Genomic DNA, 57671 nt, shown 5'->3' with positions numbered 1-57671 from the left:
AGATTTGCTCATAGTGGTCGGTATGTTTTTAACGGGCTTTGATGCGCCTACGCTCAATACCTTGTTTGTTGATAAGAATTTGCGCTATCACGGCTTGATGCAGGCATTTTCTCGCACTAACCGCATTTATGATGCGACTAAGACCTTTGGCAATATTGTTACCTTCCGGGACTTAGAGCAGGCAACCATTGATGCCATTACTTTGTTTGGTGACAAAAACACCAAAAATGTGGTGTTGGAGAAGAGCTACAAAGAATACATGGAAGGCTTTAACGATATTGCTACTGGCCAAGCGCGTCGAGGTTTTGTTGATATCGTAAAAGAGCTGCAAGAACGCTTTCCAAACCCAGAAAATATTGAAAAAGAACAAGATAAAAAGGAATTTGCCAAGCTATTTGGTGAATACCTCAAAGCAGAAAATATTTTACAAAACTACGATGAATTTGCTGGCTTGAAAGCACTGCAAAGCCTAGATACCAGTGATGAACAAGCTGTTGAAGAGTTCAAGTCAAAGTACTATCTGGACGATGCTGACATCGAGGCAATGCAAACCATCGATATGCCAAGCGAGCGAGCTATTCAAGATTATCGCTCTACCTACAACGATACCCGCGACTGGTTGCGACGCGATAAAGAAGGTCAGGACAAAGATAAGTCAACGGTAGACTGGGACGATGTGGTCTTTGAAATTGATTTGCTTAAATCCCAAGAAATAAACCTCGATTACATTCTTGAACTGATTTTTGATCACAATAAGAAGAACAAGAGCAAAGAAGGCTTGATTGAAGAAGTTCGTCGTATGATCCGCGGTAGCCTTGGCAATAGAGCGAAAGAGAGCTTAGTGGTTGATTTTATTAACCAGACAAACCTAGATGAGATCAATGACAAAGCCAGCATTATCGACGCTTTCTTCAAATTTGCGCAGGCGGAGCAGGTTAAAGAAGCAAAAGAGATTATTGAATCAGAGTCTTTAAATGAAGAAGCTGCGAAGCGATATATTTCTTTTTCTCTAAAACGAGAATTTGCGTCAGAAAATGGTACAGCACTCACTGATGCTTTACCAAAATTGAGTCCTTTAAATCCAAAATATCGAACTCTTAAGCAACTCGTTTTCCAGAAAATTGCTGCTTTCGTTGATAAGTTTAAAGGCGTTGGGGGTGAGATTTAATATTATTTACACGACAATTCAAAGCAAAAGGGCTCATTGAGCCCTTTCAATTTCCAACTTTGTTAAGTTGTTTCCATCTTTATTTAGACGTTTCCAACTTTATTCAGAATCTACAAGCACAGTTTCTTTAAAGTACGTTTATTCCACCGTCACTGATTTTGCAAGGTTTCTTGGTTGGTCAACATCAGTACCTTTAATAATAGCGACGTAATAAGAGAGTAATTGCAGCGGTAAAGTATAAACGATAGGAGCAATGATATCGTCGCAGTGTGGTACGTTAATCACCGTCATGGTGTCATCACTTTCAAATTTGGCATCAATGTCAGCAAAAACGTACATTAAGCCGCCACGCGCTCGTACTTCTTCAACGTTTGATTTAAGTTTTTCAATTAAATCATTTCGAGGAGCCACGACGATCACTGGCATTTCAGCGTCAATAAGTGCCAATGGCCCGTGTTTCAATTCGCCAGCTGCGTATGCTTCTGCGTGGATATATGAAATCTCTTTTAACTTAAGCGCACCTTCCATTGCGATAGGGTATTGATCACCACGTCCTAAAAACAGTGCATGGTTTTTGTCAGCAAAGTCTTCTGCCAAATCTTCTATCGAGTTTGCAAGTGCTAGCACTTCATCAAGCTTGTTGGGTAAACTCATCAATGACGTCGCTATTTCTGCTTGAGTTTTTTCTGGCATACCATGATGCTGGCCAATCGCAAGTGTCATCATTAAAAGGCCAACCAGTTGTGTGGTAAATGCTTTAGTAGAGGCGACACCTATTTCAGCTCCCGCTTTAGTCATAAAGGCTAAGTCGGATTCACGTACTAGCGATGAACCAGGTACGTTACAAATAGTCATGCTTGCACAGTACCCTAGCTCTTTTGCTAAGCGAAGCGCAGCAAGTGTATCAGCTGTTTCACCTGACTGAGAGATAGTCACTAATAGTGCATTTTTCGGTACATGTGATTTTCGATAACGGAACTCGCTAGCAATTTCAACATTACATGAAACGCCAGCTAAACTTTCTAACCAATAACGCGCAACCATTGCTGAATGATAACTAGTACCACAGGCAATAATTTGTACATGTTCAATTTGTTTAAATATGTCATCAGCACCTTCACCAAACGCATTAATGTCGATAGCATTACCAATTAATCGGCCTTCTAATGTATTACGAATGGCTGTAGGCTGTTCATACGTTTCTTTGAGCATGTAATGACGATATTCACCTTTGTCACCACTGTCTTGTGCAATTTCACGTTCTTTTGCTTCACGTTCAACTGTATTACCATCCACGTCAAAAATATTTACAGAATGGCGTGTCACTTCTGCCACATCACCTTCTTCTAAAAAGGCAAATTTTCGTGTAACTGGTAGCAGAGCCAACATGTCAGAAGCAATAAAGTTCTCACCTAAGCCATAACCAATCACAAGCGGACTGCCAGAGCGGGCAACTATAATGCGATCACTGTCAGTGCTATCCATTACAACGGTACCGTATGCACCATCTAGTTGCGTGACGGTAATTTGCACAGCTTTTAATAACGTGTCAGCAGTTTTTAATTCATGATGTACAAGGTGGGCTATCACTTCTGTATCTGTTTCTGAAGTAAAGGTGTAGCCTAATGATTCAAGTTTTTCTCGTAGTTCTTTATGATTTTCAATTATTCCATTATGTACTACGGCAATATTTTCACTTGAAATATGAGGGTGAGCATTTATTTCGCTTGGTACGCCATGAGTAGCCCAGCGCGTATGAGCAATACCAGTACCGCCAAATAACGGCTCTGAGGCTAATGCATCCGATAATTCTTGTACTTTTCCTAGTCGACGTAAGCGGCGTAATTGCTTATCGTTATTGATAATAGCTACACCTGCTGAATCATAACCACGATATTCTAGTCGCTTTAAGCCTTCTACTAGAATGTCTGCAACATCACGTTGTGCTACAGCACCGACGATACCACACATAATATTATCCTTTTTATGTTAAGCGATAATGACATTAACGCCTTGTTCAATTAACTTTTTATTTAATTCCGCAGACAAATCTTCATCGGTCACCAAATATTGAATTTGATCCCATGGAATTTCTAAATTTGGAATTTTTCGATTAAATTTTTCTGATTCAACCATGACAATCACTTCTCGAGATACTTCTGCCATTACTTGGCTTAACCCTAAAAGTTCATTAAAAGTGGTGGTACCACGGGTGATATCAATACCATCTGCACCAATGAATAACTGGTCAAAATCATAAGACCTTAAAACGCTTTCAGCGACCTTTCCCTGAAATGACTCTGAATGAGGGTCCCAAGTACCACCTGTCATGAGCATAGTAGGTTCGTTTTCAAGCGCATGTATGTCAGATGCAATGGATAAAGAATTAGTCATTACCACTAGGCCTTCTTTTTTACCTAGTGCTTTCACCAATGCAGACGTTGTGCTTCCGCTGTCTAGAATAATGCGGTTATGATCTCTTATCAGTGTCGCTGCACATTCAGCAATACTTTGTTTACGCTTTGAAACCTTTTCACTTTTTGGTTCAATAAGTTCTGTAGGTAATGGTACCGCGCCGCCGTAACGACGTAACAATAAACCACTGTTTTCTAAGGCGGCAAGATCTTTTCGAATTGTTACTTCTGACGTTTCAAACTTTTTCGCTAGTTGTTCAACGCTCACTTCACCATGTTCATTTAACTCGGTGATAATAATATGGCGACGTTGCTTAGTATTTCGCTTTGTCATAGTTTCGATTGACAACCTTAAATTTCAAACCGAAAGTTATTATAGGAATTATCTAGATTTATTCAAGACATTCTTCACGCAATAATTTAATTATTAGCTATATTTAAAGCATTCACTTTTCTTTACAAGAGAACAGCTTATATGAACTTCAATAGTATTCGTGTGAGATACACTTCAGTTTTTTGTTTTATAGCGCTTACTTTTGTAGTGCTTGTATTACTCAATGTGAACCTCGTCAATAAAACACTCAATGGTATGGAGCTTTTCGGGCAAAAATTTAACCCTGCCATTTCTGCTGTATTAAATGCTGATCGTGATTTATATCAAGCGAGGGTTGCTGAACTTCAAGCTTTGTCTCATGTTAATAATAATGAAATGGTCGCTGAGGATCTTGCCAGTTTCAATGAAAATGCAAAACAAGCATATGACAGAATGCAAGAATTTAAACAGCATTTAACCTTATACCCTGATGTTGCAAATAAGCTTAATGGCTTCACAGATGCATACCAGCAATGGAAAAATACATCGTTAAAAGTTTTCTCGCTTATTGAACAAAATCAAGTATCACAAGCTATTGCCTTAAGTGAAGGGCAGTCATTAGCATTATTTGATCAATTACGTGATTTTTATAACATTGCCGGCGAAGTTGCAGACGAAAAAAGTGCTACCGTTAATGAGGAAACAATTGCTGCTGCCGAACAAGGGCAAACAGTGTTAATTATTATTAGTGTTATTGTAGTGATCCTCACCGCTACAGTTGGCGTATTAGCACCGAAAGCTATGGCAGATGCCTTAGAAAGCTTGTCGATAAAGTTGAAAGAATTAAATAGCGGTAATGGTGATTTAACGAAAAGATTAAATAGCAGTCGTAAAGATGAGATAGGAGAGGTTGCTAATGATATAGACGAGCTGTTTAACAGCTTAACAACGTTAATTAAGTCTATTGTTGTGCAATCCAGTTCTGTGATCAATGGTGTGGAGCAACTTAACAATGGCGCTCATGAAATTGAAAATACCAGTCTTAAACAAACAGATGCCGTTGATGCTATCGCCACTGCAGTAAACGAAATGTCTTACGCTATCAAAGAGGTAGCAGAAAATGCACAAATGACAGCGCAAGAAGTGAATAAAGTTAATCAGTTAACCAATGAAGGAAGACAAATTACCACCGAAGCTGCCAACGAAATGCATACTTTGTCTACAACCGTAAGCCAAGCCACAGATGTTATCCGTAAACTTTCAGATAACTCTTCCAACATTGCGTCAGTGCTTGATGTGATCAGAGGCATTGCAGAGCAAACAAACTTATTAGCGTTAAATGCTGCTATTGAAGCAGCTAGAGCTGGTGAACAAGGTCGAGGGTTTGCTGTGGTTGCAGACGAAGTAAGAACGCTTGCTGCGCGTACACAACAGTCTACAGAAGATATTCATGTGATGATAGAAACACTCCAACATGGTGTGGAAGAAGCTGTAACAGCCATCAATAAAGGAAATTCAGCCACACAAACAGGGGTAGCGTTATCAGATAAAACATTAGAAGCATTTGAAAAAATTTCAATTGCATCAAATCATGTCATCGATGCATCATCTCAAACCGCAACGGCAACAGAAGAACAAAGCCAAGTAGCAGAAGATGTCAGTAAGAATATAACCCTATTAGCAGACCAAACTACAGCTAATCACCAGATGGCTAGGAATAATGGTAATGACGCAATGAATATTCTTAGTTTAGCTCATGAACTAAATGGTTCTGTTTCTAGTTTTAAGCTTGATTAGTTTTGATCACTAATAACACGTGAGTAAGGTAAAAGCTAAGTTTTCCTAACTCACTTATTCATTAGGGGCAGTTGATCTTTCGCGTTTATTTTTATAACAGTTTATTGGTATTTAGACAGGCATTGCGATTAATATGTATTAATTGCACACGAAAAAGCAATCACAACGTATAAATAATAAAAAACGCTGCCCTTTGGGTTCGAACAAAACTTAAACAGCAAAGATCAACACGCTCTAGTATGACAGAAGATTAATTATTTATTTTTTCGCTGGACGCTGCCAACCATCAATGTTTCGTTGTTTACCACGGGCAACAGCTAACTGATCTTTTTCAACATCTTTCGCCACCACAGATCCTGCGCCTACAGTGGCTTTTGCGCCAACAAACACAGGAGCAACTAAAGACGTGTTTGAACCAATAAAGGCATTATCATCAATAATGGTTTGTGATTTATTAATTCCATCATAGTTACAAGTAATAGTACCTGCGCCAATATTTACATTTTTACCGATATTCGCATCGCCCAAATAGGTTAAATGACCAGATTTACTGCCTTCACCCAAAATTGACTTTTTCATTTCCACAAAATTGCCGATGTGCGAATCTCTATTCATCACAGAGCCAGGTCGTATACGTGCAAAAGGTCCTACAGAGCATTGGTCACCAATAACCGCACCTTCAACAATGGTATTTGGTTTAACTTCAGTAAATTCACCAATGGTACAGTCTTTCAAAATACAGTTCGCACCAATTTTTACCCCATCCGCTAAAACCACTTCTCCTTCGAACACACAGTTAACATCAATTATAACTTCCTGACCAATAAGTAGCTTTCCTCGAATGTCGATACGATTAGGATCTCGTAAACTCGCGCCATTTAACATTAACGTTTCAGCTTCTCTTAGCTGAAATGCGCGCTCTAACGCTGCTAATTGAACTCTGTTGTTAGCCCCCTCTACTTCAATTTCAGTTTCAGGGTGAGCAGTCGCAATAGCTTTACCTTCATTATGACAAGCAGCAATAATATCGGTTAAATAATACTCGCCTTGCGCATTGTCGTTTGACAAATTTGCTAACCATCGTTTTAAATCACCGCCATTTGCTAACAAGATACCCGTGTTACACTCATTAATAGTAAGCTGGTCGGCTGTCGCATCTTTCTGCTCAACAATACCCACTACATCACCAGAACTTCTTACAATACGTCCATAGCCAGTTGGATTTTGAAGGTTAACCGTTAATAACGACATACCATTTTCAGGCTTTACTTCGATTAATTTTTCTAGCGTTGTAACTTTTGTTAATGGTACATCACCATACAGTACAAGAACATTCTCATCATCTTTTAAAAAAGGTGAAGCCATATTCACCGCATGACCAGTACCTAATTGTTCAGCTTGTTCTACAAACGTTAAATCTTCACCTGTAATACGGGCTTTTAATACTTCACCGCCAAAACCGTAAACCATATAGATATTATCTGCATTAACACAACGGGCAGCATCAATGACATGTTCAACCATGGCTTTATCAGCAATTGGGTGAAGAACTTTTGGTAAAGATGATTTCATGCGAGTACCTTTACCCGCAGCTAAAATGACAACAGAGAGTGACATAGTTAATCCATTAGTTGTTATTTGATTTTTGATACCTATTTGCTTCTAGCGTAAGAAAACAGGACTGTGATTCTTTCATAGTGCGATATTATCGAAAGATTGTGAAGTAAAAGTACTAAGTTTATCTTTTTAACTTTCATTTTCTAAACGTTGACAAATAACCGTTCAATTTATAATCTATTTTTTGTGAAAGGAGTCACTAATGTTGTTTTAATTAATTGGTAGCTCTCCTTCCTAAAACAATATATTTAAAGGAATAAAGATGAAGAAATATTTAATCAACACAGCCACGGTAACATCACTAACAGCAATTATCGCATTTGCAGCCTATGCTTTACCCAGTCATTCAGAAGAATATATATACTTCTCGGATGCAACCTACACACAAGCGGTTGGTCACGGTACATTGTATTGTAACGGTCACTTATCTCAATCAGGACAAAAGACTTCATTCAGGAAAACAATGTTAAGTCACCCCTGCTAGCTAGGCTATAATTCTTTATAAAAATTTAAGGAGCCTGCTTTTTAACTATAAAAAAAGCGACCAATAGGTCGCTTTTTAATTCACTAAAACGTAGTAATTTATAACCGGAGTTATTTCTTCTTAGACGCTTGAATTACTCGTAATTGAGCAACGGCACGCGCTAATTCACAAGCAACTTCGGCATAATCAACATCATCACTTTGCGCATTCATGTGCGCTTCAGCACGTTGTTTTGCTTCTAACGCTGCTTGTTCATCCAGATCATCTACACGTGCAGCAACATCAGCAAGCACAGTAACATTATTAGGCTGAACTTCAAGCATACCACCTGAAAGGTAAAGTACTTCTTCTTCTCCACCGTATTTAACGATTCGAGCCATACCAGGTTTTAGTGAGGTCAGTAAAGGTGCGTGACCAGGCATAATACCTAACTCACCTTCACTACCTGTGATCTGTAATGATTCAATACGACCAGAAAACAATTTTTCTTCCGCACTTACTACATTCAGATTAACAGTTGTTAAAGACATTTTGACCTCCTAAAAGGTGACTATATAATCATAGCCACCAGCTTTCATTACATGCTTTTAGCTTTTTCAGCTGCTTCTTCGATAGAACCAACCATGTAGAAAGCTTGCTCAGGCAATGCATCATATTCACCAGCAAGAATACCTTTAAAGCCAGCAATAGTGTCTTTAAGTGATACATACTTACCTGGAGAACCTGTAAATACCTCTGCAACGAAGAACGGCTGTGATAAGAAGCGTTGGATCTTACGTGCACGATCAACCGTTTGCTTATCTTCTTCAGACAATTCATCCATACCTAAGATAGCGATGATATCTTTAAGTTCTTTGTAACGCTGAAGTACTGATTGAACACCACGAGCTACTTCATAATGCTCAGCACCAACCACTAATGGGTCAAGCTGACGAGAAGTTGAGTCAAGTGGGTCAATTGCAGGATAAATACCTAATTCAGCAATAGAACGTGAAAGTACAACTGTTGCATCTAAGTGAGCAAAGGTTGTTGCTGGAGAAGGGTCAGTTAAGTCATCCGCAGGTACATATACCGCTTGAATAGACGTAATTGAACCTTTATTCGTTGACGTAATACGCTCTTGAAGGATACCCATTTCTTCAGCTAACGTAGGCTGATAACCTACCGCTGATGGCATACGACCTAGAAGTGCAGATACCTCAGTACCAGCTAGTGTGTAACGGTAAATGTTATCAACGAAGAACAATACATCACGACCTTCGTCACGGAATTTCTCCGCCATTGTCAAACCAGTCATCGCAACACGTAAACGGTTACCCGGTGGCTCGTTCATCTGACCGTAAACTAATGATACTTTATCAAGTACATTAGAGTCGTTCATTTCATGATAAAAATCATTACCTTCACGCGTACGCTCACCAACACCAGCGAATACTGAGTAACCACTGTGCTCGATAGCGATGTTACGGATAAGTTCCATCATGTTAACGGTTTTACCAACACCAGCACCACCGAATAAACCAACTTTACCACCTTTAGCAAATGGACATACTAAGTCGATTACTTTGATACCTGTTTCTAACAATTCGTTAGACATGGCTTGTTCTGCGTAAGCTGGTGCTTCACGGTGAATAGACCAACGATCTTTTTCACCAATAGGACCTGCTTCATCAATCGGCTCACCTAATACGTTCATGATGCGACCTAACGTCTCAACACCAACTGGAACCTGGATTGCATTACCTGTATTTACTACATTCAGACCACGACGCAAACCGTCTGAGGTACCCATTGCGATAGTACGTACAACACCGCCACCAAGCTGCTGTTGAACTTCAAGTACTAAACCGCCAAGGTCACCTTCGGTTATGTTTAATGCGTCATATACCTGAGGTACAGCATCTTGTGGAAATTCAACATCCACAACTGCGCCAATGATTTGGACGACTTTACCTGTACTCATGTTTATTCCTCTTTAAATTTAATCTTTGCCTACACCGCTGCAGCACCAGCACAAATTTCACTCAATTCTTGAGTAATACTTGCTTGACGCGCTTTGTTGTATACCAATTGTAAGTTATCGATTAAGTCACCAGCATTATCTGTAGCGGCTTTCATCGCAATCATACGAGCGGCTTGCTCACATGCGAGGTTTTCAACCACGCCTTGGTACACCTGAGACTCTGTATAACGAACCAATAATTGATCAAGTATTGCTTGAGCATCTGGTTCATATAAGTAGTCCCAACGATGTTGAATTGCGTCATCGTCTGACTTAGGCAAAGGTAAAAGTTGATCGATAGTCGGCTGTTGCGTCATGGTATTTACAAATTTGTTGTAAACCACATAAAGCTTGTCTATTTTTCCGTTGTCATAGGCATCAAGCATCACTCGTACTGAACCAATAAGGTCAGTAACAGAGGGTGTATCACCTAAACCTGAAACCTGTGCGGTTACGTTTGCGCCCATATTGTTGAAAAAAGCAGTAGCTTTCGAACCTACTACACAAAATTCAACTTCAGCGCCATCAGCTTGCCATTTGCCAGCATCAGATAACACAGACTTAAATAAATTAACATTTAAGCCACCACATAATCCACGGTCTGTAGAGACAACGATATAGCCTACACGCTTGACTTCTCGCTCTTCCAAATAGGGATGGCGATACTCAAGGTTTCCAAGCGCGATGTGACCGATCACATTTCGCATATTTTCAGCGTATGGACGAGATGCAGCCATAGCATCTTGCGCGCGGCGCATTTTACTGGCTGCTACCATTTCCATTGCGCTGGTGATTTTCTGCGTATTTTGTACGCTTCCAATCTTCGATTTTATCTCTTTAGCGCCGGACATGACTATTCTCTCCGAAAAGGTTAACTAATTACCAAGTTTGCGTAGACTTGAACGTATCAAGTGCTTTTGCTAAACCTGCTTCGATGTCTTTATCGTAGTTACCGCTTTCGTTGATTTTAGCCATCAACTCAGCATGCTCGCTGGCTACGTAGCTGTGTAATGCAGCTTCGAAATCACCGATTTTTGCTAGGTCTACGTCGTTTAAATAGCCTTTTTCAGCAGCGAAAAGCGAAACCGCCGTTTCAGCAACTGATAATGGGCTATATTGCTTTTGTTTCATTAACTCAGTTACACGTTGACCGTGTTCTAACTGTTCACGCGTAGCGTCATCTAAGTCAGAAGCAAACTGAGCGAAAGCTGCAAGCTCACGATATTGAGCAAGTGCTAAACGAATACCGCCACCAAGTTTCTTGATGATTTTCGTTTGCGCTGCACCACCAACACGAGATACTGAAAGACCAGCATTAACAGCAGGACGAATACCTGAGTTAAATAAATCTGTCTCAAGGAAGATCTGACCATCAGTAATTGAAATAACGTTCGTTGGTACGAATGCAGAAACATCACCTGCTTGTGTTTCAATAATTGGTAATGCTGTTAAAGAACCGGTTTGGCCTTTAACTTCACCATTAGTGAAACGTTCAACATATTCTTCATTTACACGAGCAGCACGTTCTAATAAACGTGAATGCAAATAGAATACATCACCAGGGTAAGCTTCACGTCCTGGTGGACGACGAAGTAATAACGATATTTGACGATAAGCTACCGCTTGTTTAGATAAATCATCATAAACAATTAGTGCATCTTCACCACGGTCACGGAAGTATTCACCCATTGCACAACCAGAATATGGTGCAAGGTATTGTAGTGCAGCAGCTTCTGACGCTGAAGCAACAACAACAATCGTGTTATCTAATGCGCCGTGCTCTTCTAAACTACGTACAACGTTTGCTACTGTAGAAGCTTTTTGACCAATCGCAACATAGATAGATTTAATACCTGTGTTCTTTTGGTTAATAATCGCATCTAGTGCAATCGCTGATTTACCGATTTGACGGTCACCGATGATAAGCTCACGTTGACCACGACCGATTGGAATCATCGAGTCAATTGACTTGATACCTGTTTGTACAGGTTGGTCAACTGATTTACGTTCGATAACACCTGGCGCTACTACTTCAACTGGAGAAAAGCCGTCATTTTCAATCGGACCTTTTCCATCAATAGGCTCACCTAATGTGTTTACTACGCGGCCTAAAAGACCACGACCTACTGGTACTTCCAAAATACGGCCAGTACCTTTTACTTTTACGCCTTCTGCTAGGTCTGCATATGGACCCATAACTACCGCACCTACCGAATCACGGTCAAGGTTTAACGCGATAGCGAAGCGGTTACCAGGAAGTTCGATCATCTCACCTTGCATTGCGTCTGCAAGGCCGTGAATACGAATGATACCGTCGGTTACTGAAACGATAGTACCTTCGTTACGAGCTTCGCTGACAACGTCAAACTGTTCAATACGTTTTTTGATCAGTTCAGCGATTTCAGTGGAATTCAGTTGCATGCTCTGTTCCCCGTTAAGATTGCATTGTTGTAGCTAAGCGGTTCAATTTACCTCTAACAGAACCATCAATTACCATGTCACCAGCTTTAATAACTAAGCCTGACACTACGCTTTCATCTACAATACAATTGAGCTTTACTTTTCGAGCCAAGCGCTTTTCAAGCGCGGCACTAATACTTGATTGTTGGTCAGCTGTTAATTCAACAGCAGACGAAACATCCACAGTAATTTCTTTTTCATATTCAGCTTTTAACAAACCGAACTGTTCAGAAACTTGTGGTAGTACCAACAAACGTTCGTTTTCAGCCATTACTTTAATTAAGTTTTGACCTTGTGGATTCAGTTGTTCGTCACATACTTTAATGAACAAGTCTTGTGCTTGTTCAACAGATGCTCCGCCTGATAAATAGCTGGTCATTGTTTCATTAGTTGAAACTTCTGACGCAAATACTAGCATTTCTTGCCAAGCATCTACCGCACCAGCTGCCACAGCATATTCGAACGCTGCTTTAGCATAGGGACGAGCGATTGTTGTCAATTCAGACATGCCCTATACCCTCTTAAAGTTCTGCTACTAGTTTATCTAAGATGTCGCTGTGTGCAGCGGCATCAATTGAACGCTCGAGAATTTTCTCGGCACCGGCTACCGCAAGAATAGCTACTTGTTTACGTAACTCTTCTTTAGCACGATTGCGTTCAGACTCAATTTCTGTATGGCCAGCAGCTAAGATTTTCTCTTTTTCTGCTTGCGCTTTTTCAGCAGCATCTTCAATTAATTGTGCTTCACGCTTTTTAGCTGCTTCGATAATATCAGCAGCTTGCGCTTTAGCTTCTTTTAATTGTGCTGTTGCTTTTTCTTGCGCTAAGGCAAGATCTTTAGCAGCACGATCAGATGCAGCTAGACCATCAGCAATGGTTTTCTGACGAGTTTCAATAGCAGCAATAATTGGCGGCCATACAAACTTCATACAGAAAATAACGAATACGACAAATGCGATCATTTCACTGACAAAAGTGATATTTACGTTCATTTGTGTACCTCCTATTTAAATTCGCAGTTAAAAAAGTCTAAAAAAAATTAATTAGCCAATTTTCACGAATAGGATGTATAGACCCATTGCAACACCGATGATTGCGATCGCATCGATTAGACCAGCTACGATGAACATTTTAACTTGAAGTTGTGGCGCTAATTCTGGTTGACGAGCAGCAGATTCTAAGAACTTACCACCTAAAAGACCGAAACCGATCGCTGTACCTAATGCACCTAAGCCGATAAGTAACGCAGCTGCTACATATAGTAAACCTAAGTTTTCCATTTTTATCTCCGATTATTAAAGTAAAATTAAAAGTTAAAAAATTAAATTTTTTCGGGTTTCCTTACCCTTTGCCCTTCGGGCCGGCTAATAGCCGTTCTAACCTAATCCCGAAAGGTTAGTGATCTTCGTGCGCTAAACTCAAGTAAACTATCGTTAACGTCATAAAAATAAATGCTTGTAGTGGAATAACTAACAAGTGAAACGCAGCCCATAAGAAGTGCGGGCCAAATATTTGCCAAACACCCATTGTTGCGATCAAGATGAAAATAAGCTCACCAGCATATAAGTTACCAAATAAACGTAAGGCAAGTGATAGCGGACGAGCTAATAAAGTTACTACTTCAAGTACAAAGTTCACAGGATATAATGTCCAATGACCAAAAGGTTGTACGCTCAGCTCTTTGATAAAGCCGCCAATACCTTTCACTTTGATTGAGTAATAAATGATTAACCAAAAAACACCTAATGCTAACGCTAAGGTCATATTAATGTCTGTAGTAGGTACAGATTTAATATAGTGAATACCCACTAGGCCGGCTAAGGTTGGAATAAGATCCACAGGTACCCAGTCCATCGCATTCATTAAGAAAACCCAAACAAAAATCGTCAATGCTAAAGGAGCGATAACCGGGTTTTTGCCATGAAATGAGCTTTTAACGCTATCGTCAACAAACTCAACGATCATTTCAATAGCACATTGAAGCTTACCAGGAACACCTGTTTCTGCTTTTTTTGCCACGGAACGGAAGATATATAAAAACACCATACCTAAGAATATTGACCATCCTAATGTATCAACATGTAATGTCCAGAAACCAGCATCAGTACACGCTTTATTAAACGCGACGCCGCCGTCTGCCATACACATCTTTGCATTAGTTAAATGGTGGCTAATATATTCTTGGCTGGTAATTTCAGCACTTGAAGCCATATTTTTGTCCTAATGATTAAAGTTTAAATTCTAATTTCTATAAAAAATCGGTGTTAATAGTGGTATCACCACTACTAAACAATATGTTGCGAAAAAAGGGGCTGGTAAAATATTCAAAAACTTAAATGCCAATGCAAATAATAATGCTGACAACCCCAGTTTTAACTTCACGCCACTATAAAAGGATTGCATTACCTCTTTGGACGCTTGTGCTCCTGCATATTTAAATGCTTTATATGCAAACACACTATTAGGAAGTATTGCTATTATGCCACCAGCAATAGCTGATTCAGCATATGATACTCCCGCAAAAATAAAGCTTATTATCGTACAAGTGATCAGCACAAAAGCCATGATCAATAGTTGCATTAACGCTAACTTTCTACCTACTTTAATTAATGCATTGTTTTGCCTGTTTATCACAAGGCTCCTCAACGAAGATTTTCGTAAAACTTGTACTTTTTTTCAGCAAGTTTTTATACTTGATAAAAGTCGACGCAAGTATACTGAATTACAGCGTTAATGCAACAAAAGAGGGCAGTGCTTGCCCCCTATATGTGCGAATATCTTATATTAATAATAAATTTATATTAACAATTTTTTAAAATGAACCAAAGCGCGCGACAATGCCATCTAACTCATCTAAGTTACTATACGATATGACTAATTTACCTTTACCTTTTTTATTATGAGAAATGTTCACATGTGAACCAAGCTTCTCTGATAAGTTTTGCTCAAGAGACAAAGTATCTGGGTCTTTCACTTTATCTTCTTTAGGTTGCTCAGGCTGTTGCGCTTTCTTTATTAATGCTTCAGTCTCACGCACATTTAATTCTTTAGCAACTACCGCTCTAGCTGTTGTTGTTTGCACATCCCCTTGCAGCGCAAGTAATGCACGCGCATGACCCATTTCAATATCGCCATGCTCTAATAATGTTTTAACATCATCATTTAAATTATTTAAGCGTAATAGATTAGTAACCGCTGTGCGTGATTTACCAACAGCATCAGCAACCTCTTGATGGGTTAATTCAAATTCCGTCAACAAACGCTCTAACGCAACTGCTTCTTCCATTGCATTTAAATCTTCCCGCTGAATATTTTCAATCAGCGCCATTGCAACCGCAGCTTCATCAGCGACGTTCTTAATTAGACAGGGTACAACATCAATATTGGCTAATTGCGCGGCACGCCATCGACGCTCACCTGCAATAATTTCGTATTTATCATTATCTATAACACGAACAACGATGGGCTGAATGATCCCTTGAGATTTAATTGAATGGCTTAATTCATCTAACGCATCTGGTGACATATCTTTTCGTGGTTGATATTTACCAGGTTGCAATTGTTCTATTGGAAGTTTTTGCAATTCGCTATCGGTAATAGCAGTTGACTCGGGTTGTTGTGTTTCAACGTTATCTGATTCAGCTGCTTTTCTTGGTGCATTGGTTAATAGGGCATCTAAGCCTCTACCAAGGCCTCTACGTTTTGAAGGGCTCATAGTTTTCCTTGCAAAATAATATGTTAACTAGCTTGCTTTTGTTGTTGTTTCTTTCTGATCATTTCGCCTGCTAAGGCTAAATAGGCTTTAGCACCTGTTGATGATTTATCGTAATACATTGCTGGTGCACCAAAACTTGGCGCTTCTGCTAAACGTACATTTCTAGGAATAACAGTACGATAAACTTTATCACCGAAATGTCGTTTTAATTGTTCTGAAACGTCGTTTGCAAGGCGATTACGGGGGTCATACATGGTACGTAAAATCCCTTCTATTTCTAAATCACCATTAACCACAGATTGTAATTGCGAAATGGTATCCATTAATGCTGTTAAACCTTCAAGCGCATAATATTCACATTGCATTGGCACTAATACAGAATCAGCGGCAGTCATCGCATTTACCGTCAGCATATTTAACGAAGGAGGGCAATCGATGATGATAAAGTCATAATTATTTCTTACTGGTGCTAAAGCATTTTTAAGGCGTTGTTCACGCGCGTAAACTTCCATTAGCTTGATTTCAGCGGCTGTAACGTCTGTATTAGCAGCAATAAGGTGATATATGCCTGTTGTTTCTTTGCAAACAACTTGTTCAAAGGGAGTTTCTTCAATTAATAATTCATAACAGGTTGCATGTACATCATACTTATCAATACCGCTCCCCATTGTGGCATTACCTTGAGGGTCTAAATCGATTAACAATACCTGACGTTTAGTAGCGGCTAATGACGCGGCTAAATTAACAGCTGTAGTAGTTTTGCCAACACCACCTTTTTGGTTAGCAACTGCAATTATTTTTCCCACTGAAACCTCAATTTTTATTATTGTTAAACGTTTATTAGTTCAATCAAATGACGTTCACCTGTAAGTTCAGGCACTTTTATTTCATAACTTTTCGCTAATATAACACCTTTAGGTAATTGCGTTAATTCTTCTTGTGGATATTGGCCTTTTAGCGCATAAAACCTTCCTTGCTCTTTTTCAACAAGGTGGTGACACCATTGCACCATATCTTCTAGTGATGCAAAAGCGCGACTTAATATCCCATCAAATGGTACATCAGGTTGGTATGCTTCAACTCGCGATAATAAAGGAGATACATTAGCAAGTTTTAATTGAAAAACAACCTGCTTTAAAAAGGTTATGCGCTTACCTAAGCTATCCAGTAACGTAAAGTGCTTTTCTGGGTACATTATAGCTAAAGGTATACCAGGTAAACCCGGACCAGTGCCAACATCTATAAACGCTTTCCCCGCAAGGTGAGGGCCAACCATCATACTGTCTAAAATATGTTTTACCAACATATCTTCTGGGTTTCTAACCGAAGTTAAATTATACGCATTATTCCATTTATTCAGTAACTCAACATAACTAATTAACTGAGTGATCTGTTGTTCTGATACGTTAAGCTCCGTTTTATTAATTAAACGTGCTAAGTTTTCTTTCAACGACATGTATAAGTCCAAAGAATCTATGCGGATTTTCGCAATAAACCATGTTTTTTAAGATAAACTAATAATAACGATATTGCGGCAGGTGTGATACCAGAAATTCGTGAAGCTTTACCAATGGTTTCAGGTTTAGCGTCTGTTAACTTAGCCACAACTTCATTTGAAAGCCCGGATATTTGGCTGTAATCAAATTCAACAGGGATCAATGTATCTTCATGACGTTTTTTCTTGGCAATGTCGTCAAGCTGTCTATCAATATAGCCAGCATACTTAATTTGAATTTCAACTTGCTCAGCCGCTTGTTTGTCGGCTAAAGGTTGACCTAATGAGTCTATTGCCATTAAATCTTGGTAACGAACTTCAGGTCGACGTAATAGCTCTTCTAAACTATTTTCACGGCTGATCGGGTTTTTAACTAACTTATTAATTTGTTCAACAGCACTATGATCTTTCTGGATCCAAGTCGATTTCAAACGCTGACGTTCTACTTCTATATTTTCTAGTTTTTCGTTAAAGCGCTGCCATCTTTTATCATCAACCAATCCAAGTTTACGACCCGTTTCTGTTAAACGAATATCGGCATTGTCTTCTCTAAGCAATAATCTATATTCAGCACGAGAGGTAAACATACGGTATGGTTCTTTGGTGCCGAGTGTTGCTAAGTCATCAACAAGAACTCCCATATAGGCTTGATCACGACCTAAGATCATTTCCTCTTTACCTTGAACACGTGCAGCAGCATTGGTTGCTGCTATTAGTCCTTGAGCGCCAGCTTCTTCGTAACCTGTTGTACCGTTTATTTGACCAGCAAAATATAAATTATTGATAAATTTACTTTCTAAGGTTTGTTTTAAATCACGAGGATCAAAAAAGTCATATTCAATCGCATAGCCCGGGCGGGTTATATGTGCATTTTCAAAGCCTTTAATCGATCGAACTAACGCCATTTGAACATCAAACGGCAAACTGGTTGAAATACCGTTAGGATAAACCTCATGTGTAGTTAGACCTTCTGGTTCTACAAATATTTGGTGTGTATCTTTATCTGCAAAACGCATAATTTTATCTTCAATTGAAGGACAATAACGTGGTCCTACGCCTTCAATGACGCCTGTGTACATTGGCGATCTATCAAGTCCTTTTCGAATAATATCATGAGTATGACTATTGGTATGAGTAATAAAACAAGGTATTTGTTCTGGATGATCTGCTGTTGAACCCATGAATGAAAAAACCGGTCTAGGATCATCACCTGGTTGTGCTTCCATCACTGAAAAATCTAAAGTTCTAGCGTCTAACCTTGGAGGAGTACCTGTTTTTAAACGATCCATTCTAAAAGGCATATCGCGTAATTTATTTGCTAAGTTAACACTAGCAGGATCTCCAGCTCTACCGCCTTGATAATTATTCAAACCAATATGTATTTGACCTGCGAGGAAAGTACCAACCGTTAATACAACGGTTTGAGCTTTAAACTTTAAACCCATTTGAGTTGATACACCAACGACTTGATCATTTTCTAAAATAAGATCATCACAAGGTTGTTGAAAGATCGTTAAGTTTTCTTGGTTTTCAAGATAATTACGTACGTAATTTCGATACAGAGTGCGATCTGCTTGAGCTCTAGTAGCTCTTACAGCAGGGCCTTTGCTTGCATTTAAGGTACGAAATTGAATGGCAGCATGATCAATTGCTGTTGCCATTAAGCCACCAAGAGCATCAATTTCTTTAACCAAATGTCCTTTGCCGATCCCACCGATTGCTGGGTTACAAGACATTTGACCTAACGTGTCAATATTATGTGTTAGCAATAGGGTATTACAACCCATACGAGCAGCTGCCAAGGCTGCTTCTGTACCAGCATGACCACCACCTACAACGATGACTTCATAAGTGTCTTGATACCACATAATGCCACTAACCTTAAAATGTATTTCTTGCAAAAGGGCACGTATTTTATCTTGTTTTCTTGAGAAGTGAAACGATCAAATCACTAAAAAGATCTGTTGTGGATCATTAATAATATATAAAGATCTATATAAAGATCTTATTATTGATCTTTATTAGTTCATCCATTTTCTGTGGATAAGGCTTTTTTCTTCATATAAATCAATTTGATCTTAATGATCGTTTCTTGTGATCAAAGTATGATCATATACTAAATAACCTTTGATCAAAATCGCTATTTATCCACAAGTACAATTATGATTATATTTATTAACTGGAAAATAAATTTTAATACAGGGATTATTTCCTAGTTATCCACATTAGCTGTTTCTCTTTATGTATTTTGTGGATAACATATTGGTAAGTCGTTTATAACTGATCTTTATTTGTTAATAGCCATGCTTGTGCTTCTTCTTCTGGATCAATGTCAAGTGTCATATCAAATGTTTTTATTGTTATTAAACGTTCACAACCCTTTGATTCTATAAGTTTATCTATATTTTTAGCAGCTAAACAAAATGTATCATAGTTAGAGTCTCCAATACCGATCACCATATACTTAGTTGAGGATAGATCGATCGTGGTGCTTGTGAGTTGATCAATAAAAGGCAGTAAGTTGTCTGGGTAATCTCCAGCACCATGTGTTGATGTACATATTAACCATGTTTGATTTTGGGTAGCAATATTGCTCAGATCAGGTGATAAATGCAAAGTTACATCATGACCTAATTCTACTAATGACTCTTCGCATGCTTCTGCAACATACTCTGTGCCGCCTAGCATGCTTCCAACGATGATTTGAAATGAAGACATTACGATCCTTTATTTGCCGATACAAAATGATGAAAAGATCTGACCTAGCAGATCATCATTGGTAAATTCGCCTGTTATTTGATTTAACGCGTTCTGACAAAGTCTTAATTCTTCAGCTAGAATTTCACCTGCCACATACGATTCAAGTTGCTCTAAACCAACACTAAGGTGATGATAACCTTGTTCAATGGCTGCTAAATGGCGTCTACGGGCCATAAAACCACCTTCTGTACTACCTTGATAACCCATAATATCTTTTAAGTGGCCAGTTAGTAATGAAATACCATCTTGGTTTTTTGCAGAAAGGGTTATGGTTGGATAGTCAGTATTTTTATCAAATTGAACGGCTTTATTGAATATATCTGCTTTGTTTTTAATGATGGTCAATTCAATGTTTTCTGGCAGCTTTTCAAAAAACTCGGGCCAGTATTTTTTTGGATCTTCAATTGACTGATCCGCGTCAATTAATAGTAAAATTCGATCTGCTTGTTTTATTTCCTGCCATGCGCGTTCAATCCCTATTTGCTCGACTTTATCTGATGACTCTCTAAGCCCTGCAGTGTCAATAATATGTAGCGGCATCCCATCAATATGAATATGTTCTGATAATACGTCTCGTGTTGTTCCTGCGATATCTGTAACAATAGCGCTTTCTTTACCGCTTAACGCATTTAACAAGCTCGATTTACCTGCGTTAGGGCGGCCAGCGATAACAACTCTCATACCTTCTCTTAATAAACTACCTTGCTTCGCTTTTTGCTGCACATCTTCTACTTTTTTGATCAGTGATTTAAGTTGATTTACTACTTTTTCATCTGCAAGAAAATCAATTTCTTCTTCTGGAAAATCAATAGCAGCTTCCACATACATTCTTAAATGAATGGTGTCGTTTACTATCTCGTGAATTAATGCTGAAAAATCGCCTTGTAACGAATGTAACGCGCTTTTTGCTGCTTGTTCTGATGTTGCATTGATCAAGTCTGCAATCGCTTCGGCTTGTGCTAAATCGAGCTTATCATTTAGAAAAGCTTGTTCACTGAATTCACCGGGGTTGGCCATACGAATATTGTTAATTGTGATGATAGATTTTAACAACATATCAAGAATAACGGGGCCGCCATGGCCTTGAAGTTCCAATACATCTTCACCCGTAAATGAATTTGGACCTTTAAAAAATAATGCGATACCCTGATCAATGATTTGTTGATTATTATCATAAAAGGGTAAGTATTCAGCCTTTCTAATCGCAGGGCATCTACCTAATACTTTTTCTGCAACTATAGAGGCTAAGGGGCCCGATACTCTAATAATACCGACACCGCCTCTACCGGGTGGAGTAGCTTGTGCTGCAATGGTTTCAATATTGGATACTGTTGTTGTCATAATGCTCTAACGACTAAATATGAATGCCAGTATTATAAACATAATCGTATTCAGGGTAAAAAAAAGCGACCTTTCGGTCGCTTAATGTTATTTATTTTTTTGCTTTTCGAGTGAGGCAAATATAATTTTCATCTGAATGATGGAAATCACATTACTCACTAGCCAGTACAATACTAAGCCTGACGGGAACCAGAAGAAAAAGATAGTAAACATTACCGGCATATATTGCATGATTTTTTGCTGCATAGGGTCTTGAATGGTCATTGGTTGCATTTTCTGCATTATGAACATACTGATACCCATCAACACTGGTAATATGTAGTAAGGATCTTTAGAAGATAAGTCAGTTAACCATAAGCCGAAAGACGCATGTCTTAATTCAACACTTTCTAAAAACACCCAATATAATGCTAAGAAAATAGGCATTTGAATTAATAACGGTAAACAACCACCCGCAGGATTTACTTTCTCTTTGCGATAAAGCTCCATCATGGCTTGAGAAAGTTTTTGTCTATCGTCTCCAAAGCGTTCTTTTAATTGCGTCATTTTTGGCTGTAGTTCACGCATTTTTGCCATAGACGTGTATTGCGCTTTGGTGAGCGGATACATAATACCTTTTACGATGACCGTAATGATAATAATTGCGACACCCCAGTTGATCACAAGTGCTTGTATTTGAATCAGTAACCAATGTAGTGGTGAACTGATCATAAATAAAAAGCCAAAATCAACAGTGAGATCAAGTCCATCTGCTATTTCAGCTAGTGCATCTTGATCTTTAGGCCCGACATAGAACGTAGTTGAAATGGTTTCTGTTGAACCGGGTTCAATAATTTGAGCAGGGGCTTTAAAGCCAATAACCGCTTCATTCTTACTACGCGAAAACTCGGTATATAATAAGTTTACTTGCTCAGCATTAGGTACCCAAGCTGATACAAAGTAATGTTGAAGCATAGCAACCCAACCACCTTGAGTTGTTTCATTTAATTTTGCGTCTGCAATGTCATCAAAGTCATATTTTTCGTAGCGTTCTTCTTTGGTAGAATAAGCTGCACCTCGATAGGTTGGTATTAAAGCACTTGATTGATCAACACTAGCCGATTGGCGTAGCTGAGCATATAGTTCAACACTTGCTGCACTGTTTGATGCATTTTCAACAATATAATCTACGTCGACTTGGTAACTACCTAGTGTAAAGGAGAAGTTTTTCTTAACGGTTAAGCCATCGTTTGTAATATAAGTTAATGAAACAACCAGTGGTTGACCTTCGGTCATTTGATAAGTGGTGTTTTCAACTTGGTAAATAGGGCGACCTTTCACTGTGCGGTCAATGCCTTGTGCACCCGTTAATCCGCTTTGTGCAATATATCTAAAATCACCATTTTGCATCATGGTAAACGGAATACCGTTACCCTGTTCCGTGTCATAATCAAGCAAAGTGGCTTCAACGATATCACCGCCTTTGGTATCTATTTTTATGGCTAACACATCAGTTGTAATTTCTACTAAAGTTGCGCTAGCTTTTGTTGTAGCTTCTGTTGATTTTGAAGCACTCGGCGCAGGAACGAAGTCATCATCACTTGATTGTGTGATAGCTGAATCATTGTCGCTTTGACTGAATTGTGTGATCGGTTCAGGCGCATTGTCTTGTTGCCATTGCTGATACAGCAAAAAACTAACAACCATAAGCGCAATAAATAAAAAACTGCGTTGAGACTCCATAATTAATACTTTCTCTTCTTTTTTGGTGGTACGGGATCTTCACCGCCCGTATTTAGTGGGTGGCATTTTAGTATACGTTTGCCTGCTAACCAACAACCTTTTACAACACCAAAGCGATTAATTGCTTCAATTGCATAAAAAGAGCATGTTGGCGTGAACCTACAGTTATTCCCTAATAACGGGCTAAGCCAGCGTTGGTAAGCTTTTACAGCAGATATGGCTATTTTTTGTGGCGTTGAATTATTTTTCGCCATATTTTATCCAACTGCTTAGTTATTTGTTGGTTATCGAGTTCATCTGTGCCTGAGCGAACCATAACTACTATATCAATATGGGGTAATTGATGTTGTTTCAAGCGAAAACTATTTCGAACTAATCTTTTTATTCGATTTCTTTGCACAGCAAGTTTTACGCGTTTTTTAGCAATGGCTAAACCTAAACGACTATTTTGCTCTGAATTTGGTGTAATTAGTACAGTGATATGGCTAGAGCCAAAACGAGATGGGTTTTTAAAAGCTGATTGGAATTGACTGGGAGTCAAGAGTCTTGACTCCCGAGTAAATTCAAAAGTAACCATGTGGTTACAAACTCTTTATCGAAAGATTAATAAAGAGATTAAGCGCTTAGGCGTGCGCGGCCTTTAGCACGGCGACGTGCTAATACTGCACGACCGTTTTTAGTAGCCATACGAGCACGGAATCCGTGGTTACGCTTACGTTTTAATACGCTAGGTTGAAATGTTCTTTTCATTACGCTATCCGTCGGTTGTTGTTGCCCTGGCAAAACCGCCGTTTCGAGCACACTTGGTCAAAAAAAGAGGCGGAATTCTATATATTATACGCACTAATGTCAATCATTAATCTTGATTATATTGTTAGAGGATCAAAATAGATCTTTTTGTCGATCCTGTACATATCCACAGTTTTCTAACATTTACGATTGTAAATCGATCATTCTATCTCTTGTTTGTGCTTTTTCTGACGTTAATTTCTGCTTTTTTCAAGTGACAAATAAAAAATCAAGCCATTAAATAGCTGACTTTAGCGATTATTTCTATTTTTTTGTAAAATAGTCAAAAGTCAATATTGAAGTTGTGGATAAGTAGAGGGATAATGCTTGGATATTATAAAAAAGATAATCAGGTTTATCACTCTTTTCTCATTTTAAAGTGGTAGATCAGCTAGGAGCCTATCGTTGGATCATTCTTTGTGGCAACGCTGCTTGTCAGTATTACAAGAAGAGTTGCCTGCTCAGCAGTTTAGTATGTGGATTAGACCGCTTCAATGTGTCGTAGATAATAATGTCATGACTTTGTATGCGCCAAACCGCTTTGTACTAGATTGGGTTCGTGATAAATACGTTAACCGTATTAATGAATTAGTCAGCCTAGAAGAAAGTGGAAATCCGCCTTTATTACGTTTTGATGTAGGTAGTATTCCTAAAGTTAAGGTTAGTAGCAACAACAGTGCTTCAATGCCATCAGCACCGCTAAGCCAACCAAAAGCTTCGAATAACCAGGTACCTGAATCAAACTTACCGAAAAAAACTAACGTTAGAGTAAATTATACTTTTGATAATTTTGTTGAAGGTAAGTCTAATCAATTAGCACGAGCGGCTGCTTCACAAGTAGCTGATAATCCTGGCTCTGCATATAATCCCTTGTTTATTTACGGGGGAACGGGTCTAGGTAAAACTCATTTATTACACGCTGTTGGTAACGGTATTTTGCTAAATAAACCTGATGCAAAAATTGCTTATATGCACTCAGAACGTTTTGTTCAAGATATGGTTCGTGCATTACAAAATAATGCTATCGAAAAATTCAAACAATATTACCGTTCTGTTGATGCATTATTAATTGATGATATTCAATTTTTTGCTAATAAAGAACGCACTCAGGAAGAATTTTTTCATACCTTTAATGCGCTTTTAGAAGGTAATCAGCAAATAATATTAACGAGTGATCGTTACCCTAAAGAAATTGACGGTGTAGAAGATAGATTAAAATCTCGATTCGGTTGGGGCTTAACCATTGCGATTGAGCCTCCTGAGCTTGAAACGCGCGTTGCAATATTAAAGAGAAAAGCACAAGAGAGCCATGTTAACCTTGCCGATGAAGTTGCATTTTTCATCGCTAAGCGTTTAAGGTCAAATGTTAGGGAATTAGAAGGCGCACTTAATCGTGTGATCGCTAACGCTAATTTCACTGGCAGAGCAATTAATATTGATTTTGTTAAGGAAGCACTAAGAGATTTACTTGCCTTACAGGATAAGTTAGTTACTATCGATAACATACAAAAAACCGTTGCTGAATATTATAAAATAAAGGTATCTGATTTATTATCAAAAAGACGTAATCGTTCGGTAGCAAGACCAAGACAAATAGCAATGGCCTTATCGAAAGATCTCACCAATCATAGCTTACCTGAAATAGGCGAAGCGTTTGGTGGAAAAGACCACACAACTGTTTTACATGCTTGTCGGAAAGTTAAAGCATTACGTGAAGAATCTCATGATATTAAAGAAGATTATTCAAATTTAAATAGAACGTTATCTTCCTAACAAAAAGAGTAATAAAGAGTAGGTAAAAAATGAAGTTTTCCTTAAATAGAGAATTGTTATTAAAACCATTGCTATTGGTATCCGGAGCGGTTGAACGTAAAAGTACCTTACCTATTCTTGGTAATGTGTTAATTGAGGTTAGTGAGCAATCACTTACATTAACTGCCACTGATTTAGAATTAGAAATGGTTGCTTATGCTGATATCGATAATGCAGAAGCCAACGGTAAATTAACAATACCAGCGCGTAAGCTTTTAGATATTTGTAAAAGCTTGCCTGATGGGGCTTTGATTAGTTTTGAATCTACAGATGATACTGTCACTATTTCTTCAGGACGTAGTAAATATTCCTTGTCTACTTTGCCGGCAACAGATTTTCCTAATATTGAAGAGTGGAAAGGTGACGTTGAATTTAAATTAAGTAAAGCGCAGTTACTACGCCTCATTGAAAGTACCCATTTTTCCATGGCCAACCAAGATGTTCGTTACTATTTAAATGGTATGTCTATCGAAACAGAAGCTAATGAAATTCGTTCTGTTGCAACTGACGGGCATCGTTTAGCTATTTGTAAAATATCAAATGATGAATTACAACTGCCAAATCGACAAGTGATTGTGCCTAGAAAGGGTATTTTAGAAATCATTCGCTTACTTGATCCAGTCGATGAAGAAGTTCAAGTCTTTTTAGGTTCTAATCATATTCGTATTATTGATACCGAATTTTCTTTCACCAGTAAATTAGTTGATGGTCGTTTTCCTGATTATCGTCGAGTTCTTCCTCGAAACGGTGATAAGATTTTAAATGCTGACAAAGATCAACTTAAACAAGTTTTATCTAGAGCTTCAATTTTGTCGAATGAAAAATTCAAAGGTGTACGTTTAAATTTTGCTGACAGTGAATTAAAAATTACCGCTAATAATCCCGAGCAAGAACAAGCAGAAGAAATATTAGAAGTAAACTTTCCTTACGAAGATGTCGAAATTGGTTTTAATGTAAACTATGTGCTTGATGTGTTAAATGCAATTAAAGAGCAAGGTGTTAAATTTACCTTAGCTGATGCAAATAGTAGCGTAGTTATTGAAGGGCAAGATTCAAACGAAGCGTTATATGTTGTGATGCCTATGCGTTTGTAATGAGTATTAAAGATTTAAATGCATATCAATTTAGAAATTTAGTAGACGGGAAGATTTCGCTTCACTCAGAATTTAACTTTATTCTGGGTGATAATGGTAGTGGCAAAAGTAGTCTTTTAGAAAGTATTTATTACCTTAGCCATGGTAAATCGTTTAGAACCACGAACGTTAGTAATTTAGTTCGTAATGAGTCACAACGTTTTGTCTTGAGTGCTAAAACATTTAATGATCAAATGTTAGGTATTGAATATTCACTATCGGGTGAAAAGAGAATTAAAATAGACGGTGAACGTCAAACAAAGCTTTCTGAGCTTGCAAAGAACTTAGCGGTACAAGTAGTAACGCCCGAAAGTTTTAAGTTGTTTATTGGTGGACCACGAGAACGCAGAAAGTTTATCGATTTAGGATTGTTTCACGTGAAACATTCTTTTCCTGAAGTTTGGCGGCAATTTAATAAAACGTTAAAACAACGGAATGCATGTTTAAAGCAACGATTAAGTGAACAGCAGTTACAATATTGGACAGAACAGTTCTGCCAACTTTCAGAAACAATTGCTGAATTAAGATCTGGTTATATAAAAGAGTTATCAATAGAAGTAACGAATTGGTTGTCGGTATTATTACCAGAAATTAACGATTCGATTAAGCTACAGTATCTACAGGGTTGGCACAGTAAAAAAGAATTATTTGACGTGTTAACACAGAATAAAGATAAAGAACTTGAACGTGGCTTTTCACTATATGGTGCACATAAATTTGATGTTAGATTTCAATTTAACACATTGTCGTTGGAGCAGAGACTTTCAAGAGGTCAACAAAAGTTGTTTTTACTCGCGTTAACTTTTGCACAAACTAAGTTAATTGAAAAAGTTAAACGAGTAAAACCAATTTTATTAATTGATGATATAGGTGCTGAATTGGACATTAGCTCTAGAACAGCAATGTCGGTGGCAAATCAGCTTTTGAATTGTCAATCAATTATCACCGCAATTGATAAAAGTGCAGTGGAACCACTGGTTCCGAAAAACAAAAATTATAAAATGTTTCACGTGAAACATGGCAATATTTCTTTAATGAGTGAGTAGGCTAAAGCTATGAGTGTAGAAAATGAATATGGCTCAGACAGTATTAAGGTTTTAAAAGGGCTGGACGCTGTAAGAAAAAGACCTGGTATGTATATTGGTGACACTGATGATGGCACTGGTTTACATCACATGGTTTTTGAGGTGTTAGATAATTCAATAGATGAAGCACTTGCAGGTCACTGTAGTGATATAGTGGTTACTATTCACCTTGACGGTTCTGTATCTGTAAAAGATGATGGCCGTGGTATACCAACGGATATTCACCCAGAAGAAGGCGTTTCCGCAGCAGAAGTTATCATGACAGTATTACATGCTGGGGGTAAATTCGGTGGTGAAGACTCTGGATATAAAGTATCAGGTGGTTTGCATGGTGTAGGTGTTTCAGTTGTTAATGCATTAAGTCATAAACTAACACTAACAATCCGTAGAAACGGTGAACTTCATGAACAAGAGTATAAATTAGGAGAGCCACAAGCACCGTTGGCACTAGTTGGTGAAACAGATCAAACCGGTACAGAATTAAGGTTTTGGCCAAGTGAAGAAACATTCACTGATGTAGAATTTCACTATGACATTCTGGTAAAACGTATCCGTGAACTATCTTTCTTAAATTCAGGTGTCTCAATAAAACTGATTGATGAACGTGAAGAAGGTAAAGAAGAACATTTCTTTTATGAAGGCGGTATTCAAGCGTTTGTTGATTATTTAAATACAAATAAAACAGCTGTAAATGAAGAAATATTTTATTTTGACTTAGAACGTGAAGATGGAATTGCCGTTGAAGTAGCAATGCAATGGAATGATGGCTTCCAAGAAAATATACATTGTTTTACTAATAATATACCTCAACGAGACGGGGGAACACATTTAAGTGGTTTTAGAGCTGCGTTAACTCGTACCATCAATAGTTACATGGTAAAAGAAGGGTTAAATAAATCTAAAAAGGGTGAAACAAATCCATCTGGAGATGATGCCCGTGAAGGATTAACAGCAGTTATTTCAGTTAAAGTACCAGATCCAAAATTTTCATCACAAACTAAAGATAAGCTAGTTTCTTCAGAAGTAAAAACTGCAGTAGAACAAGCGATGGGTGAAAAGCTAGGGGAGTACTTGTTAGAGAATCCAGGTACAGCAAAAACAGTAATCATGAAAATTGTTGATGCCGCTAGAGCAAGAGAAGCTGCTCGTAAAGCGCGTGAGATGACTCGCAGAAAAGGTGTGCTTGATATAGCGGGTTTACCTGGAAAGCTTGCTGATTGCCAAGAAAAAGATCCGGCGTTATCTGAAATATACATAGTGGAGGGTGACTCTGCGGGTGGTTCAGCTAAACAAGGTCGAAATCGTAAAAACCAAGCAATCTTGCCACTTAAGGGTAAAATACTAAACGTAGAAAAAGCACGTTTTGATAAAATGATTGCTTCGGTAGAAGTAGGAACATTAATTACTGCCCTGGGTACAGGTATTGGCCGTGATGAATACAACCCTGAAAAGCTTCGTTATCATTCAATCATAATAATGACCGATGCTGATGTTGATGGTTCTCATATTCGAACTTTGCTATTAACATTCTTCTATCGTCAAATGCCAGAAATTATGGAACGCGGTCATGTTTTTATTGCACAGCCACCACTATATAAAGTTAAGAAAGGTAAACAAGAACGTTATATTAAAGATGACGATGCGTTAATTGAATACTTAACAACTCTAGCATTAGAGAATGCATCATTACATGTGAATGAATCAGCACCTGCAATTTCAGGCTTGGCATTAGAAAAGTTAGTAAATCAATTTAGAAGAGCATATAACACAATTAAACGTGTATCACGTCAAATACCGGAAGATATTCTAATTAAGATGGTCTATTCATCAACTATTAATATCGAAGACTTTTCTGATGAAGAGAAAGTTACAGCTTGGAAAGATAACCTAATAAAGCAGCTTGATGACCAAGATGGCAACGGTTCAATTTATACAGCTTCAGTAGAGCAAGATAAAGAACGTAACATTTATTATCCACGATTCAATGTTAGAAAACATGGTATTGATAAAGTATATAACTGTGGTTATGAATTTATTCATTCAAAAGAGTTTAAAGAATTGACTGATCTTAACGTTGCGATAAATGGTCTTATTGAAGAAGGCGGTTATGTAAAACGTAATGAAAAAATAAAGCAAGTTTCTACCTTTGATGAAGCATTAACATGGTTAATGGCTGAATCTAAACGAGGACAGTATATCCAACGTTATAAAGGTTTGGGTGAAATGAACCCAGATCAATTGTGGGAGACTACGATGGATCCAGAAACAAGACGTATGTTGAAAGTAACTATTGAAGACGCAATTGCAGCAGATCAACTATTCAATACGTTAATGGGTGATCATGTTGAGCCGCGTAGACACTTTATTGAAGAAAATGCGTTGAAAGTAGAAAACTTGGATGTTTAGTTTAAGGTAATTAACTCAATGCCGATCAATTAAACAATTGATCGCTGAGAAAAACGCTTATACGACAATAGCTCTATCTTTATGATCGGGCTATTTTTTTATGTTAGTGATGCGATTAAATGAAATGATAGACAAAAATGTAGAGCCTAATAGCTTGAAGTGTTAAAAAGCTAACGGCTAGATAAATGGAAGCAGTATTAACTAGGAGCGTTAAGGGGATGATTACCGATAAACTGGTTTGCTTGAAAAAAGTCGACTAACTAAAGTGGCAAATAAAACTCTTTTCAGAGCAGTTCTCCATGGCATAGGCTTATGTACAAGGTGAAATTAAAAGCCGGCTAGATTGTCAAAAAAGTTGTGCCATTGAATAAAAACAATCTTAACGGATTGGCTTAACTTTTAAGTGATTTATTGGAACTGGCTTTATATACAGTGAAAATGAGTGTTGGTTTGAAATAATGACCGGTCATGAAATATACGGTTTTACCAATGATAAAAATAAAAAATTAAAATATTCGAGTTTTTGCTCAATTTATCACTGCTGTAAACTAGGCGAATAAACAGACAAACGTTATACTAGCGCCAGCAAATTAAAATTTTATATTATAAATACAGGCACGCATGAGTACGTTTAATAGCAAAACATTCCAAGGATTGATTTTACAATTACAAGATTACTGGTCTCGACAGGGGTGTGTCATTGTACAGCCTTTAGATTTAGAAGTTGGTGCTGGTACCTTTCATCCCATGACATTTTTGCGTGCGGTAGGACCTGAGCCTATCAGTAGCGCATATGTGCAACCTTGTCGAAGACCAACAGATGGTCGTTACGGGGAAAACCCAAACCGCTTACAGCATTATTACCAATTTCAAGTGATGTTAAAGCCTTCTCCGAAGAATATACAAGAGTTATATTTAAACTCATTGAAAGAACTTGGTATAGATCCTCTAGTACATGATATCCGTTTTGTTGAAGATAACTGGGAGTCACCAACCCTTGGAGCTTGGGGATTAGGCTGGGAAATTTGGCTAAACGGAATGGAAATAACTCAATTTACTTACTTTCAACAAGTCGGTGGTTTAGAGTGTGCACCTGTAACAGGCGAAATCACTTACGGTTTAGAACGTTTAGCTATGTATATTCAAAATGTAGATAGTATCTATGACTTAGTGTGGACAGATGGTCCAATGGGTAAAGTCCTTTATGGAGATGTATTCCATCAAAATGAAGTAGAGCAATCGGCATATAACTTTGAACATGCAGATGTAAAGGCGCTATTCGGCCAATTTGATCAGTGTGAAAAAGACAGTGAAAAACTTATCGAAAAGGGCTTAGCATTACCGGCTTATGAACAAGTGATGAAAGCTTCACATGCCTTTAACTTATTAGATGCACGCCATGCAATTTCAGTAACAGAAAGACAACGCTATATTTTACGTGTAAGAGCATTATCCAAAGCATGTGCAGAGGTTTATTATGCGACGAGAGAACAATTAGGCTTCCCACTTTGTGGTGATAAAGAGGTGGGAGAATAACACATGATTAAAGAAACATTATTAATAGAGTTAGGTACCGAAGAACTGCCACCCAAAGCGTTACAAAAATTAGCGACCACTTTCTACAGTCAAATAACGACACAATTGGAACAAGCAGAGCTAGCCTTTGAACAGGCTTCTTGGTTTGCTTCTCCAAGGCGTTTAGCGGTGCAGATTACGCAATTAATCGATAAGCAAGCAGATAAAGAAATTGAAAAGCGCGGGCCTGCGATAAACGTAGCGTTTGATGAAGAAGGTAACCCAAGTAAGGCTGCCTTAGGTTGGGCAAAGTCAAATGGTATCACTATTGAGCAAGCACAGCGATTGAAAACTGATAAAGGTGAATGGTTACTACACAAGGCATTACAACCAGGCAAAACAATTCAGGAATTGATTCCTGAAATGGTTAATAAAGCAATTGCGAAGCTACCAATTCCAAAACCAATGCGTTGGGGAAGCTCAAGAACACAATTTATTCGTCCAATTCATACGTTAACACTTATGTTTGGTGAACAAATTATAACAGGTGAAGCGTTAGGTATTGAGTCAAACAACTTGCTACAAGGTCATAGATTCCATCATCAAGGTTTAATCTCCCTTGAACATGCAAATGATTATGTTGCAACGTTAAAACAAGCGTATGTTGTTGCAGATTATCAAGAAAGAAAGCAATTAATCGTTGATCAGATTAAAAAAGCTGAGCAAGAGCTAAATGCTGTGGCTTTAATTGACGAAGAATTATTAGAAGAAGTTACATCAATTGTTGAGTGGCCAGTTACCTTAATCGGTAGCTTTGATAAAGAATTTTTAGATGTACCACCTGAGCCATTAATCTATTCAATGAAAGATCACCAAAAATATTTTCCAGTTGAGGATAAACAGGGAAAATTATTAAACAAATTTATTTTTGTTGCCAACATTGAAAGTAAAGATGCAAACCAGGTTATCTTCGGTAATGAAAAAGTAATACGTCCACGATTAGCCGACGCCGAGTTTTTCTTTAAAACAGATAAAAAGCAAACACTTGAATCAAGACTTGAAAGTTTAGAGTCCGTATTGTTTCAAAAACAATTAGGAACGTTAAAAACCAAATCTGAACGAATAGCGTCACTAAGTGAATATATTGCGGAAAAAATAAATCAATCACCTAAACTGGCATACCGTGCAGGCCTATTAAGTAAAACGGACTTAATGACAGAAATGGTATTAGAATTTCCTCAAGTGCAAGGCACCATGGGAAAATACTACGCACAGCATGATGGCGAAGACGTTGAGGTAGCACAAGCATTAGAAGATCAATACCGACCAAGATATTCTGGCGATAGTATTCCTAAAGGTGTTATTGGTTGTGCGGTAGCTATTGCTGACAAAATTGACACATTGGTTGGAATATTTGGTATCAATCAACCGCCAAAAGGTGATAAAGATCCATTTGCACTACGTAGAGCTGCCATTGGCATGATTCGCATAATTATTGAAAAACAGCTTGATTTAGACATTGCTGATCTAGTGTCACAAAGTGTCAGCTTATACGGTGAAGTGTTAACGAATGACAATACAACCCAACAAGTGATTGATTTTGTACTTGGTCGATTTAAAGCACATTATCAAGAGCAAAAAATTAGTGTTGATGTCATTCAGGCTGTATTAGCCAACTCACCAACGGCTCCACTAGATTTTGAAAAGCGAGTATTCGCTGTAAATCATTTTAAAACCATGGAAGCAGCACAAACATTAGCTGCTGCAAACAAACGAGTAGGTAACATTTTAGCCAAGTTTGATGGTCAGTTATTTTCGACTTTTAATACAGACTATGCTTGTGATGATAATGAAACAGAATTAGCCAATACTTTTTCAAAAGTAAAAGAAAAAATTCAACCATTAGTTGCAGCTCAAGACTACCAGCAGGCATTAGCTGAACTTGCCAATATTAAGCAGCCCATTGATAACTTTTTTGATAATGTCATGGTAATGGCTGATGATGAACAAGTGAAAGTGAATCGTTTAACGCTATTAAATGAAATACGTAATAGCTTTTTAGACATTGCTGATATTTCGGTGTTACAAAATTAAACCCTATTGATTTAATTGTTTTAAAAGTGGTTGAACTAGAAACGCAATAAATAAGCAAAGCTATATTAAAAAGGGTAGTTGTTAACAATTACCCTTTTTTGATCACATATTGAAAAGGGAGCACATCGGTTTGTGAAGCAATAAGTTCGTGTTCCATAAAGCGACAAAAACTTGGAATATCACGGGCAGTAGATGGGTCATCGGCCGTAATTAATAAGGTTTCTCCGACGCTTATTTTTCTTATATTCATCCTGATCATCATCACAGGCTCAGGACAGCGTAGCCCCAGCGCATCAAGTGTATGATCGGTATTGTTGAAAAGATTTTGCATATATAAATATTCAGTCTATTTAACTTGACGAAGAAAACCAGATAAAGAATATTGAGATTTTAACATGTTGAGAAACTGTTCTGCATTGGCTTTTTCTAAAAATTGCTGACTTACTACACGATGAAGTTTATTTTGGTAGATAATATTCCAATGATTATTTTGTCCTACTGTTGTTTTTATCTTAGCTAATAATACTTCTGCATAGCTTTTTTGAGAGAAAGCGCCTAATTGAATTTGCCACTGCGAACTGGCATTAATCGGTAACGGATTAGGAGGTGCTTCTAACGGTTGTTTGATCGCTCTTTTTGTCGATGAAGGTTTAATAATGGCAGACTTTGAGTGAGAAAAAAGCCATGTTACTTGTGCATAAAGGTTGTGATTGGCATTTAATGTTGAGTTATCAAAATAACTAGTTTGTCCAAACTCAACAGCGAGTTGGTTGGTAAAGCGAAATTGAGTTGCCACATTAAGATAAGAAGAAACACTGCCTTTATTAACTAACGAAGGCTTATCAGAATGAACTAAATACCCCAAACCTGTGCCTGCTTTGATATTGAGTTGATTATTTATTTCACGAATAAAGTTTACGCCAACCATTGCACGTTTAAGCTTGATGAAATGTTGATGAGCGTTCGTTTGTATCATGATTGTTCTATGATCAACAAAGCGACTTTCTAGAGCAAAACTTTCGGAAAATTGCCATTGATAACTAAGATGAACACCGTTAGAAGAAGATTGTTGGTGATGATAGTCAACACCAAAACTAAGGCTATGTTCTTGAGCAAAACAAGATAGGCTTAAAAGTAAAGAAAGTAGCAAATAAGGACGCATTAGCACATAGAATCAAAGATTATGTAGATATACTACCAGCGGTTTATCAGTAACACTATTTTCTCTTCGAATTAGTGTAAATTCCTTATAACTACTTGCTTTGTAATGCTAGCCTGAATACTCTTAAACAGAATGTTTTTCTCAGGGTTATTTATGTTGCGTTTTTGTGTCTTTTTTTTCTGTTGGTTTAGCCTGTTTACTCAAGTCGCATTTGCTTTCGATAATGCGCAGATGCGTGATACGTTTTTAAAAGCTGAACGCCTATTATGGAAAACTGACTCGTCAACGTATCTTAACTTATATAAGCAATTACATTACTACCCATTACAACCATACTTAGATCAACGCCGGTTGATGATTAAAATGCGCTTAGCTTCGGCAAAAGAAATTGAGCAATTCTTAACAAAATATGAGGGGAGCCCACTTGACTGGCCATTGAGGAAAAAATGGTTAGAGTATTTAATAAAGAGAAATAGACAAACGTTGTTTATGGCGTTTTTTAAACCGACCTCTGATGTTAATTTAACGTGTCATTACTATCAATATAAACTCAACAATGGTGCGGAAGAACAACATATATTGAAAAATATTGATCGCTTGTGGGTTGTCGGTAAATCACAACCTAAGTCTTGTGATCCATTATTTGCGAAGTGGCAAAAAGCAGGCTTACGAACACAGGATCACGTATGGCAGCGTTTAGTAAAGGCTGCTGATGGTGGCAAACATACCTTAATTCCATACTTAACTTCATTAATGCCAAAAAAGCAGCAATATCTAGGTAAGCTTTGGCATAAAGTAAGAAGAAATCCTGCTTATATTACGAAACTGAGTCGTTTTCCGACAAAGTCTAAGAAAGAAACTGAGATCTTTATCTACGGCATTAAACGGTTAGTATGGCGAAGTCCAGACGATGCAATTGCTACATTCAATAAAGCGGCGAAAGTATTTCCAATAACAGATGAACAGCTGCAACAAGTGGCACTTAAGTTTTCATTAGCACTTGCTAGTAAAAAACATCGCGCAGCAAAAACATGGTTAGCAAAAGTAGCAGACCAGCACTTAACATCGAACATCGTACAGTGGAAAATTGCTGATGTATTACGCCAACAAGATTGGCATGCGATAAAGCAAGTATTATCTGCGCTACCTAAAAATCAGCAAAGTACTTATCAGTGGCAGTATTGGTATGGTAGAAGTTTAATTGAAACAGGTGATGAAACCGCGGGTAAGGCACAATTGAAAACCCTTGCAGATCAACGACACTATTACGGCTTTTTAGCTGCAAGTTATTTGCAGCAGCCGATGAACCTACAACATAACCCATTAGTGTTTTCTGAACTAGAAAAGCAATCACTATTTGAAAACTCCGCAGGTAAAAGGGCGTTTGAATTGTTTCGACTTGGTCGCTTTTATCATGCACGAAAAGAATGGAATTATTGGGTGTCGACACTTGATAAACGACAAAGATTAGGGGCAGCGAAGTTAGCAAATGAAATAGGTTGGTATGACCGCGCCATTTTTGCGTTATCACGAGTCGGGTATTTAGATGATGTAGATTTACGATTTCCTCTCGCGTTTAATGAACAAATTACAACGTATTCAGATCAACATAAAATACCATCGGCATGGGCATTTGCTATAGCTCGTCGAGAAAGTTCATTTATGTCAGATGCAAACTCAGCTGTAGGCGCTAAGGGTTTGATGCAAGTAATGCCAGGCACAGCAAAACAATTAACTCGCAAGAAAAAAATATCAAACAGTTATTTGTTTGATAGTGGAAACAATATTCGCTTAGGCACTAAATATTTAAAGAATTTGCTAGATAGATATGATGGTAATCAAATATTAGCAACGGCTTCCTATAATGCAGGGCCGTATCGGGTTAAAAAGTGGTTGTCTGCAATTGATAGTATGCCTGCTGATATTTGGATAGAAACAATTCCTTTTAAGGAAACGCGTGAATATGTCAAAAGCGTATTGGCTTATCAGCAAATTTATCAACAAAAAGTAGGCCAACCAACACCATTATTTGAGCAATTACACCGGATGAATATAACGCGATGACTAACCATGTGTTAAGATCAAACTATGATACATTTGGACTTAAAAATGATGACACTAGCAAGCTTATATCCTGCACATATCGATGAATTACAACAACGCACTAAGCAAGTTTTAGCAAGAGAAAACTTGCAAGGGCTTGTCATTCATTCAGGCCAAGAGTTAAAAGCCTTTTTAGACGACACGGGTTACCCTTTTAAAGTAAATCCCCATTTTAAACATTGGTTACCAATTATTGATGTGCCAAACAGTTGGCTTTTGCTTAATGGCGAAGATAAACCAACATTGATTTATTATCTGCCAGTAGATTTTTGGCATAAAGTAATCGCATTACCAGAAGATTACTGGAATGATCATTTCGATATCAAAATGCTAAGTAAAGCAACAGATGTTGATAAATTATTACCGTATGATAAAAAAGGTTATGCGTACATCGGCGCGCATATTGAAGTAGCGCAAGCTCTTGGTTTTGAAACGATTAACCCTGAAAATGTACTTAATTATATTCATTATCATAGAGCTTATAAAACGGCATATGAGCAAGAATGCTTAAGACGCTCAAATGCGTTAGCTGTAAACGGCCATAAAGCCGCTGAACAAGCATTTTTAGCAGGGGCTAGTGAATATGAAATAATGCAAGCATATTTATTTGCTATGCAATATGGTGAGAATGAAACCCCTTACGGTAGTATTGTCTGTGTGAATGAAAACGCATCAATTTTACATTACACCATGCTTGATAAAGCGAAACCTGATGCCCACCGTTCTTTTTTGATTGATGCCGGCGCTAACTATCATGGCTACGCATCTGACATTACTCGAACCTATGCCTTTGAAAATAATCGATTTTCAGAACTAATTGCGCGTATGGATCGCTTAATGCTAACCGCCGTGGATGGGCTAAAGCCTGGGGCAAGTTACGTAGATCTGCATATAGCAACACACTTACAAATTGCTCAGGTGTTGAGTGAGTTTTCATTTATTAATGTAACTCCTGAGTCAGCATTAGAAGCAGGCATTGTCTCTACCTTCTTTCCTCATGGTTTAGGGCATCATTTAGGGCTACAAGTACACGATGTAGGTGGCTTTATGGCAGACGAGCGCGGTACTTATGTTAATACCCCTGATAATCATCCATTCTTACGAACTTCGAGAATGGTTGAAGCAAACCAAGTGTTTACTATTGAACCAGGCATGTATTTTATTGACTCATTGCTAGCTGACTTAAAAAAATCAGCTAATGGTAGCATGATTAATTGGTCAAAAGTCGACGAAATGAGGCCATTTGGTGGCATTCGTATTGAAGATAATATTATTGTTCATCAATCACATAATGAAAATATGACACGAGAAAGTGGCTTAGATTAACGCTTGTGGAACCATATACTATTGCAGCGAGTAACATTATCGATGAAATCGAGGTTACTCGCAGTCGATTTATCTGTTATTTATCACCTTGTGATTCAACAATTGCGTTTAAACAATTGCTAAATGACGTGCAGCAACTCCACCCTCAAGCAAATCATCATTGTTACGCGTTTGTTGCTGGGCACCCACAAGATAGTCAGTGTTATGGCTTTTCTGATGATGGAGAGCCGTCCGGAACGGCTGGAAAGCCAATGTTGGCTGTTTTACAGGGTAGTGGAATAGGCGAAGTAGCGGCCATTGTGGTTCGTTATTTTGGTGGCACGAAATTGGGTACTGGTGGATTACAAAGAGCTTATAGTGCGAGTGTTAGAAGTGCGCTGTCATTGCTAGATGTAAAAACTAAAATCCCTAAGGTCTACAAAAGCTTAGCTTGCCAATATGCGCAGGTCGATGACATACTGCACTTAATGAAGCAAGCAGGTGCAGACATTTTGACTCAAGATTTTACCGAAAGAGTTGATTTGACCTTGGCTATTCCTGAACAAGGTGTAGAATTGTTAGCGGAGCAGTTAAAAACAATGTCTTGTGGACAGTTAACGCTAAATAAAATTAACAAAAAATAATAAGAATGCACAGTGCAGTATAAGAATATACTAAGAATTTTAGGACTGTTAGTAACATTGCTAAGCGTTACTATGCTTCCGCCTGCGCTAATTTCATTACTCTACCGTGATGGTGGCGGTGTCGCTTTCATTCTTTCTTTTTTATTCTGTTTATTTAGCGGACTGATTACTTGGTATCCGCTTCGTAAAGAAAAAGGCGAATTAAGAGCACGAGAAGGCTTTTTGATTGTTGTGCTATTCTGGACTGTATTAGCGAGTTTCTCTGCAGTGCCATTAATGCTGTTAGAGATGCCTAATTTAACCATTACCGACGCTTTTTTTGAAGCTTTCTCTGGGCTCACTACAACTGGGGCCACGATATTATCGCAAATTGATGGTTTACCACATGCTGTCTTATGGTATCGCCAACAATTACAATGGTTAGGTGGTATGGGTATCATCGTATTAGCAGTAGCTGTGTTACCTATGTTAGGTATTGGTGGAATGCAGTTATATCGGGCGGAAACGCCTGGACCTGTCAAAGATTCTAAAATGACCCCTAGGATTGCCGATACTGCAAAGCACTTATGGTATATCTATTTATCGCTTACCGTGGCTTGTTCATTAAGTTATTGGGCGGCTGGTATGACTGTGTTTGATGCAATTTGTCATGCATTTTCAACCATCGCAATTGGTGGTTTTTCTACTCATGATTTAAGTATGGGGTATTTTGATAGCCCATTAATAAATGCTGTCTGCGTGCTGTTTTTATTAATTGCCGGGGTTAATTTTGCTTTACATTTTGCTGTGCTTCACAGCAAATCATTACGTGCTTACTTTTACGATCCAGAGTTTAAAGTCTTTATTGCAATTCAACTGGTGTTAACATTGATTTGTGCGGTCGTGTTATTGAGTTATGGTGTTTATAGTTCAGGTTTTGAAGCCTTTGACCAAGCATTGTTTCAGGCCGTTTCTATTAGTACCACCGCTGGTTTCGCCACTACGTCTTTTGCTGACTGGCCAACGCTGCTACCTATTTTATTAATATTTTCTAGTTTTATCGGTGGCTGTGCTGGTAGTACAGGCGGTGGTATGAAGGTTGTCAGGGTTTTATTGTTATACCTTCAGGGCATCCGAGAACTAAATAAATTAGTACACCCGAAAGCTATTTTTACCATTAAACTGGGTCATAAAGCCTTGCCTAATAGAGTCGTTGAAGCTATTTGGGGCTTTTTTGCTGCATATGCTGCGGTATTTGTTATTTGTATGTTGATGCTTTTGGCGGCAGGTGTAGATGACATCACAGCTTTTACCGCAGTTGCTGCCTGTTTAAATAATCTTGGCCCGGGTTTAGGCGAAGTTGCTGCTAACTTCTCATCGCTCGGTGACTTTAGTAAATGGGTATTGATCATTGCCATGCTGTTTGGTCGATTAGAAATATTTACTTTGCTGGTTTTATTTACTCCAAGCTTTTGGCGCTCATAAATCATCGAATGATGTATTAAAAAAATTGTAGCGGATCAACGTAAAAGAGCTTTTCGACATCTGAAATATATTTTTTATTTACTAAAAATAAAATAACATGATCTTCAGCTTCAATCAGGGTGTCAGAGTGGGCAATAATAACTTCATCTTCTCTTACTACTGCACCTATAGTAGTGCCGGGGGGTAACTTTAATTGCGCAATCGTACGACCAACAACTTTCGATGATCTTTCGTTGCCTTTTGCCACTATTTCAATGGCTTCAGCGGCACCACCACGCAAACTATATACGTTGTCGATACTTCCTTTACGAACGTGAGTTAATAAAGCAGAGATAGTTGCATGTTGTGGAGAAACGGCAATATCAATATTGCTACCATGCACTAAATCTATATAAGCGCTGCGTTGGATCAACACCATGGCTTTACGTACACCTAAACGCTTTGCTAAAAGTGACGACATAATGTTTGCTTCATCATCATTGGTCACGGCAATAAAGACATCGAACTGGTCAATATGTTCTTCAACAAGTAATTCCTGATCAGATGAATCTCCTGAAAACACTAATGTTCCGTCAAGTTCCGATGCTAAATATTCAGCACGCTTAGGGGAGTGTTCAATAAGTTTTACTTGATGATTTTTCTCTAATAAACGTGCTAAGCCTGCGCCAATATTACCTCCGCCTGCAATCATAATACGTTTGTATGCTGGCTCGAGCTTTTGCAGTTCATTCATTACCGCTCTAATGTGTTTAGATGCAGCAATAAAAAATACTTCATCGTCAGCTTCTATGACAGTGGTACCTAACGGACGAATAGGGCGTCCGTTTCGGTATATGGCTGCTACTCGAGTTTCAATATTAGGAATGTGCTCACGTAAGGTTGAAAGGGCATGGCCAACCAGTAAGCCACCATAATAGGCTTTTACCGCAACTAAGCTGACTTTACCACGAGCAAACTCTAATACTTGCAACGCGCCAGGGTAGTCGATAAGGCGCGCAATATCTCTGGTAACAAGTTGCTCAGGAGCGATAACATGATCAACAGGAATATTTTCTTGTTGAAACAGTTGATCTTGATAACGTAATATTTTTGCTGAACGTATACGCGCAATTTTGGTTGCTGTGTTAAACAGTGAATAGCAAATTTGACAGGCGATCATATTGGTAGCGTCGTCACTGGTAACGGCAATGACTAACTCTGCGTCTTCTGCACCAGCCTGTTTTAATACATCGGGATGAGAGCCGTGGCCAGTTACCACTCGCAAATCCATGCGATCTTGTAAATCGCGTAAAATGTCAGCGTTGGTATCAATTAACGTAATGTCATTACGTTCGCCCACTAAATTCTCGGCGAGTGTTCCGCCAACTTGACCTGCTCCAATGATGACAATTTTCATATGCTATTAACCAAAACCGTTAGGTGTTGTTATTTTTCTTAAGCTTGGCGTAGTAAAACCCATCCATCGCTTGCTCATTCGGTAAAATTTGCCAGCCAATATCTTGAGTAGTTTGCTCAATTGGCTGTAATTGCGCATCTTCGTTAGTGTCAATAAAGGTTTGTATTTGTTCTCTATTTTCTTCAGGAAGAATACTGCATGTTGCATAAAGCAAAGTACCACCGGGTTTTAGCAAAGACCATACATTTTTTAATATTTGTTGCTGTAATATGGTTAACTTATCAATATCTGCCGCTTTACGAAGCCATTTTATATCAGGGTGGCGGCGAATAACGCCGGTACCAGAACAAGGTACATCCAGTAAAATACGGTCAAATAATTTTCCGTCCCACCAATCTGATTTGCTGGCATCACCGGCCAATGTTTTGGCCTTTAGGGATAAACGAGTCAGGTTTTCTGTAACGCGATCTAATCTCACTTGGTCAATATCTATCGCCGTTACATCAATAGGTTTTGGGGAAATCTCTAAAATATGACATGTTTTACCGCCAGGTGCGGCACAACAATCAAGAATATTATCTTGCTCTTGTGCTGATAGTAATACCGCGGCTTGTTGTGCTGCACCATCTTGTATTGAAACATCGCCGTCAAAAAAGCCAGGTAATTTATTTACATCAACGGGAGAGCTTAGACAAACAGCGTCTGAATATTTATCAACATGTTGCACTGTGATGTCTAGATCGGATAATCGTGCAAGGTAATTTTCAACAGTCTGTTTTTGCTGATTGATACGAAGCCACATGGGGGGCTTTTCCATGTTTGCATGTAAAATTTGTTGCCACTGTTCAGGGTAGCCAGCTTGTATTTTTTTAATGAACCAACTTGGGTGATTAAAAGTAATCGCATCAGGTGCATTATTCAACACAGGTGAAGACTGTCGCTGAAAGTTACGAAGCACACCGTTAATTAAATTTTTCAAATGAAATTGTTTTAACGGTTTAGCGCCGTTTACTGTTTCTGCAACCGCAGCGTGGTCAGGAATGCGCATGTATTTTAATTGATAAATACCAACCAGAATTAAAAAGTGTGCAACGCGCTGTTTACCTGTTAAAGGCTTAGCAATCAATTGGCGTGTGTAATGCTCTAACTCAGGTAGGTAACGTAAAACCCCGTAACAGATTTCTTGCAATAGTGCTTTGTCTTTACCATCGACCTTTTCTTGTAAAGCCGGTAGTTCATCGCCAAGGCTTCTACCTTTATCGACAACAGAAAAACAACATTTAGCTGCTAAAGCGCGAACATTTTTATTCATGAATGTTGTTCCAAGATACCAGTGATCGATTTTCCAATAGTAAACCACGCCGAGCGAGCGTTTAATATGTCAGAAACTGGCATAGCTTTTTTCCCAGGTAGTTGAATACTTTTTAAGAGTAATCCATGTTCACCCGTGGCAATTAAAATACCGTTTTTATCAGCGTCAATAATCGTTCCTGGTGTGGCTGCTTTGCACGTAACAACATCGGCCTGCCAGATGCGAATACGGTGCTGTTTATCAGCCGCTTCGTTAAAGGTAAATTGTGCTACTGGCCAGGGGTTATACGCACGAATTTTACGATCTAATTCCTTGGCGCTTAATTGCCAGTTGAGCTCGGCTTCTGTTTTATCGAGTTTGGCTGCGTAAGTCGCTATATTGTCATCTTGAGGTGTCGCTTGTTGCGTATTATTGGCTAAATTGTCAAGCGTATTAATTAATGCTTTCGGACCTAATTCAGCCAACTTTCCGTAAATACTACTACTTGTGTCATTCGCACTAATATCACAGGTAGCAATGTGTAGAATGTCGCCAGTATCTAGCCCTTCGTTCATTTGCATGATGGTAACACCTGTTTTTGGGTCACCATTTTCTACAGCTCTTTGTATTGGAGCTGCACCACGCCATTTAGGTAAAATTGAGCCATGTACATTCACACAACCAAGTCGCGGGGTTGATAAAATCACCTTAGGTAGTAATAAGCCGTATGCCACTACAACCATAATATCTGCTTGATAGCGTGCAAGTATTTCTTGGTCAGCCTGATGCTTAAAGTTAATCGGTTGTTCAACGGTTAAGTTGTTTTCTTGTGCTAGTATTTTTGTCGCACATGCAGTGAGTTTTTTGCCTCTACCTGCGGGTTTATCTGGCGGACAATACACGGCTACAACGTTATGCGGAGAATCTATTAGCGCCTGTAGATGCTTGGCTGCAAAATCCGGTGTACCGGCAAAAATGATGTTTAATGGTGATGACATATAAATGAAATATTTCTAAGTTATTGACGAGCGGCCAAACGAGCTTCTTTTTCTAACTTCGTTTGAATACGCTTGCGCTTTAAAGGTGATAAATAATCGACAAACAATACACCGTTTAAGTGATCGAGTTCATGCTGAATACAAATAGCTAATAGTTCTTCACCGTCAAGTTCAAATGTATTTCCGTCTCTATCAAGGGCACGTACGGTTACTTGAGTGTGTCGATCTACTTTGGCATAACAGGTTGGCACTGATAAACAGCCTTCTTCATTAACCATTGTTTCATCATTTTTCTTAATGATTTCAGGGTTAATTAAGACATACGATTGTTCTTTGTCTTCTGACACATCAATAACGACAATGCGTTTATGAATATCAACTTGCGTCGCGGCTAAGCCAACGCCATTTTCTGCATACATGGTTTCAAACATGTCATCGACAATTTGTCTTATTTCGTCGTTTACTTCAACAACGGGTTCAGCTTTTGTTCTGAGTCTTTCATCTGGGAAAGTTAGTACGTTTAATACAGCCATAATTTTATAAAAGAATTCGCGAAATTAGTCATAGAGTGTTATGTTTCAATTTTAACCATTAAATTACATTAATTCGAGTGCTTTGAGTTAATAACAATAAGAATAGGTGCTTTAGTATGATAAAAAGGTCATTATTAACACTAATTTTCTGTTTTTTGTCTTTAAGTTTACATGCAGATGAGCTTAGATTGCTGGCAGATGCACCTAAATCATATGTAGTGATTAAGGGGGATACCCTTTGGGATATTTCCGCAAAGTTTCTTAAAGACCCTTGGCTATGGCCAAAACTTTGGCGAGTAAACCCTGACATTCAAAATCCCCACTTAATTTACCCAGGCGATCAATTAAACCTTGTTTATGATGATCAAGGGATGCCGATGCTAGTGAAAGGAAAGCCAAGATTAAAGTGGTCGCCAAAAATAAGAACATCATTAAAAGACCAACATCCGATAGAAACCATTTCACTTAAAACCATAGCCCCTTACATTAATTACAATTCAATATTATCAGTAGACGATGTTGAAAATGGTCCCTATGTACTTGGTAGCGAGGAAGGTTATAAACTCTCCAGTGATGGTTTTAAATTATATGTGAGCCAGGCACTACCCGTGGGACGTTCCATTGTTATTTATAACAAAAGTGAGCCGGTAACTTCACCAGAAACTGGCGATATATTAGGTTATCACGCTAAAATTGTTGGATCAGGTAAGGTAGTCCGTGCAGGTGATGCGTCAAAAAATCAACCCGCTACCGTGTATATAGATAGTGCATTGAAAGAAATACGCTCGGGCGATTTAGTGAAAGTTATCAGTCGTGAGCAACTTATGCCGGCATTTTTTACCATGCAATCTGTTGCATCTTCAGTAAAAGGCATGATTGTTAAATCCTCGAATGAAATGCGAGAATTCGGAAAATTTGATGTTATCTACATTGATCAAGGTAGTCAGCAGAATGTAATGCCAGGTGACATTTTATCGATTTCTCGCAAAGGCCCTGAAATTGTGGAAACTAATGACGGACCTATATATGTTAATGACGCCTCTAAGTTACATCGGATGACAGCTAGCTCAGATTATAACATGCCGGAAGAAACTATCGGTAAAGTAATGGTGTTTAAGGTCTTTGATCAGCTGAGTATGGCATTAATATTACGTTCTGAAAAACCGGTGAGATTGCTAGATAGTGTAATAGCACCATAAGCATATTACTTAATTATCAAGGAAGCATTTGTGCAACATGGAAGAGCACAACATATTGGCCTCAAGCACAGGCTGTGAAGAAGCTCGTTTTTGGCTAGCATTGAAGTTTGTACCAAGATTAGCGATTGATAAAAAGCTGGCTTTAGTTGAACGTTTTTCAATTAAGCAGCTTTTTTCGGATCCACCTACACGGAAAGTACTTAATCTTTCTGAAAAACAATATAGTGCAATTGTTCGTCCTGATTGGCAAAAAATCGACCAAATTATACAAGCTACCATTGCTGCTCAATCAGATATTCTTTATTACGGACATCCGCTGTACCCTGAATTACTAAAACAAATATTTGATCCCCCGCTCGTATTGTTTGTTAAAGGCAATAAGTCAGTTTTAACGAGCAATCAAATAGCGGTTGTTGGCAGTAGGAATGCGAGTATCTATGGTGTAGAACATGCTCAATTGTTTGCAAAGCAGTTATCTTGCGTTGGGCTTACAATCACCAGTGGTTTAGCGCTAGGAGTTGATGCAAAAGCACATTTAGCAGCTGTTAAATTATCTCGTCCGACCGTTGCTGTGATAGCGACAGGTATCGATATTACGTATCCGTCTAGGCATAAAACCCTTGCGAGTAAAATACTAGATGCTGGTGGGACTATCGTGAGTGAGTTTTTACCGGGCGTTACCCCTAAGCCGGGGCACTTTCCCAAACGAAATCGTATCATAAGTGGTTTAGCCTTGGGTGTTGTTGTCATTGAAGCGACTAAGCAAAGTGGCTCATTGGTAACCGCACGGTGTGCCTTAGAACAAAACCGAGATGTGTTTGCGTTACCAGGTAGTGTTATCAATCCACAAAGTGCAGGCTGTCATTGGTTAATAAAACAAGGCGCTAAGTTAGTAGAGTGTGCTGCCGATATAGTAGATGAACTTCCTTTTTTTGAAAAAAATGAACTAAACTTATTGAAAAGCAACACGAAAGAAAAGCGAACAAAAAAAAGTTGTCAACAGGGCTTGTCTAACGATCCATTGTTAGCTAGTGTGGGATATGAAATTACACCCGTAGATATAGTGGTTTCTCGGAGTAAACTACCCACAGATGTAGTACTAACCCGATTGATGATGCTCGAGCTAGGAGGTCTGGTAACTGCGGTGCCAGGTGGCTACCTTAAAATTTAATAGGGGCTGGTTATGTTTGATATCTTGATGTATCTTTTTGAAAACTATATTCACAGTGATGCCGAAGTGATGGTAGATCACGATATACTCACTGATGAATTAACCCGCGCGGGCTTCCACCAAGATGAAATTTATAAAGCACTTACTTGGTTGGAAAAATTAGCGGCATTGCAAGACACGGATGCCTATCCGTATTTTAAACGTGATGCTAAGCCGTCATTTCGTATCTATACTGAAGAAGAAAAGCAGTTACTTGATAAAGAGTGTCGAGGCTTTTTAATGTTCCTTGAACAAGTCAATGTATTAGACTTTACTACTCGTGAAATGGTGGTTGATCGGGTAATGGAATTAGACACGAAATATTTTGCCCTTGATGATCTTAAATGGGTGATTTTAATGGTGCTGTTTAATGTACCCGGTAAAGAAAGTGCTTATTCACAAATGGAAGATCTTATCTTTGACGAACAAGAAGGGCCGTTGCATTAGGCTTGGCGTTTCGCTTTAATAAGTTAGATTTACCAGCTTTTTTAGCAAAGTGCTTAATTATAGCATTTTGCTGAATTTACTTTTCTTATTTTCTTTAAACAATGCAAATTGAACCATCAAGACTCCTTACTGAATTTGTAAAGGCGTGAAACAATGTCATTGGTTGAATGCCTTTTTGTAATAGAGTGATATATGTTAGAAATTTCAAACAACGTAACCCTTGCTGAATGGGAAATCGAGCTTAATGCTATTCGTTCTCAAGGCAGTGGAGGGCAACGAGTAAATAAGGTTGCTACCGCAATTCATTTACGGTTCGATATTAAAAGATCTTCATTGCCTAACGTTTATAAAGAGCGCTTATTGAAGCTTTCTGATAGCCGCATAACTTCTGATGGTGTGGTTATTATTAAGTCTCAGTCGCATAGAACACAAGACATGAACAAGCAAGAAGCATTAGAGCGACTGAAGGAGTTGATACTTTCTGCAATGGTTGTGCAAAAAAAGCGTCGGCCCACTAAGCCAACAAAAAGTTCACAACGGAAAAGAATGGACAGTAAAACTAAAAAAGGAGCCACCAAATCATTGCGCGGAAAAGTAAATTTATAATTGCTTTGGATAAAAATATGAATAAATAAAATAGATGTTCTAGTTGAAAGTAAGTTGTTAACATGAAAGCTTAGTAGTTATGGAGTAAATATGAAAAGATTAATCAGTACGGTTATTATATTGTCGGCGATACAGTTAGTAAGCAGCTGTGCTACGCCGCAAGAGACTAAAAGCTATGAAGATGCTTACAGTGCCCAACAACAGTGCAACGGTGAAATGGAAGTCACACACTCTATGGTGATTCATTCGAATAATGAAGAAGTTGAATCTCCTACAGTTACTTCGGTATGTCAACCTTCAACCTACGAAACTCAAACTGATTTTGAAAAAGAAAATCGACGCGAAAATTATTAGCAGAAATGTTCTTTACGGCGCGAACGTTTTATTTCTGATCTACAAGTAACCTATCCTTGTATTCAAAGCTTTAAAACGTTTACTCTACACTCGTATCGCGAGATAATTGAGCGATTTAAATTTTAGATTATCGGAGAATCATGTCAAACGACGACTCGCTATTTACCCACCACGAACATGCCTTGGAAAAAGAGTATGAAATCTGCCCAGAATGTGGCAGTGAACTTGTGATAAAAAAGAGTAAAGCGGGTGCTTTTTTTGGTTGTTCTTCTTATCCTAGCTGTGAATATACAAGACCTGTACATGAACAAGAGAAAATGGAAGCACAGACATTACCGGGAAGTGAATGCCCTGAGTGTGGCCATGAACTTGCCGTGAAACAAGGTCGTTATGGTATGTTTATTGGGTGTAGTAATTTTCCAGAGTGTCACCATATTGAGCAAGAAGAACAAGCCTCAGGCACGTCAGTGAAATGTCCATCTTGTAAGTCAGGTCAGCTTGTTGAGCGCCAAAGCCGGTTTGGAAAAACCTTTTATGCCTGTGACAGCTACCCTAAGTGTAAATTTGCCGTTAATCATGAACCCATGGAAGGTCAATGTATAACCTGTGGCTTTCCTTTATTATTGAAGCGCCAAATGGCTGCCGGTGAAAAGCTTCAATGTGCCCAGAAAAAGTGCAGTAAATTTCAGCCATAAAAAAGCGAGCTAAATGCTCGCTTCCATAAATAATCGGATAACGTATCAGTTTTGATTTTCTTGATATTGTGCAGCAAAATGCGCAACTTCAGGAAATGCTTTTGGATCTAATAGCTGAGCAACAGCATTGAGACGCTGAGCAAGTTCTGCTTGGGTATTGCCGCTGATATTTATATGTCCCATTTTACGGCCGGCGCGTTTTTCTTTTTCGTACCAGTGCATGGTAACACTTGGAGTGGCTAATACGTCGGTTGGAACACTATCTTCACCAATGATATTAATCATAGCTGTTGGGCGATTCAATTCGGTATTACCTAATGGTAAGCCACAAATTGCACGTAAATGATTTTCAAATTGACAAGTATCGGTACCTTGTTGTGTCCAGTGGCCTGAGTTGTGAACACGCGGGGCAATTTCATTCACTAATAACTGTTCGCCAACTTGAAAGAACTCAATCGCTAAAATACCAACGTAATCTAATTTCTCAGTGAGTTTGGTGAAAACTTTATGTGCTTGAGTCTGTAAAGACTGACAAACAGGGGCAGCTAAAGATACGCTTAAAATGCCGTTTGTGTGATGATTTTCGGTCAAAGGGTAAACGGCAATTTCACCGGTAGTGCTACGCGCACCCACTAATGATAATTCACGTTCAAAAGGTACCATTTGCTCTGCAACAATGCCTTGTGGAACGGAAGCTTGGCTTTGTGCAATAAAGTCATACATTTCTTGCCAAATTTGTTCGGCTTGCTCTGCAGACTTTAAACGCCACTGACCTTTGCCATCGTAGCCTTCCAGTGCGCTTTTAAAGATAATTGGTAAGTTTAAAGCGGCAATTGCTTTGTCAAAATCAGCTTTACTATCAATGATCACATGTTTTGCGTTTGCTACCTGACAGTTTTCTAATAAGGCTTTTTCTAAACGGCGATCGCCACCTATTTTAATCGCTTGACTACTCGGCAATAATTTTCCAGAGGCTTCACATTGCGCAAGCGTATCGTGTGCTACATGTTCAAACTCAGCAGTGATAACATCGGCATTGTTAATGCCATCAGTTAAGTCTCCGTAAATAAGTTCAGGTGCTAGTGGGTGCACAACCTTATTGGTACGAACATCAAATGCTTTTACATCCATGTTTAACGGTGAGCCTGCAAGATCCATCATGCGTGCAAGTTGGCCAGCGCCTAATACCAAAACTTTTTTCATTAGCTTATTTTCTATTCCGCAGGGTTAGGATTACTTAATATAGTATCAGTTTGTTCTGTTCTGAATTTTTCAATATTCGCCATGATATCACTATCATGTGTTGCGAGAATTTGTGCAGCCAATAATCCGGCATTTGCTGCACCAGCTGTACCGATAGCCAGTGTACCTACCGCGATACCTTTTGGCATTTGCACGATAGAAAGTAACGAGTCTTGGCCACTTAATGCTTTTGATTGTACAGGTACACCTAAAACAGGTAATGGAGTATATGCTGCGGTCATACCCGGTAAATGTGCAGCACCACCAGCACCTGCAATAATTACCTTAATGCCACGATCTTTTGCATTTTCAGCATATTCTGCGAGTAAGTGAGGGGTTCTATGCGCAGAAACGACTTTTGTTTCATAAGGAACATTTAATGAATCTAACATTTCTGCTGCATGTTGCATTGTAGGCCAATCTGATTTTGACCCCATGATAATACCCACTTTCATGATATATCACCTTGATTTGATGGTTGCTGAAATTACGGCATCTACCGCGACTAAAAATAAGCCGCGCATTATACCTGTGTTTACAAAAATACGGAAATTTTCCCCGTTTGGCCACCAAAAAGCGTCATTGAACGTTTCGGTGACAAAAATGTAATATTGTTTAATTTATCATTGATGGTTAAATCACTTTCTTTTTTAAACAATAAAACAGCAATGAAAAATCTTTTTAAAACACCTATAATCGCCGCTATCAACTTTTTTGAGTGTGTAACAACAGAATGACAACGGCAGTAGAAACCTTTCAACAAGGTGGTGTAATTGCTTACCCAACAGAAGCAGTATTTGGTTTAGGTTGTGATCCAGACAATCAATCAGCGGTAGAACGGATATTACAGATTAAAAATCGACCTGTTGAGAAAGGATTAATTTTATTGGCTGGGAACTACTCTCAATTATTGCCGTATATTGATGATAATGCCATTCCTCAAGATAAGCGTTTTACTGTACTTTCACGTTGGCCGGATGGTGTCACACAAGTGTTGCCAGCAAGACCTTCGACGCCAAAATATTTAACGGGGAAGTTTACTAGCCTTGCGGTTAGGGTAACTAGCCAGCCAGATGTTGTTGCACTTTGTCGGCAAACAGGTAAACCTGTGGTTTCAACAAGCGCAAACCTGTCGGGGCAATCTCCAGCGTTAACTTGGCAAGAGGTTGAGTGTACTTTAGCGAGTAGCGTAGATTATATTATTAAAGGTGACACTTTAGGGTTTGATAAGCCGTCAACGATTATTGATGCACTGACAGGAGAAACTTTTCGTTCATGAAACAAATTAATATTGAAACAGTTATCTCGTTTTTTAAGCAATTACAAGATGATATCTGTATCCAACTAGAAAAAGCAGATGGTCAGGGTAAATTTGTTGAAGATGCATGGCTACGAGAAGAAGGCGGCGGTGGCCGTACTCGCGTATTAACAGACGGGGCCGTCATTGAACAAGGTGGGGTGAATTTTTCGTTAGTGTCAGGCAACAAGTTACCTCCTTCTGCCACGGCTCATCGTCCTGAACTTGCAGGTAGAACTTGGCAAGCATGCGGTGTTTCATTGGTCATTCACCCGAAGAACCCTTTTATTCCTACATCGCATGCAAACGTTAGGTTTTTTATTGCTGAAAAAGCAGGTGAAGAGCCAGTATGGTGGTTTGGTGGTGGATTCGATTTAACGCCGTTTTATCCATTTTTGGACGATATTAAACATTGGCATCAAACCGCACACGATTTGTGTGCGCCTTTTGGTGAAAACGTTTATCAAGAACACAAAGCATGGTGTGACGATTATTTTTACCTTAAACATAGAAATGAAACCCGTGGTGTTGGGGGGCTATTTTTTGATGATTTAAATCAGTGGTCATTTGAACAATGTTTTTCTTATGTAAAAGCTGTGGGAAATGGTTTTACTGATGCTTATATTCCAATTATGGAAAAGCGTAAAAACACTCCTTTTCAAGATGAACATCGTCAGTTTCAATTATATAGACGTGGTCGCTATGTGGAATTCAATTTAGTGTTTGATCGCGGTACCTTGTTTGGTCTGCAGTCGGGTGGGCGTACTGAATCTATTTTAATGTCAATGCCGCCACTTGCTAGGTGGGAGTATAATTATCAACCAATTGAAGATAGTGATGAAGCAGAGCTTTCTCAATTTCTAACGCCTAGAGAGTGGTTAACTGAGTAAAAGCATGACAGAAAAACTTAAATATGGTCATTTCGAGCGCTTTGGCCCTGCGATAAAAAATAGCTTTGTTGGATTAAAAGCTGCTTATAATAATGAGATTGCGTTTCGGCAAGAAGTATACTTATTCCTGTTATTATTTCCTGTGGCTTTATATATTGCTGATAATTTCATTGAGTTTGCGTTATTAATGTCAGCAATTATGGGTATTATGATCGCTGAGTTGTTGAATTCAGCTGTAGAAGCTGCCATTGATCGCATTAGCCTAGAACATCATGAATTAAGTGGCTTAGCCAAAGATTTAGGTTCTGCTGCTGTTTTTGTCGCTATTTGTTACTTTATATTGGTGTGGGGTTATAAAATTTACACGCTATTTTAATGTTCTATATTACCTATTTGTACTTTTGCATCATTAAAGCAGTTTAGGTTTCGGTGAGCTAGCAAATGATACACAGTTTCGACCGTTTTCTTTTGCACAATATAATGCTTTATCTGCCCGTTTGAACCACTTACTGGTACAATAGCCTGATTCTTGATACCCAGCTACGCCAATTGAAATGGTAACTTGCTGATTCTCTAACATTTCAGCTGACTCTATTTTGTGTCGTAATAAATGAGCGAACTGTTCTGCCGACTGTTGGGTAATATTATGGAACATGATGATAAATTCTTCGCCACCAATACGATAAAGTTCCGTGTTTTCCGGTAATATCGATTGAGCAATTTCTGTGATGGTAATTAACACATTATCTCCAATATCGTGACCATAAATATCATTAATGTGTTTAAAGTTATCAATATCAAATATGAGCAATACATGTTCTTCACAATGCTTTGTTGTTATCGATAATGTTTCTAAATCGTCATTAAAAGCACGACGGTTTTTTATTTTTGTCAATGGGTCGGTAACAGTTAACGATATCAGCTCTTGTTGGTGTTTGTGCCATTGATAGCCAAATGCGAAAGAGCATATGCCTGTTCCCAAATACGTAAAAATCATGGTCATAAGCTCAAATAATGACATTATTTCGTGCATCAAGAATGCCATCACAGCAATAGAGATGATTGTGACTCTTGCTGCGATTAATGGCGTTGTTAGATAAAAAATAAGGGGGATAGCAGGGTAAAGCCAAACCGCTTGTGGCTTTCCTTTTAGGTAAACTGTAATTAATACGGCACTAAAAACAAAAATACTTAATGCTTTTTTTGCTACATCGATGTGGCGCTTTTCATATACATTGATGCTTAGTAAAATTAGAAAAAGTGTAACGCTTATATCAAAGATGCCTATTACCCAGTCAGCATGTATCAGGCGATAGACTCCAAAAGGCGCAAGAATAGCCGCAATCGCTAATGACAGTACAATTAACACTTGTTCTTGAATTGGGCGATTTTTTAGCATATGCAACCCCATGTTTTTTTATTAAATATAACACAGGTATTTCTGGTTGATTTTTAAACGTGTGGATGTTTGTGCAATACCTCATAACAAATAAGCAATAATATTGATTTAGATCAGTATATTAGCTTGTTTTAATTATTCCCTCGATAAACCCTAAAAAAGTTGCGTTAAATCAATTTTTTGTTGCTGAGGAAATCATATGATGCCGGCAATTATTTTAGGAGATACGTAAATGAAAAAAAGTTTAATAACATTAACGGTTTTATCCAGTTTATCTGTTGGCGCGATTGCGCAAAGTTATCAAGCTGGTGACTTAATTGTACGTGGTGGTGTAACCAATGTTAACCCAAATAGCGACAAGGCAGGTGTTTATGTTAGTGCCTTAGGGGGTAATACACCTTTATCAGTATTAGTCGATGATAATTCGCAGCTCGGGTTAAATGTTGTCTATTTTTATGACAATAATTGGGCTATTGAAGTACTTGCTGCCACACCATTCACACACGACATCACCATTCATGATCCACAAGGTATCTCGCTAGGTATCTTTGATGTTAATGTTGATGGCGCGACTTTAGGTGAAACAACACATTTACCACCCACAATTAGCGCCGTCTATTATTTTGATACCGACACTGCTTTTAAACCATATGTTGGTGCGGGTTTAAACTATACCGTCTTCTTTGATGAAGACTTTAAAAAGACGCCTAAATCACTTGGTTTTAATGATTTAGCATTAGATGGTTCTTTTGGCTACGCAATCCAAGTTGGCGCAGATTATCAGTTAGATAGCAATTGGCATATCAATGCGTCTGTTCGTTATATTGATATCGATACAGAAGCTACCTTTAAAATTGGCAATGATATTAAAGGCTCTGCCAATGTTGAAATTGATCCAACCGTATTTTCATTATTAATTGGCTACAAGTTTTAGCGAATCAATTAATTATTGAACAAGTCACTTTCAATCAGGTGACTTGTTTATTGATTGACCATATGTAGGGCAAGTTGTTTGAATGCTTGGTGTAAATGTTTTTTTAGTGCGTCATTTTCAATGGTTTTTTCCATTGCATTATTCATGCACAACATCCACAGTTCAGCTTGTTTTTTCGTTACAGCTACGTGCATATGGCGCTGACGTAGGCGTGGATGTCCATATTTAGTCTCATATAATGGTGGACCACCTAACCAACCTGATAAATATTGGGAAAATTTTTCTCTAATATCGTCTAATGGCTGTTTATGAATAGCGAGCAATTCTTGCAAGTGAATATTACTCTCCATTTCATCATAAAATGCATTGGCTAATGCCTTTGTGCCTTTAGCTTCACCAATAAGCATATAAGGAGTATTACTAGGAGATAACATTTTAGACTTGTTTGTTTGTGATAAAAGCTTTTTAATGCCTAACAAAGTGATAACCTTCTGAAAGTTTTATGGACAAATACGCCGTTTTTGGTAACCCAATTAGTCAATCTAAATCGCCATTCATACATCAACAATTTGCTGAACAATCAGGGCAGGCGTTGCATTATAGCGCAATAAAACCAGAACAAGATGACTTTTGTGCTGCAGTTAAACATTTTATTGCTAGCGGTGCAAAGGGGTGTAATGTTACTGCTCCCTATAAAGAGCAAGCTTATAAATTGGCTACTACGTTGTCGCAAGGTGCCCAACTTGCTGGTGCGGTTAACACATTAACTTTTAATGAAGACGGTACTATTCTTGGAGATAATACCGACGGCCCAGGGTTAGTCGAAGATTTAAAAGCCAATAATGCAAACTTACAAGGTCGCATTTTATTAATTGGAGCTGGTGGTGCTTCTCGTGGCGTGATTAAACCGTTATTAGATTGCGCTCCAGAAAAATTGATGATTGTTAATAGAACGGATGCTAAAGCAAAACTATTAGCTGAACGCTTTAAGTCATATGGCAATATAGAGGCGATCTCGCAAGAGTCATTAGCTCTAGAAGCAGGGTTTGATGTTGTCATTAATTCAACATCTGCGAGTTTATTTAATGAATTGCCATCTGTGCCGACACAAGTATTTACCCATAGTACATTAGCCTATGACATGACATATCAAAGTGAACCAACAATATTTTGTCAGTGGGCGCTTGAGAATAATAGTGCAAAGGCGGTTGATGGATTAGGAATGTTAGTTGGGCAAGCAGCGGTTGCTTTTGAGATTTGGCGACAGGTTATGCCAGAAACGAAAAGTGTGTTAGCTAATTTACGAACGGAACTAATATAAACGATGAATCAAGCCATTTTATTTAACGATGACTTATGTTTTAACCAAGAAAAAAATGCGTGGAGCATGACTGGATTAAGAGCAGGTGAGTTGATTACGATTTATTTTCATTCTGCTAACTTAAAGCATTTAGCCAGTATTGATCGTTGTACTAAATATGATTTAGAAGAAATCACTGAACTATGGTTAGAACAAAACGAACCAGAGCTCAGCGAAATTCATATCTACGATCTTTAACGAGTAGTCTCTTCTATATATTCATCTTTGGTGACAATGTAATTAAGCGCTGACTCTTTTAAGAAGTTAAGTTCGGCTTCCTTCAAAGGGCGAGCTTCTTTCATTGGGTTGCCTACATATAAATAACCGCTGCGCAACGTTTTGTTTGGCGGTACTACAGTTCCAGCACCGATAAACACATCGTTTTCGATTATCGCGCCGTCTAAAATAATGCTGCCCATGCCGACTAATACTCGGTCACCGACGGTACAACCATGTAACATACACTTATGACCAATAGTAACATCATCGCCGATAACTAAGGGGTAACCGTCTGGATTCGACTTAGACGATCGTGTTACATGTAACACGCTACCATCTTGAACATTAGTTCTATCGCCAATGGTTATTTTATTAACATCGCCTCTGGCAGCAACTAACGGCCAGACACTAACGTCATTTCCCATGGTAATATCACCAATTAATACCGCGCTCTCATCAATATAACTATTAGCACCAACAACTGGAATTATACCTTTATAACTTTTAAGAGGATTTGTAGACATAGAGTTCTCTCAACATTTTTACCATTAATATAGTAAAAGGGTACGTCGAAATAAGAAAAAACGCTAATAGATAAAATAAAAAAGCTATTTTTTAATAACCTATGTAATTATTCACGATTGATTAATGTTTTGCCTATTTATGGTTACTTTATACCAATAAACATGCGGTTTGTACAAAAACAAAGCAAACAAACAATTAATTGAAAATAGTTGTTGACGGGGCGATATAAATCCCTAAAATGCGCATCCACTTCTCGGGGACAAGCCAAGAAGCTGT

General features: G+C 38.3%; 58 protein-coding genes (1 of these 58 running past the window's edge). 25 read left to right on the top strand and 33 right to left on the bottom strand.

Features of this window, described 5'->3' with window-relative positions:
- On the top strand, positions 1–1168 hold the final stretch of the coding sequence (locus tag Q4489_RS11585) for an HsdR family type I site-specific deoxyribonuclease (protein WP_303480516.1). It extends 1946 nt beyond the left edge of the window; 1168 of the gene's 3114 nt are visible here — the last part of the coding sequence; its start codon lies beyond the left edge, outside the window; it ends in the stop codon at positions 1166–1168.
- A gap of 138 nt (positions 1169–1306) precedes the next feature.
- Here Q4489_RS11585 and glmS read toward each other — a convergent pair whose 3' ends face one another.
- Together glmS and Q4489_RS11575 are read right to left on the bottom strand one after the other, a co-directional pair.
- Entirely contained in the window at positions 1307–3139 is a 1833-nt protein-coding gene (glmS, locus tag Q4489_RS11580; protein WP_303480513.1) for a glutamine--fructose-6-phosphate transaminase (isomerizing), read from the bottom strand.
- Positions 3140–3157: 18 nt separating this feature from the next.
- Entirely contained in the window at positions 3158–3916 is a 759-nt protein-coding gene (locus tag Q4489_RS11575) for a DeoR/GlpR family DNA-binding transcription regulator (protein WP_074496240.1), read from the bottom strand.
- A gap of 141 nt (positions 3917–4057) precedes the next feature.
- Between Q4489_RS11575 and Q4489_RS11570 the strand changes: the two genes are divergently transcribed.
- Positions 4058–5692 (top strand): methyl-accepting chemotaxis protein, encoded by a 1635-nt coding sequence (locus Q4489_RS11570; protein ID WP_303480510.1) that lies wholly within the window; start codon positions 4058–4060, stop codon positions 5690–5692.
- A 258-nt stretch (positions 5693–5950) separates the two neighbouring features.
- Here Q4489_RS11570 and glmU read toward each other — a convergent pair whose 3' ends face one another.
- Positions 5951–7309: a bifunctional UDP-N-acetylglucosamine diphosphorylase/glucosamine-1-phosphate N-acetyltransferase GlmU gene (gene glmU / locus Q4489_RS11565; protein WP_303480509.1), complete on the bottom strand. Its 1359-nt coding sequence runs from the start codon at positions 7307–7309 to the stop codon at positions 5951–5953.
- 262 nt (positions 7310–7571) lie between these two features.
- On the opposite strand from glmU, the gene Q4489_RS18300 reads away from it, so the two are divergent.
- Positions 7572–7793, top strand: coding sequence for a DUF6289 family protein (locus Q4489_RS18300; RefSeq protein WP_368389603.1), 222 nt, complete (start codon positions 7572–7574; stop codon positions 7791–7793).
- A 110-nt stretch (positions 7794–7903) separates the two neighbouring features.
- On the opposite strand, the gene Q4489_RS11560 is transcribed toward Q4489_RS18300, so the two are convergent.
- From Q4489_RS11560 to rpmH, 19 genes are all read right to left on the bottom strand, one after another.
- Positions 7904–8323 (bottom strand): F0F1 ATP synthase subunit epsilon, encoded by a 420-nt coding sequence (locus Q4489_RS11560; RefSeq protein ID WP_074496244.1) that lies wholly within the window; start codon positions 8321–8323, stop codon positions 7904–7906.
- 47 nt (positions 8324–8370) lie between these two features.
- Complete coding sequence (gene atpD, locus Q4489_RS11555) at positions 8371–9756, bottom strand: F0F1 ATP synthase subunit beta (RefSeq protein WP_303480507.1); 1386 nt, start codon at positions 9754–9756, stop codon at positions 8371–8373.
- A 29-nt stretch (positions 9757–9785) separates the two neighbouring features.
- Positions 9786–10646 carry a F0F1 ATP synthase subunit gamma gene (gene atpG, locus Q4489_RS11550; protein WP_286270724.1) on the bottom strand — a complete coding sequence of 287 codons (861 nt, stop codon included), beginning with the start codon at positions 10644–10646 and terminating at the stop codon, positions 9786–9788.
- A 28-nt stretch (positions 10647–10674) separates the two neighbouring features.
- Positions 10675–12216 carry a F0F1 ATP synthase subunit alpha gene (gene atpA, locus Q4489_RS11545; RefSeq protein WP_303480500.1) on the bottom strand — a complete coding sequence of 514 codons (1542 nt, stop codon included), beginning with the start codon at positions 12214–12216 and terminating at the stop codon, positions 10675–10677.
- A gap of 13 nt (positions 12217–12229) precedes the next feature.
- A complete protein-coding gene (atpH, locus tag Q4489_RS11540) occupies positions 12230–12763 on the bottom strand; it encodes a F0F1 ATP synthase subunit delta (RefSeq protein ID WP_303480496.1) in 534 nt (177 codons plus the stop codon).
- A gap of 13 nt (positions 12764–12776) precedes the next feature.
- Positions 12777–13247, bottom strand: coding sequence for a F0F1 ATP synthase subunit B (gene atpF, locus Q4489_RS11535; RefSeq protein ID WP_074496249.1), 471 nt, complete (start codon positions 13245–13247; stop codon positions 12777–12779).
- A 51-nt stretch (positions 13248–13298) separates the two neighbouring features.
- Positions 13299–13535 carry a F0F1 ATP synthase subunit C gene (gene atpE / locus Q4489_RS11530; protein WP_074496250.1) on the bottom strand — a complete coding sequence of 79 codons (237 nt, stop codon included), beginning with the start codon at positions 13533–13535 and terminating at the stop codon, positions 13299–13301.
- Positions 13536–13650: 115 nt separating this feature from the next.
- Positions 13651–14466, bottom strand: coding sequence for a F0F1 ATP synthase subunit A (atpB, locus tag Q4489_RS11525; RefSeq protein ID WP_074496251.1), 816 nt, complete (start codon positions 14464–14466; stop codon positions 13651–13653).
- 30 nt (positions 14467–14496) lie between these two features.
- Positions 14497–14889, bottom strand: a complete 393-nt coding sequence (locus Q4489_RS11520) for an ATP synthase subunit I (RefSeq protein ID WP_303480487.1) — start codon at positions 14887–14889, stop codon at positions 14497–14499.
- Between the two features lie 178 nt (positions 14890–15067).
- Positions 15068–15970, bottom strand: coding sequence for a ParB/RepB/Spo0J family partition protein (locus Q4489_RS11515; protein ID WP_303480485.1), 903 nt, complete (start codon positions 15968–15970; stop codon positions 15068–15070).
- Positions 15971–15993: 23 nt separating this feature from the next.
- Positions 15994–16776 (bottom strand): ParA family protein, encoded by a 783-nt coding sequence (locus Q4489_RS11510; protein WP_303480482.1) that lies wholly within the window; start codon positions 16774–16776, stop codon positions 15994–15996.
- 23 nt (positions 16777–16799) lie between these two features.
- Positions 16800–17426, bottom strand: coding sequence for a 16S rRNA (guanine(527)-N(7))-methyltransferase RsmG (gene rsmG / locus Q4489_RS11505; RefSeq protein ID WP_303480479.1), 627 nt, complete (start codon positions 17424–17426; stop codon positions 16800–16802).
- Between the two features lie 17 nt (positions 17427–17443).
- Entirely contained in the window at positions 17444–19333 is a 1890-nt protein-coding gene (gene mnmG / locus Q4489_RS11500; protein ID WP_303480475.1) for a tRNA uridine-5-carboxymethylaminomethyl(34) synthesis enzyme MnmG, read from the bottom strand.
- A gap of 406 nt (positions 19334–19739) precedes the next feature.
- A complete protein-coding gene (locus tag Q4489_RS11495; protein ID WP_303480472.1) occupies positions 19740–20183 on the bottom strand; it encodes a flavodoxin domain-containing protein in 444 nt (147 codons plus the stop codon).
- Positions 20184–20192: 9 nt separating this feature from the next.
- The gene (mnmE, locus tag Q4489_RS11490) at positions 20193–21566 is read right to left on the bottom strand and encodes a tRNA uridine-5-carboxymethylaminomethyl(34) synthesis GTPase MnmE (protein WP_303480469.1); all 1374 of its coding nucleotides are present in this window, start codon (positions 21564–21566) and stop codon (positions 20193–20195) included.
- A gap of 87 nt (positions 21567–21653) precedes the next feature.
- Positions 21654–23288, bottom strand: a complete 1635-nt coding sequence (gene yidC, locus Q4489_RS11485) for a membrane protein insertase YidC (RefSeq protein WP_303480467.1) — start codon at positions 23286–23288, stop codon at positions 21654–21656.
- 2 nt (positions 23289–23290) lie between these two features.
- Positions 23291–23542: a membrane protein insertion efficiency factor YidD gene (yidD, locus tag Q4489_RS11480; RefSeq protein WP_303480464.1), complete on the bottom strand. Its 252-nt coding sequence runs from the start codon at positions 23540–23542 to the stop codon at positions 23291–23293.
- Positions 23509–23865 carry a ribonuclease P protein component gene (gene rnpA, locus Q4489_RS11475; RefSeq protein WP_303480462.1) on the bottom strand — a complete coding sequence of 119 codons (357 nt, stop codon included), beginning with the start codon at positions 23863–23865 and terminating at the stop codon, positions 23509–23511. Before rnpA ends, yidD begins: the two co-directional genes overlap by 34 nt.
- A gap of 38 nt (positions 23866–23903) precedes the next feature.
- Positions 23904–24038, bottom strand: coding sequence for a 50S ribosomal protein L34 (rpmH, locus tag Q4489_RS11470; RefSeq protein WP_074496262.1), 135 nt, complete (start codon positions 24036–24038; stop codon positions 23904–23906).
- Between the two features lie 444 nt (positions 24039–24482).
- On the opposite strand from rpmH, the gene dnaA reads away from it, so the two are divergent.
- From dnaA to glyS, 6 genes are all read left to right on the top strand, one after another.
- Entirely contained in the window at positions 24483–25850 is a 1368-nt protein-coding gene (gene dnaA / locus Q4489_RS11465) for a chromosomal replication initiator protein DnaA (protein ID WP_303480451.1), read from the top strand.
- Positions 25851–25879: 29 nt separating this feature from the next.
- Positions 25880–26983, top strand: coding sequence for a DNA polymerase III subunit beta (dnaN, locus tag Q4489_RS11460; RefSeq protein ID WP_303480450.1), 1104 nt, complete (start codon positions 25880–25882; stop codon positions 26981–26983).
- Positions 26983–28068 carry a DNA replication/repair protein RecF gene (gene recF, locus Q4489_RS11455; protein WP_303480447.1) on the top strand — a complete coding sequence of 362 codons (1086 nt, stop codon included), beginning with the start codon at positions 26983–26985 and terminating at the stop codon, positions 28066–28068. Before dnaN ends, recF begins: the two co-directional genes overlap by 1 nt.
- A gap of 9 nt (positions 28069–28077) precedes the next feature.
- On the top strand, positions 28078–30513 hold the full coding sequence (gene gyrB / locus Q4489_RS11450; RefSeq protein ID WP_303480445.1) for a DNA topoisomerase (ATP-hydrolyzing) subunit B: 2436 nt from the start codon (positions 28078–28080) through the stop codon (positions 30511–30513).
- Positions 30514–31134: 621 nt separating this feature from the next.
- Positions 31135–32049: a glycine--tRNA ligase subunit alpha gene (gene glyQ / locus Q4489_RS11445; protein ID WP_303480442.1), complete on the top strand. Its 915-nt coding sequence runs from the start codon at positions 31135–31137 to the stop codon at positions 32047–32049.
- A gap of 3 nt (positions 32050–32052) precedes the next feature.
- Complete coding sequence (gene glyS, locus Q4489_RS11440; protein ID WP_303480440.1) at positions 32053–34122, top strand: glycine--tRNA ligase subunit beta; 2070 nt, start codon at positions 32053–32055, stop codon at positions 34120–34122.
- An 88-nt stretch (positions 34123–34210) separates the two neighbouring features.
- Here glyS and tusA read toward each other — a convergent pair whose 3' ends face one another.
- Together tusA and Q4489_RS11430 are read right to left on the bottom strand one after the other, a co-directional pair.
- Complete coding sequence (gene tusA / locus Q4489_RS11435) at positions 34211–34453, bottom strand: sulfurtransferase TusA (RefSeq protein WP_303480437.1); 243 nt, start codon at positions 34451–34453, stop codon at positions 34211–34213.
- Positions 34454–34468: 15 nt separating this feature from the next.
- Positions 34469–35284, bottom strand: coding sequence for an SPOR domain-containing protein (locus Q4489_RS11430; protein ID WP_303480434.1), 816 nt, complete (start codon positions 35282–35284; stop codon positions 34469–34471).
- Positions 35285–35437: 153 nt separating this feature from the next.
- Between Q4489_RS11430 and Q4489_RS11425 the strand changes: the two genes are divergently transcribed.
- The 4 genes from Q4489_RS11425 to Q4489_RS11410 are packed head-to-tail and all read left to right on the top strand — an operon-like array spanning position 35438 to position 40800.
- On the top strand, positions 35438–37348 hold the full coding sequence (locus tag Q4489_RS11425) for a transglycosylase SLT domain-containing protein (RefSeq protein ID WP_303480430.1): 1911 nt from the start codon (positions 35438–35440) through the stop codon (positions 37346–37348).
- 45 nt (positions 37349–37393) lie between these two features.
- A complete protein-coding gene (pepQ, locus tag Q4489_RS11420) occupies positions 37394–38713 on the top strand; it encodes a Xaa-Pro dipeptidase (protein WP_303480429.1) in 1320 nt (439 codons plus the stop codon).
- A 5-nt stretch (positions 38714–38718) separates the two neighbouring features.
- Positions 38719–39336, top strand: coding sequence for a YigZ family protein (locus tag Q4489_RS11415; protein ID WP_303480428.1), 618 nt, complete (start codon positions 38719–38721; stop codon positions 39334–39336).
- A gap of 12 nt (positions 39337–39348) precedes the next feature.
- Positions 39349–40800 (top strand): TrkH family potassium uptake protein, encoded by a 1452-nt coding sequence (locus Q4489_RS11410; RefSeq protein ID WP_074496273.1) that lies wholly within the window; start codon positions 39349–39351, stop codon positions 40798–40800.
- Positions 40801–40816: 16 nt separating this feature from the next.
- On the opposite strand, the gene trkA is transcribed toward Q4489_RS11410, so the two are convergent.
- The 4 genes from trkA to def are packed head-to-tail and all read right to left on the bottom strand — an operon-like array spanning position 40817 to position 45018.
- Complete coding sequence (gene trkA, locus Q4489_RS11405; protein ID WP_303480425.1) at positions 40817–42196, bottom strand: Trk system potassium transporter TrkA; 1380 nt, start codon at positions 42194–42196, stop codon at positions 40817–40819.
- Between the two features lie 19 nt (positions 42197–42215).
- Positions 42216–43508 carry a 16S rRNA (cytosine(967)-C(5))-methyltransferase RsmB gene (rsmB, locus tag Q4489_RS11400; RefSeq protein ID WP_303480422.1) on the bottom strand — a complete coding sequence of 431 codons (1293 nt, stop codon included), beginning with the start codon at positions 43506–43508 and terminating at the stop codon, positions 42216–42218.
- Complete coding sequence (gene fmt, locus Q4489_RS11395) at positions 43505–44485, bottom strand: methionyl-tRNA formyltransferase (RefSeq protein WP_303480420.1); 981 nt, start codon at positions 44483–44485, stop codon at positions 43505–43507. Before fmt ends, rsmB begins: the two co-directional genes overlap by 4 nt.
- Before the next feature lie 20 nt (positions 44486–44505).
- Positions 44506–45018, bottom strand: a complete 513-nt coding sequence (def, locus tag Q4489_RS11390; protein WP_074496277.1) for a peptide deformylase — start codon at positions 45016–45018, stop codon at positions 44506–44508.
- A 116-nt stretch (positions 45019–45134) separates the two neighbouring features.
- On the opposite strand from def, the gene Q4489_RS11385 reads away from it, so the two are divergent.
- The 6 genes from Q4489_RS11385 (at position 45135) to Q4489_RS11360 (ending at position 49529) form a co-directional block, all read left to right on the top strand.
- Positions 45135–46217, top strand: a complete 1083-nt coding sequence (locus Q4489_RS11385; protein ID WP_303480417.1) for a LysM peptidoglycan-binding domain-containing protein — start codon at positions 45135–45137, stop codon at positions 46215–46217.
- Between the two features lie 37 nt (positions 46218–46254).
- The gene (dprA, locus tag Q4489_RS11380; protein ID WP_303480415.1) at positions 46255–47388 is read left to right on the top strand and encodes a DNA-processing protein DprA; all 1134 of its coding nucleotides are present in this window, start codon (positions 46255–46257) and stop codon (positions 47386–47388) included.
- A 12-nt stretch (positions 47389–47400) separates the two neighbouring features.
- The gene (locus Q4489_RS11375) at positions 47401–47874 is read left to right on the top strand and encodes a DUF494 family protein (protein ID WP_074496280.1); all 474 of its coding nucleotides are present in this window, start codon (positions 47401–47403) and stop codon (positions 47872–47874) included.
- Between the two features lie 192 nt (positions 47875–48066).
- Positions 48067–48480: an alternative ribosome rescue aminoacyl-tRNA hydrolase ArfB gene (gene arfB / locus Q4489_RS11370; protein WP_303480407.1), complete on the top strand. Its 414-nt coding sequence runs from the start codon at positions 48067–48069 to the stop codon at positions 48478–48480.
- Between the two features lie 90 nt (positions 48481–48570).
- Positions 48571–48834, top strand: a complete 264-nt coding sequence (locus Q4489_RS11365) for a hypothetical protein (RefSeq protein ID WP_303480404.1) — start codon at positions 48571–48573, stop codon at positions 48832–48834.
- 140 nt (positions 48835–48974) lie between these two features.
- The gene (locus Q4489_RS11360) at positions 48975–49529 is read left to right on the top strand and encodes a type I DNA topoisomerase (RefSeq protein ID WP_303480402.1); all 555 of its coding nucleotides are present in this window, start codon (positions 48975–48977) and stop codon (positions 49527–49529) included.
- 45 nt (positions 49530–49574) lie between these two features.
- Here Q4489_RS11360 and Q4489_RS11355 read toward each other — a convergent pair whose 3' ends face one another.
- Together Q4489_RS11355 and purE are read right to left on the bottom strand one after the other, a co-directional pair.
- The gene (locus tag Q4489_RS11355) at positions 49575–50732 is read right to left on the bottom strand and encodes a 5-(carboxyamino)imidazole ribonucleotide synthase (protein ID WP_303480401.1); all 1158 of its coding nucleotides are present in this window, start codon (positions 50730–50732) and stop codon (positions 49575–49577) included.
- An 11-nt stretch (positions 50733–50743) separates the two neighbouring features.
- Positions 50744–51226 (bottom strand): 5-(carboxyamino)imidazole ribonucleotide mutase, encoded by a 483-nt coding sequence (gene purE, locus Q4489_RS11350; RefSeq protein WP_303480399.1) that lies wholly within the window; start codon positions 51224–51226, stop codon positions 50744–50746.
- A 278-nt stretch (positions 51227–51504) separates the two neighbouring features.
- Here purE and Q4489_RS11345 point away from each other — a divergent pair, with 278 nt between their 5' ends.
- The 3 genes from Q4489_RS11345 to Q4489_RS11335 are packed head-to-tail and all read left to right on the top strand — an operon-like array spanning position 51505 to position 53334.
- On the top strand, positions 51505–52050 hold the full coding sequence (locus Q4489_RS11345) for an L-threonylcarbamoyladenylate synthase (RefSeq protein ID WP_303480396.1): 546 nt from the start codon (positions 51505–51507) through the stop codon (positions 52048–52050).
- Complete coding sequence (gene hemF, locus Q4489_RS11340; protein ID WP_303480393.1) at positions 52047–52958, top strand: oxygen-dependent coproporphyrinogen oxidase; 912 nt, start codon at positions 52047–52049, stop codon at positions 52956–52958. The genes Q4489_RS11345 and hemF overlap by 4 nt, the downstream gene beginning before the upstream one ends.
- Before the next feature lie 4 nt (positions 52959–52962).
- A complete protein-coding gene (locus tag Q4489_RS11335) occupies positions 52963–53334 on the top strand; it encodes a diacylglycerol kinase (protein ID WP_303480390.1) in 372 nt (123 codons plus the stop codon).
- 33 nt (positions 53335–53367) lie between these two features.
- Here the strand turns inward: Q4489_RS11335 and Q4489_RS11330 are convergent, their stop codons facing one another.
- Entirely contained in the window at positions 53368–54357 is a 990-nt protein-coding gene (locus Q4489_RS11330) for a sensor domain-containing diguanylate cyclase (RefSeq protein ID WP_303480387.1), read from the bottom strand.
- 232 nt (positions 54358–54589) lie between these two features.
- Between Q4489_RS11330 and Q4489_RS11325 the strand changes: the two genes are divergently transcribed.
- Positions 54590–55291 (top strand): OmpW family protein, encoded by a 702-nt coding sequence (locus tag Q4489_RS11325; RefSeq protein ID WP_303480383.1) that lies wholly within the window; start codon positions 54590–54592, stop codon positions 55289–55291.
- Positions 55292–55338: 47 nt separating this feature from the next.
- On the opposite strand, the gene Q4489_RS11320 is transcribed toward Q4489_RS11325, so the two are convergent.
- Entirely contained in the window at positions 55339–55770 is a 432-nt protein-coding gene (locus Q4489_RS11320) for a group II truncated hemoglobin (RefSeq protein WP_303480381.1), read from the bottom strand.
- A 23-nt stretch (positions 55771–55793) separates the two neighbouring features.
- Here Q4489_RS11320 and aroE point away from each other — a divergent pair, with 23 nt between their 5' ends.
- The gene (gene aroE, locus Q4489_RS11315) at positions 55794–56612 is read left to right on the top strand and encodes a shikimate dehydrogenase (RefSeq protein WP_303480378.1); all 819 of its coding nucleotides are present in this window, start codon (positions 55794–55796) and stop codon (positions 56610–56612) included.
- A gap of 3 nt (positions 56613–56615) precedes the next feature.
- Entirely contained in the window at positions 56616–56849 is a 234-nt protein-coding gene (locus Q4489_RS11310; protein ID WP_303480375.1) for a hypothetical protein, read from the top strand.
- Here the strand turns inward: Q4489_RS11310 and Q4489_RS11305 are convergent.
- Complete coding sequence (locus Q4489_RS11305) at positions 56846–57394, bottom strand: gamma carbonic anhydrase family protein (protein ID WP_303480371.1); 549 nt, start codon at positions 57392–57394, stop codon at positions 56846–56848. The two genes, Q4489_RS11310 and Q4489_RS11305, sit on opposite strands and share 4 nt — an antisense overlap.
- Positions 57395–57671: the final 277 nt, after the last annotated feature.

Origin of the sequence: Thalassotalea sp. 1_MG-2023 (assembly GCF_030546745.1) — a bacterium.
GTDB lineage: Bacteria > Pseudomonadota > Gammaproteobacteria > Enterobacterales > Alteromonadaceae > Thalassotalea_C.
Note: the sequence above shows the minus strand (reverse complement) of the source record. Positions and strands in the feature narration are given on the sequence as shown.

Excerpts from the sequence above, each read along its gene's own strand:
- glmS (WP_303480513.1), bottom strand. The coding sequence starts at position 3,139 with ATGTGTGGTATCGTCGGTGCTGTAGCACAACGTGATGTTGCAGACATT.
- Q4489_RS11575 (WP_074496240.1), bottom strand. The coding sequence starts at position 3,916 with ATGACAAAGCGAAATACTAAGCAACGTCGCCATATTATTATCACCGAG.
- Q4489_RS11570 (WP_303480510.1), top strand. The coding sequence starts at position 4,058 with ATGAACTTCAATAGTATTCGTGTGAGATACACTTCAGTTTTTTGTTTT.
- glmU (WP_303480509.1), bottom strand. The coding sequence starts at position 7,309 with ATGTCACTCTCTGTTGTCATTTTAGCTGCGGGTAAAGGTACTCGCATG.
- Q4489_RS18300 (WP_368389603.1), top strand. The coding sequence starts at position 7,572 with ATGAAGAAATATTTAATCAACACAGCCACGGTAACATCACTAACAGCA.
- Q4489_RS11560 (WP_074496244.1), bottom strand. The coding sequence starts at position 8,323 with ATGTCTTTAACAACTGTTAATCTGAATGTAGTAAGTGCGGAAGAAAAA.
- atpD (WP_303480507.1), bottom strand. The coding sequence starts at position 9,756 with ATGAGTACAGGTAAAGTCGTCCAAATCATTGGCGCAGTTGTGGATGTT.
- atpG (WP_286270724.1), bottom strand. The coding sequence starts at position 10,646 with ATGTCCGGCGCTAAAGAGATAAAATCGAAGATTGGAAGCGTACAAAAT.
- atpA (WP_303480500.1), bottom strand. The coding sequence starts at position 12,216 with ATGCAACTGAATTCCACTGAAATCGCTGAACTGATCAAAAAACGTATT.
- atpH (WP_303480496.1), bottom strand. The coding sequence starts at position 12,763 with ATGTCTGAATTGACAACAATCGCTCGTCCCTATGCTAAAGCAGCGTTC.
- atpF (WP_074496249.1), bottom strand. The coding sequence starts at position 13,247 with ATGAACGTAAATATCACTTTTGTCAGTGAAATGATCGCATTTGTCGTA.
- atpE (WP_074496250.1), bottom strand. The coding sequence starts at position 13,535 with ATGGAAAACTTAGGTTTACTATATGTAGCAGCTGCGTTACTTATCGGC.
- atpB (WP_074496251.1), bottom strand. The coding sequence starts at position 14,466 with ATGGCTTCAAGTGCTGAAATTACCAGCCAAGAATATATTAGCCACCAT.
- Q4489_RS11515 (WP_303480485.1), bottom strand. The coding sequence starts at position 15,970 with ATGAGCCCTTCAAAACGTAGAGGCCTTGGTAGAGGCTTAGATGCCCTA.
- rsmG (WP_303480479.1), bottom strand. The coding sequence starts at position 17,426 with ATGTCGTTGAAAGAAAACTTAGCACGTTTAATTAATAAAACGGAGCTT.
- mnmG (WP_303480475.1), bottom strand. The coding sequence starts at position 19,333 with ATGTGGTATCAAGACACTTATGAAGTCATCGTTGTAGGTGGTGGTCAT.
- Q4489_RS11495 (WP_303480472.1), bottom strand. The coding sequence starts at position 20,183 with ATGTCTTCATTTCAAATCATCGTTGGAAGCATGCTAGGCGGCACAGAG.
- mnmE (WP_303480469.1), bottom strand. The coding sequence starts at position 21,566 with ATGACAACAACAGTATCCAATATTGAAACCATTGCAGCACAAGCTACT.
- yidC (WP_303480467.1), bottom strand. The coding sequence starts at position 23,288 with ATGGAGTCTCAACGCAGTTTTTTATTTATTGCGCTTATGGTTGTTAGT.
- yidD (WP_303480464.1), bottom strand. The coding sequence starts at position 23,542 with ATGGCGAAAAATAATTCAACGCCACAAAAAATAGCCATATCTGCTGTA.
- rnpA (WP_303480462.1), bottom strand. The coding sequence starts at position 23,865 with ATGGTTACTTTTGAATTTACTCGGGAGTCAAGACTCTTGACTCCCAGT.
- rpmH (WP_074496262.1), bottom strand. The coding sequence starts at position 24,038 with ATGAAAAGAACATTTCAACCTAGCGTATTAAAACGTAAGCGTAACCAC.
- dnaN (WP_303480450.1), top strand. The coding sequence starts at position 25,880 with ATGAAGTTTTCCTTAAATAGAGAATTGTTATTAAAACCATTGCTATTG.
- recF (WP_303480447.1), top strand. The coding sequence starts at position 26,983 with ATGAGTATTAAAGATTTAAATGCATATCAATTTAGAAATTTAGTAGAC.
- gyrB (WP_303480445.1), top strand. The coding sequence starts at position 28,078 with ATGAGTGTAGAAAATGAATATGGCTCAGACAGTATTAAGGTTTTAAAA.
- glyQ (WP_303480442.1), top strand. The coding sequence starts at position 31,135 with ATGAGTACGTTTAATAGCAAAACATTCCAAGGATTGATTTTACAATTA.
- glyS (WP_303480440.1), top strand. The coding sequence starts at position 32,053 with ATGATTAAAGAAACATTATTAATAGAGTTAGGTACCGAAGAACTGCCA.
- tusA (WP_303480437.1), bottom strand. The coding sequence starts at position 34,453 with ATGCAAAATCTTTTCAACAATACCGATCATACACTTGATGCGCTGGGG.
- Q4489_RS11430 (WP_303480434.1), bottom strand. The coding sequence starts at position 35,284 with ATGCGTCCTTATTTGCTACTTTCTTTACTTTTAAGCCTATCTTGTTTT.
- Q4489_RS11425 (WP_303480430.1), top strand. The coding sequence starts at position 35,438 with ATGTTGCGTTTTTGTGTCTTTTTTTTCTGTTGGTTTAGCCTGTTTACT.
- pepQ (WP_303480429.1), top strand. The coding sequence starts at position 37,394 with ATGATGACACTAGCAAGCTTATATCCTGCACATATCGATGAATTACAA.
- trkA (WP_303480425.1), bottom strand. The coding sequence starts at position 42,196 with ATGAAAATTGTCATCATTGGAGCAGGTCAAGTTGGCGGAACACTCGCC.
- rsmB (WP_303480422.1), bottom strand. The coding sequence starts at position 43,508 with ATGAATAAAAATGTTCGCGCTTTAGCAGCTAAATGTTGTTTTTCTGTT.
- fmt (WP_303480420.1), bottom strand. The coding sequence starts at position 44,485 with ATGTCATCACCATTAAACATCATTTTTGCCGGTACACCGGATTTTGCA.
- def (WP_074496277.1), bottom strand. The coding sequence starts at position 45,018 with ATGGCTGTATTAAACGTACTAACTTTCCCAGATGAAAGACTCAGAACA.
- Q4489_RS11385 (WP_303480417.1), top strand. The coding sequence starts at position 45,135 with ATGATAAAAAGGTCATTATTAACACTAATTTTCTGTTTTTTGTCTTTA.
- dprA (WP_303480415.1), top strand. The coding sequence starts at position 46,255 with ATGGAAGAGCACAACATATTGGCCTCAAGCACAGGCTGTGAAGAAGCT.
- Q4489_RS11375 (WP_074496280.1), top strand. The coding sequence starts at position 47,401 with ATGTTTGATATCTTGATGTATCTTTTTGAAAACTATATTCACAGTGAT.
- arfB (WP_303480407.1), top strand. The coding sequence starts at position 48,067 with ATGTTAGAAATTTCAAACAACGTAACCCTTGCTGAATGGGAAATCGAG.
- Q4489_RS11365 (WP_303480404.1), top strand. The coding sequence starts at position 48,571 with ATGAAAAGATTAATCAGTACGGTTATTATATTGTCGGCGATACAGTTA.
- Q4489_RS11360 (WP_303480402.1), top strand. The coding sequence starts at position 48,975 with ATGTCAAACGACGACTCGCTATTTACCCACCACGAACATGCCTTGGAA.
- Q4489_RS11355 (WP_303480401.1), bottom strand. The coding sequence starts at position 50,732 with ATGAAAAAAGTTTTGGTATTAGGCGCTGGCCAACTTGCACGCATGATG.
- purE (WP_303480399.1), bottom strand. The coding sequence starts at position 51,226 with ATGAAAGTGGGTATTATCATGGGGTCAAAATCAGATTGGCCTACAATG.
- Q4489_RS11345 (WP_303480396.1), top strand. The coding sequence starts at position 51,505 with ATGACAACGGCAGTAGAAACCTTTCAACAAGGTGGTGTAATTGCTTAC.
- hemF (WP_303480393.1), top strand. The coding sequence starts at position 52,047 with ATGAAACAAATTAATATTGAAACAGTTATCTCGTTTTTTAAGCAATTA.
- Q4489_RS11335 (WP_303480390.1), top strand. The coding sequence starts at position 52,963 with ATGACAGAAAAACTTAAATATGGTCATTTCGAGCGCTTTGGCCCTGCG.
- Q4489_RS11330 (WP_303480387.1), bottom strand. The coding sequence starts at position 54,357 with ATGCTAAAAAATCGCCCAATTCAAGAACAAGTGTTAATTGTACTGTCA.
- Q4489_RS11325 (WP_303480383.1), top strand. The coding sequence starts at position 54,590 with ATGAAAAAAAGTTTAATAACATTAACGGTTTTATCCAGTTTATCTGTT.
- aroE (WP_303480378.1), top strand. The coding sequence starts at position 55,794 with ATGGACAAATACGCCGTTTTTGGTAACCCAATTAGTCAATCTAAATCG.
- Q4489_RS11310 (WP_303480375.1), top strand. The coding sequence starts at position 56,616 with ATGAATCAAGCCATTTTATTTAACGATGACTTATGTTTTAACCAAGAA.
- Q4489_RS11305 (WP_303480371.1), bottom strand. The coding sequence starts at position 57,394 with ATGTCTACAAATCCTCTTAAAAGTTATAAAGGTATAATTCCAGTTGTT.